The organism is Oerskovia sp. PE-21s (assembly GCF_056158145.1).
Map to the genome: position 1 here is coordinate 112,685 of NZ_JBUXJM010000006.1, position 55,379 is coordinate 168,063.

At 72.6% G+C, this 55,379-nt stretch carries 55 protein-coding genes, 1 tRNA gene and 1 pseudogene (2 of these 57 running past the window's edge); 28 read left to right on the top strand and 29 right to left on the bottom strand.

From position 1 onward, the window contains the following. From ACZDYF_RS13030 to ACZDYF_RS13040, 3 genes are all read right to left on the bottom strand, one after another. Positions 1-1,106 carry the 5' portion of an ABC1 kinase family protein gene (locus ACZDYF_RS13030; RefSeq protein WP_364077280.1) on the bottom strand. Its footprint begins 982 nt before the window's first position, so the window shows 1,106 of its 2,088 coding nt (coding positions 1-1,106); the start codon lies at positions 1,104-1,106; the stop codon falls past the left edge of the window. Between the two features lie 186 nt (positions 1,107-1,292). After that, positions 1,293-1,637, bottom strand: a complete 345-nt coding sequence (locus tag ACZDYF_RS13035; RefSeq protein WP_475057422.1) for a hypothetical protein — start codon at positions 1,635-1,637, stop codon at positions 1,293-1,295. 62 nt (positions 1,638-1,699) lie between these two features. Then, the gene (locus ACZDYF_RS13040) at positions 1,700-2,971 is read right to left on the bottom strand and encodes an MFS transporter (protein WP_475057429.1); all 1,272 of its coding nucleotides are present in this window, start codon (positions 2,969-2,971) and stop codon (positions 1,700-1,702) included. A gap of 94 nt (positions 2,972-3,065) precedes the next feature. Here ACZDYF_RS13040 and ACZDYF_RS13045 point away from each other — a divergent pair, with 94 nt between their 5' ends. The 3 genes from ACZDYF_RS13045 to ACZDYF_RS13055 all read left to right on the top strand — a co-directional run bounded on the left by ACZDYF_RS13045 (position 3,066) and on the right by ACZDYF_RS13055 (position 5,118). Beyond that, complete coding sequence (locus ACZDYF_RS13045) at positions 3,066-4,022, top strand: GlxA family transcriptional regulator (RefSeq protein ID WP_475057431.1); 957 nt, start codon at positions 3,066-3,068, stop codon at positions 4,020-4,022. 74 nt (positions 4,023-4,096) lie between these two features. Then, positions 4,097-4,432, top strand: coding sequence for an alpha/beta hydrolase (locus ACZDYF_RS13050; protein ID WP_475057918.1), 336 nt, complete (start codon positions 4,097-4,099; stop codon positions 4,430-4,432). Positions 4,433-4,524: 92 nt separating this feature from the next. Next, positions 4,525-5,118: a DUF6993 domain-containing protein gene (locus ACZDYF_RS13055; RefSeq protein WP_475057435.1), complete on the top strand. Its 594-nt coding sequence runs from the start codon at positions 4,525-4,527 to the stop codon at positions 5,116-5,118. Between the two features lie 51 nt (positions 5,119-5,169). Here ACZDYF_RS13055 and ACZDYF_RS13060 read toward each other — a convergent pair whose 3' ends face one another. Further along, positions 5,170-5,406 (bottom strand): hypothetical protein, encoded by a 237-nt coding sequence (locus tag ACZDYF_RS13060; RefSeq protein ID WP_191792262.1) that lies wholly within the window; start codon positions 5,404-5,406, stop codon positions 5,170-5,172. 137 nt (positions 5,407-5,543) lie between these two features. On the opposite strand from ACZDYF_RS13060, the gene ACZDYF_RS13065 reads away from it, so the two are divergent. Beyond that, on the top strand, positions 5,544-6,422 hold the full coding sequence (locus tag ACZDYF_RS13065) for an SDR family oxidoreductase (RefSeq protein ID WP_475057438.1): 879 nt from the start codon (positions 5,544-5,546) through the stop codon (positions 6,420-6,422). A 142-nt stretch (positions 6,423-6,564) separates the two neighbouring features. Further along, positions 6,565-6,897: a cupin domain-containing protein gene (locus ACZDYF_RS13070; protein WP_475057442.1), complete on the top strand. Its 333-nt coding sequence runs from the start codon at positions 6,565-6,567 to the stop codon at positions 6,895-6,897. Between the two features lie 24 nt (positions 6,898-6,921). Here the strand turns inward: ACZDYF_RS13070 and ACZDYF_RS13075 are convergent, their stop codons facing one another. Continuing rightward, positions 6,922-8,136, bottom strand: a complete 1,215-nt coding sequence (locus tag ACZDYF_RS13075) for an alpha/beta hydrolase family protein (protein WP_475057446.1) — start codon at positions 8,134-8,136, stop codon at positions 6,922-6,924. Between the two features lie 191 nt (positions 8,137-8,327). Between ACZDYF_RS13075 and ACZDYF_RS13080 the strand changes: the two genes are divergently transcribed. The 5 genes from ACZDYF_RS13080 (at position 8,328) to ACZDYF_RS13100 (ending at position 13,454) form a co-directional block, all read left to right on the top strand. Further along, complete coding sequence (locus ACZDYF_RS13080; RefSeq protein WP_475057450.1) at positions 8,328-10,619, top strand: heavy metal translocating P-type ATPase; 2,292 nt, start codon at positions 8,328-8,330, stop codon at positions 10,617-10,619. A 9-nt stretch (positions 10,620-10,628) separates the two neighbouring features. After that, on the top strand, positions 10,629-11,084 hold the full coding sequence (locus ACZDYF_RS13085) for a hypothetical protein (RefSeq protein ID WP_475057453.1): 456 nt from the start codon (positions 10,629-10,631) through the stop codon (positions 11,082-11,084). A gap of 84 nt (positions 11,085-11,168) precedes the next feature. Further along, positions 11,169-11,786 carry a DUF305 domain-containing protein gene (locus tag ACZDYF_RS13090; protein ID WP_475057456.1) on the top strand — a complete coding sequence of 206 codons (618 nt, stop codon included), beginning with the start codon at positions 11,169-11,171 and terminating at the stop codon, positions 11,784-11,786. A 105-nt stretch (positions 11,787-11,891) separates the two neighbouring features. Continuing rightward, positions 11,892-12,467: an alpha/beta hydrolase family protein gene (locus ACZDYF_RS13095; protein WP_475057459.1), complete on the top strand. Its 576-nt coding sequence runs from the start codon at positions 11,892-11,894 to the stop codon at positions 12,465-12,467. Between the two features lie 210 nt (positions 12,468-12,677). Continuing rightward, entirely contained in the window at positions 12,678-13,454 is a 777-nt protein-coding gene (locus ACZDYF_RS13100; RefSeq protein WP_475057462.1) for a hypothetical protein, read from the top strand. 112 nt (positions 13,455-13,566) lie between these two features. Here the strand turns inward: ACZDYF_RS13100 and def are convergent, their stop codons facing one another. Beyond that, the gene (gene def / locus ACZDYF_RS13105) at positions 13,567-14,250 is read right to left on the bottom strand and encodes a peptide deformylase (protein ID WP_475057466.1); all 684 of its coding nucleotides are present in this window, start codon (positions 14,248-14,250) and stop codon (positions 13,567-13,569) included. Positions 14,251-14,311: 61 nt separating this feature from the next. Continuing rightward, positions 14,312-15,112 carry a HEAT repeat domain-containing protein gene (locus ACZDYF_RS13110; RefSeq protein WP_475057469.1) on the bottom strand — a complete coding sequence of 267 codons (801 nt, stop codon included), beginning with the start codon at positions 15,110-15,112 and terminating at the stop codon, positions 14,312-14,314. A gap of 177 nt (positions 15,113-15,289) precedes the next feature. Between ACZDYF_RS13110 and ACZDYF_RS13115 the strand changes: the two genes are divergently transcribed. From ACZDYF_RS13115 to ACZDYF_RS13130, 4 genes are all read left to right on the top strand, one after another. Further along, on the top strand, positions 15,290-16,000 hold the full coding sequence (locus ACZDYF_RS13115; protein ID WP_475057472.1) for a hypothetical protein: 711 nt from the start codon (positions 15,290-15,292) through the stop codon (positions 15,998-16,000). Between the two features lie 306 nt (positions 16,001-16,306). After that, positions 16,307-16,540: a hypothetical protein gene (locus ACZDYF_RS13120; RefSeq protein ID WP_475057476.1), complete on the top strand. Its 234-nt coding sequence runs from the start codon at positions 16,307-16,309 to the stop codon at positions 16,538-16,540. A 171-nt stretch (positions 16,541-16,711) separates the two neighbouring features. After that, positions 16,712-17,623, top strand: coding sequence for a hypothetical protein (locus ACZDYF_RS13125; protein WP_475057479.1), 912 nt, complete (start codon positions 16,712-16,714; stop codon positions 17,621-17,623). A 16-nt stretch (positions 17,624-17,639) separates the two neighbouring features. Further along, positions 17,640-18,140 (top strand): hypothetical protein, encoded by a 501-nt coding sequence (locus ACZDYF_RS13130; RefSeq protein WP_475057482.1) that lies wholly within the window; start codon positions 17,640-17,642, stop codon positions 18,138-18,140. 157 nt (positions 18,141-18,297) lie between these two features. On the opposite strand, the gene ACZDYF_RS13135 is transcribed toward ACZDYF_RS13130, so the two are convergent. Together ACZDYF_RS13135 and ACZDYF_RS13140 are read right to left on the bottom strand one after the other, a co-directional pair. After that, positions 18,298-18,540 (bottom strand): hypothetical protein, encoded by a 243-nt coding sequence (locus tag ACZDYF_RS13135; RefSeq protein ID WP_475057485.1) that lies wholly within the window; start codon positions 18,538-18,540, stop codon positions 18,298-18,300. Next, the gene (locus tag ACZDYF_RS13140) at positions 18,540-18,716 is read right to left on the bottom strand and encodes a hypothetical protein (RefSeq protein ID WP_475057488.1); all 177 of its coding nucleotides are present in this window, start codon (positions 18,714-18,716) and stop codon (positions 18,540-18,542) included. Before ACZDYF_RS13140 ends, ACZDYF_RS13135 begins: the two co-directional genes overlap by 1 nt. 308 nt (positions 18,717-19,024) lie before the next feature. Between ACZDYF_RS13140 and ACZDYF_RS13145 the strand changes: the two genes are divergently transcribed. The 3 genes from ACZDYF_RS13145 to ACZDYF_RS13155 all read left to right on the top strand — a co-directional run bounded on the left by ACZDYF_RS13145 (position 19,025) and on the right by ACZDYF_RS13155 (position 20,260). Then, positions 19,025-19,282: a hypothetical protein gene (locus tag ACZDYF_RS13145; RefSeq protein ID WP_475057491.1), complete on the top strand. Its 258-nt coding sequence runs from the start codon at positions 19,025-19,027 to the stop codon at positions 19,280-19,282. Between the two features lie 142 nt (positions 19,283-19,424). Further along, positions 19,425-19,613, top strand: a complete 189-nt coding sequence (locus ACZDYF_RS13150; RefSeq protein ID WP_475057494.1) for a hypothetical protein — start codon at positions 19,425-19,427, stop codon at positions 19,611-19,613. Positions 19,614-20,092: 479 nt separating this feature from the next. Then, entirely contained in the window at positions 20,093-20,260 is a 168-nt protein-coding gene (locus ACZDYF_RS13155; RefSeq protein ID WP_204807599.1) for a hypothetical protein, read from the top strand. A 112-nt stretch (positions 20,261-20,372) separates the two neighbouring features. On the opposite strand, the gene ACZDYF_RS13160 is transcribed toward ACZDYF_RS13155, so the two are convergent. The 4 genes from ACZDYF_RS13160 to ACZDYF_RS13175 form a co-directional block, all read right to left on the bottom strand. Continuing rightward, positions 20,373-20,445 (bottom strand) — tRNA-Thr (locus ACZDYF_RS13160). 158 nt (positions 20,446-20,603) lie between these two features. Next, positions 20,604-22,148 carry an alpha/beta hydrolase gene (locus ACZDYF_RS13165; protein ID WP_475057499.1) on the bottom strand — a complete coding sequence of 515 codons (1,545 nt, stop codon included), beginning with the start codon at positions 22,146-22,148 and terminating at the stop codon, positions 20,604-20,606. Between the two features lie 136 nt (positions 22,149-22,284). Next, the gene (locus ACZDYF_RS13170; protein WP_475057502.1) at positions 22,285-22,848 is read right to left on the bottom strand and encodes a hypothetical protein; all 564 of its coding nucleotides are present in this window, start codon (positions 22,846-22,848) and stop codon (positions 22,285-22,287) included. Positions 22,849-22,954: 106 nt separating this feature from the next. Further along, entirely contained in the window at positions 22,955-23,893 is a 939-nt protein-coding gene (locus ACZDYF_RS13175; RefSeq protein ID WP_475057506.1) for a LysR family transcriptional regulator, read from the bottom strand. 71 nt (positions 23,894-23,964) lie between these two features. Between ACZDYF_RS13175 and ACZDYF_RS13180 the strand changes: the two genes are divergently transcribed. Continuing rightward, a complete protein-coding gene (locus tag ACZDYF_RS13180; RefSeq protein WP_475057509.1) occupies positions 23,965-25,278 on the top strand; it encodes an MFS transporter in 1,314 nt (437 codons plus the stop codon). On the opposite strand, the gene ACZDYF_RS13185 is transcribed toward ACZDYF_RS13180, so the two are convergent. Further along, complete coding sequence (locus ACZDYF_RS13185) at positions 25,208-25,768, bottom strand: hypothetical protein (protein WP_475057513.1); 561 nt, start codon at positions 25,766-25,768, stop codon at positions 25,208-25,210. The two genes, ACZDYF_RS13180 and ACZDYF_RS13185, sit on opposite strands and share 71 nt — an antisense overlap. Then, positions 25,765-26,409: a LysE family translocator gene (locus ACZDYF_RS13190; protein WP_475057516.1), complete on the bottom strand. Its 645-nt coding sequence runs from the start codon at positions 26,407-26,409 to the stop codon at positions 25,765-25,767. The genes ACZDYF_RS13185 and ACZDYF_RS13190 overlap by 4 nt, the downstream gene beginning before the upstream one ends. A gap of 241 nt (positions 26,410-26,650) precedes the next feature. Here ACZDYF_RS13190 and ACZDYF_RS13195 point away from each other — a divergent pair, with 241 nt between their 5' ends. The 3 genes from ACZDYF_RS13195 to ACZDYF_RS13205 all read left to right on the top strand — a co-directional run bounded on the left by ACZDYF_RS13195 (position 26,651) and on the right by ACZDYF_RS13205 (position 29,356). Next, positions 26,651-27,538 (top strand): alpha/beta fold hydrolase, encoded by an 888-nt coding sequence (locus tag ACZDYF_RS13195; protein ID WP_475057520.1) that lies wholly within the window; start codon positions 26,651-26,653, stop codon positions 27,536-27,538. Positions 27,539-27,600: 62 nt separating this feature from the next. Continuing rightward, complete coding sequence (locus tag ACZDYF_RS13200) at positions 27,601-27,972, top strand: YybH family protein (RefSeq protein WP_191791784.1); 372 nt, start codon at positions 27,601-27,603, stop codon at positions 27,970-27,972. A 76-nt stretch (positions 27,973-28,048) separates the two neighbouring features. Continuing rightward, entirely contained in the window at positions 28,049-29,356 is a 1,308-nt protein-coding gene (locus ACZDYF_RS13205) for a low temperature requirement protein A (RefSeq protein ID WP_475057524.1), read from the top strand. Here the strand turns inward: ACZDYF_RS13205 and ACZDYF_RS13210 are convergent. From ACZDYF_RS13210 to ACZDYF_RS13230, 5 genes are all read right to left on the bottom strand, one after another. Then, positions 29,353-30,042 carry a PAS and ANTAR domain-containing protein gene (locus ACZDYF_RS13210; RefSeq protein WP_475057527.1) on the bottom strand — a complete coding sequence of 230 codons (690 nt, stop codon included), beginning with the start codon at positions 30,040-30,042 and terminating at the stop codon, positions 29,353-29,355. The genes ACZDYF_RS13205 and ACZDYF_RS13210 overlap by 4 nt on opposite strands. Positions 30,043-30,238: 196 nt before the next feature. After that, positions 30,239-34,819, bottom strand: coding sequence for a lamin tail domain-containing metallophosphoesterase family protein (locus ACZDYF_RS13215; protein WP_475057532.1), 4,581 nt, complete (start codon positions 34,817-34,819; stop codon positions 30,239-30,241). 168 nt (positions 34,820-34,987) lie between these two features. Beyond that, on the bottom strand, positions 34,988-35,662 hold the full coding sequence (locus tag ACZDYF_RS13220; RefSeq protein WP_475057536.1) for a histidine phosphatase family protein: 675 nt from the start codon (positions 35,660-35,662) through the stop codon (positions 34,988-34,990). A gap of 130 nt (positions 35,663-35,792) precedes the next feature. Further along, positions 35,793-36,407, bottom strand: coding sequence for a hypothetical protein (locus tag ACZDYF_RS13225; RefSeq protein WP_475057541.1), 615 nt, complete (start codon positions 36,405-36,407; stop codon positions 35,793-35,795). 78 nt (positions 36,408-36,485) lie between these two features. Further along, entirely contained in the window at positions 36,486-37,394 is a 909-nt protein-coding gene (locus ACZDYF_RS13230; protein ID WP_475057544.1) for an NAD-dependent epimerase/dehydratase family protein, read from the bottom strand. Positions 37,395-37,500: 106 nt separating this feature from the next. Between ACZDYF_RS13230 and ACZDYF_RS13235 the strand changes: the two genes are divergently transcribed. Next, complete coding sequence (locus tag ACZDYF_RS13235) at positions 37,501-37,878, top strand: winged helix-turn-helix transcriptional regulator (RefSeq protein ID WP_475057549.1); 378 nt, start codon at positions 37,501-37,503, stop codon at positions 37,876-37,878. A gap of 21 nt (positions 37,879-37,899) precedes the next feature. Here the strand turns inward: ACZDYF_RS13235 and ACZDYF_RS13240 are convergent, their stop codons facing one another. Both ACZDYF_RS13240 and tmk read right to left on the bottom strand, forming a co-directional pair. Then, positions 37,900-39,036, bottom strand: coding sequence for a DNA polymerase III subunit delta' (locus ACZDYF_RS13240; protein ID WP_204807568.1), 1,137 nt, complete (start codon positions 39,034-39,036; stop codon positions 37,900-37,902). 197 nt (positions 39,037-39,233) lie between these two features. Next, positions 39,234-39,854, bottom strand: a pseudogene (gene tmk, locus ACZDYF_RS13245) (dTMP kinase); the annotation flags it as partial. Between the two features lie 80 nt (positions 39,855-39,934). Here tmk and ACZDYF_RS13250 point away from each other — a divergent pair. Further along, entirely contained in the window at positions 39,935-40,666 is a 732-nt protein-coding gene (locus tag ACZDYF_RS13250) for an HAD-IA family hydrolase (protein ID WP_475057553.1), read from the top strand. A 7-nt stretch (positions 40,667-40,673) separates the two neighbouring features. Here ACZDYF_RS13250 and ACZDYF_RS13255 read toward each other — a convergent pair whose 3' ends face one another. Beyond that, positions 40,674-41,771 (bottom strand): FUSC family protein, encoded by a 1,098-nt coding sequence (locus ACZDYF_RS13255; protein ID WP_475057556.1) that lies wholly within the window; start codon positions 41,769-41,771, stop codon positions 40,674-40,676. A gap of 66 nt (positions 41,772-41,837) precedes the next feature. On the opposite strand from ACZDYF_RS13255, the gene ACZDYF_RS13260 reads away from it, so the two are divergent. Further along, positions 41,838-42,305, top strand: coding sequence for an N-acetyltransferase family protein (locus ACZDYF_RS13260; RefSeq protein ID WP_475057560.1), 468 nt, complete (start codon positions 41,838-41,840; stop codon positions 42,303-42,305). A 1-nt stretch (position 42,306) separates the two neighbouring features. On the opposite strand, the gene ACZDYF_RS13265 is transcribed toward ACZDYF_RS13260, so the two are convergent. Further along, on the bottom strand, positions 42,307-42,792 hold the full coding sequence (locus tag ACZDYF_RS13265) for a MarR family winged helix-turn-helix transcriptional regulator (protein ID WP_475057563.1): 486 nt from the start codon (positions 42,790-42,792) through the stop codon (positions 42,307-42,309). A gap of 88 nt (positions 42,793-42,880) precedes the next feature. Between ACZDYF_RS13265 and ACZDYF_RS13270 the strand changes: the two genes are divergently transcribed. Then, positions 42,881-43,105, top strand: coding sequence for a hypothetical protein (locus ACZDYF_RS13270; RefSeq protein WP_191791796.1), 225 nt, complete (start codon positions 42,881-42,883; stop codon positions 43,103-43,105). 113 nt (positions 43,106-43,218) lie between these two features. Here ACZDYF_RS13270 and ACZDYF_RS13275 read toward each other — a convergent pair whose 3' ends face one another. The 3 genes from ACZDYF_RS13275 to ACZDYF_RS13285 form a co-directional block, all read right to left on the bottom strand. Further along, positions 43,219-44,313: a Gfo/Idh/MocA family protein gene (locus ACZDYF_RS13275; protein ID WP_475057576.1), complete on the bottom strand. Its 1,095-nt coding sequence runs from the start codon at positions 44,311-44,313 to the stop codon at positions 43,219-43,221. Between the two features lie 163 nt (positions 44,314-44,476). Then, on the bottom strand, positions 44,477-45,511 hold the full coding sequence (locus tag ACZDYF_RS13280; RefSeq protein WP_475057584.1) for a Gfo/Idh/MocA family protein: 1,035 nt from the start codon (positions 45,509-45,511) through the stop codon (positions 44,477-44,479). Between the two features lie 109 nt (positions 45,512-45,620). Then, positions 45,621-47,267: an Ig-like domain-containing protein gene (locus ACZDYF_RS13285; RefSeq protein ID WP_475057590.1), complete on the bottom strand. Its 1,647-nt coding sequence runs from the start codon at positions 47,265-47,267 to the stop codon at positions 45,621-45,623. A 184-nt stretch (positions 47,268-47,451) separates the two neighbouring features. Here ACZDYF_RS13285 and ACZDYF_RS13290 point away from each other — a divergent pair, with 184 nt between their 5' ends. The 3 genes from ACZDYF_RS13290 to ACZDYF_RS13300 all read left to right on the top strand — a co-directional run bounded on the left by ACZDYF_RS13290 (position 47,452) and on the right by ACZDYF_RS13300 (position 52,163). Then, positions 47,452-48,276 carry an ABC transporter ATP-binding protein gene (locus tag ACZDYF_RS13290; protein WP_475057594.1) on the top strand — a complete coding sequence of 275 codons (825 nt, stop codon included), beginning with the start codon at positions 47,452-47,454 and terminating at the stop codon, positions 48,274-48,276. Next, positions 48,276-50,858 carry an ABC transporter permease gene (locus tag ACZDYF_RS13295; RefSeq protein WP_475057597.1) on the top strand — a complete coding sequence of 861 codons (2,583 nt, stop codon included), beginning with the start codon at positions 48,276-48,278 and terminating at the stop codon, positions 50,856-50,858. The genes ACZDYF_RS13290 and ACZDYF_RS13295 overlap by 1 nt, the downstream gene beginning before the upstream one ends. A gap of 159 nt (positions 50,859-51,017) precedes the next feature. Further along, entirely contained in the window at positions 51,018-52,163 is a 1,146-nt protein-coding gene (locus ACZDYF_RS13300) for a glycerol dehydrogenase (protein ID WP_475057600.1), read from the top strand. A gap of 138 nt (positions 52,164-52,301) precedes the next feature. Here the strand turns inward: ACZDYF_RS13300 and topA are convergent, their stop codons facing one another. Then, the gene (gene topA, locus ACZDYF_RS13305; RefSeq protein WP_475057605.1) at positions 52,302-55,109 is read right to left on the bottom strand and encodes a type I DNA topoisomerase; all 2,808 of its coding nucleotides are present in this window, start codon (positions 55,107-55,109) and stop codon (positions 52,302-52,304) included. A 258-nt stretch (positions 55,110-55,367) separates the two neighbouring features. Next, positions 55,368-55,379 carry the final stretch of a phosphatase PAP2 family protein gene (locus tag ACZDYF_RS13310; RefSeq protein WP_475057609.1) on the bottom strand. The gene runs 840 nt beyond the window's last position, so the window shows 12 of its 852 coding nt (coding positions 841-852); the start codon falls outside the window, past its right edge; its stop codon occupies positions 55,368-55,370.

Here is a 55,379-nt window from a genome sequence, read left to right on the forward strand (position 1 = left end):
CTCGACAGCTCGGGGTGCACGTACGGGATCTCGACGAGAGGCACGTTCGCGTCGGGATCCTCGACCTGGTGGGCCCCGGGCAGCGGGTGCCGCTTCGACCGGCGGATCGTCGCGAGCGCGCCCTGCACGTTGAGCGTGTTCTCGAGCTCGGTCGTGTAGTCGAGCTCCTCGCGCAGGGAGGCCGCGAAGCCTTCGGCGAGGTCCATGATGCCCAGCGACGGCCCCCACGACGTGTCGCGCTGGAGCCTGCGCGCGATCCGCAGCACGATGCGCAGGTCGCCGAGGACCTGCTGGCGTGCTCCTGGCCGCTGGACCTTGACGACGACCTCGCGTCCGTCGAGCAGGGTCGCGCAGTGCACCTGGCCGACCGAGGCGGACGCGATGGGATCGGGGTCGAAGTATGCGAACACGGTGTCCACGGGCGCGCCGATCGACCGCGTGACCATGGCCTCGATGTGCGGCCAGGGCGCGGGCGGGACCTGGCTCTGGAGCCGGGACAGCTCCTCGACGTACACCGCGGGCAGCAGGTCCGCACGGGTCGAGAGCATCTGGCCGAGCTTCACGAACGTCACGCCCGCGTCGCTCAGCGCGGCCCGCAGCTCGCGCGCGACGGCCCTCTCCTCGGAGTCGGTGGTCCGCTGGTGGCTGCGCCGCCGTGCGCCGCGACCGAAGAACCCGCCCAGGCCGTGGCGGATCATGATCCCCATGATCTGGGTGTAGCGCCACAGGTCCTTGGACCCCCTGCGCAGCTCGACGACCGCGCGCCACGGGGTCGGGATGCTGCCCGTCGGTACCAGGAGCTCCAGGACGAGCAGCAGACCCAGGCCGATCACGAACGACCACGCCCACGCGAGGACGACGATCACGAGGACGACCCCGGGGTGGACGGTGAGCGACCCGTCGGCCTCCAGGACCCCGAGCTGCTGGAACCCCTCGGTGAGCCCCCACGACCCGAGCGACACCACGAAGACCGTCATGAGGATCGACCGGATCCACCCGACCGGCACTCCCAGGACCCTGCGGGCCGTCGCCGCGAGCAGGAGGACCATGACGATCGTGGCGGCACCGGTGAACAGGGCCGTCCCGATCGAGGAGAGGATCTGCATGGCCCCTACTCTCCCGCGCCGGGCGGGCGAGCGCAGGAGGACACGCGCACGTCGTGACGGGGCGACGCACCGTGCCGAGACGATCGCCCCCGGGCCCGACGGCGCCACGCACCTGAGGGGGGAGCGAGCGCCGATCGATCCGGTCGGGGTCCCGGTTCGCGGCGCCCATGGCGGGTGTCGCTCGACCTATGACCGCTTGTCGACGACGAAGCGTCTCCACGCGACGAGGTACCAGACGATCGCACAGACGAGCGCGATCGGCGTCACGACACAGACCAGGAAGAGGACTGCCGGGGAGGCGTAGATCCCCAGCGACCACATCCATGGGCTGGCGGCATGATTCGCCCACCACAGGACCAACGGGTAGGAGAGCAGCGACAACAGGGTGACGGCCGTCGCGACGAGAGCTCGGACGAGCGCTCGGCGATGAGGAAGGACAGGCACGACGAGGAGCGCAGCGGTACGGGTCACGTCGCCCGTGGCACCAGTGGGTGCCACGGGCAGCGGGGCCTCGACGGAGCCCTCTGCCACTTCGAGCGATCGCGGGGGCGATATCGAGCGCACTTTCCCGGAGGAGGAGATCCGGCAAACGGTCAGGTCGTGAGTGCTCTCGTCGGGGTGTCGTGCCGCCTGCCCGCTGTCGCCGTACGCAGTGCGGCCCAGACGAGCAGCGCGGCGCTCAGCACGATGCCGGGCACGTTGGACGCCTGCCAGCCCAGGGTCTGGAAGACGACGGCCGCGCCGAGCGACGCGAGAACGGAGGCCGAGCCGGTGACTCCTTCGACCAGAGCCTGCAGCCTCCCGCCGGCACCCCGTTCGTAGCAGCGCAGCAGAAACGCGGAGCCCGCGAGAAAGAGCAGGTTCCAGCCGATCCCCACGAGCGAGAGCGTGAGGATCATCGGCAGCGCCTCGCTGCTGATCGCACCGAGAACGGCACCGGCCAGCATCACGACCGCGCCGACCATGGTGGCGGTCGACGGCCCCCAGCGGCGCAAGAGCTCACCGCTGAAGACGGCGGGCGCGAACATCCCCACGAGGTGCCACTGGATCATCGCGGTCGACGTCGTCTCGGAGTGGCCGGCATGAGTGCTCGCCAGCGGGCCGATCGCCATCACGAGCGTCATCAGTGCAGCCGCGACGGGCAGGATGACGAGCGCAGCCACGAAGTCCGGGTTCTTGAGGGCGTGCGCGATGGCGAGGGCGCGCACGGGCGAGGCGGCAGGCTGCCCGTGGGGAACCGCAGCCGCCGCCGCCGTCGGCTCGCGCGAGACGCTGAGCGCCAAGGGGATCGCGACGGCACCGATGGTCGCGACCAAGAGGTACGAGCCCACGAACTGGGTCTCGAAGGCGTGCGACGCCGCGAGGGCCGTGAAGGGCCCGGCGAAGGCGGCGAGGAGCCCGCCGTACATCACGGTCGAGAGGGCGCGTTCCTGCTTGCCCTCCAGAGCCAGGTCGGCGGCGAGAAAGCGCACGTATCCACCGGTCGCCGTGTACGCGCCCACGAGTGCGGTCCCCACGCACAGCAGCAGGAACGAGTGCTGCACGACGGCCAGCGCCGAGAGCAGCCCGCCGATCACCGCGAGCCCGGCCCCCGCCGCCATGACACGGCGGTAGCCCCAGCGGGCCACGAGCAGACCGGTGAGGACGGCTGCGAGAAGGCCGGCCCCGACCATGAGGGTGAGGGGGAGGGTCGCGAGCAGCGGCGTTGGCGCGAGGGCGAGCCCGGCCAGTGCGGTGAGGGTGAGGTCCACGCTGAGCACGCCGTAGAAGAGGGCCTGCATGCTCACGAGCCGGGTGATGTCGGCCCAGTGATGCCGGTCTGTCGAGTGGTTCTCGAGGGGGGTGAGTAGTGGGGTCTCGGGCACGGTTCTCCTTGTGGTGGGCGGGTGCTCCTCACTCTCGTGTGCGGCATCCTCGGAGGCCAGTGGCTGAAATGCCTCTCTTCGATAGGATCTGGCCATGAGTGCTCACCGCGTCGTCGTCCTGCTGCTCGACAAGGTGCTGCCGCTCGACCTGGGCATCCCCTTGCAGGTGTTCGGGCGCGAGGAGCTGCCGCACTACTCGGTGCACACGGCATCGCTCGGCGGGCGACCCGTGGAGATGCTGGGCGGCACGAGCGTGACTCCCAGCGCCGACCTCGATGCGCTCGAGAGCGCGGACACGGTGATCGTGCCCGGCTACGCCCAGGCCGACGACCCGCAGGCTGCAGCAGTGCTCGACGCACTGCGCTCGGCGCACGTGCGCGGGGCACGCATGGTGTCGATCTGCTCGGGCGCCTTCGCTCTGGCGCAGGCGGGCGTGCTCGACGGGCGCAGGGCGACGACCCACTGGCAGAGCTGTGCGCAGCTCGCGGCGCAGCATCCGTCGGTCGCCGTCGACCCGGACGTACTCTACGTGGACGAAGGCAGCGTGCTCACCTCGGCGGGCGTGGCCGCAGGGATCGACCTGTGCCTGCACATCGTGCGCCGTGACCTGGGCGCGAGCGTGGCCAACCGGGTGGCGCGGAGCATCGTCGCCGCTCCGCGCCGAGAAGGCGGCCAGGCGCAGTTCATCGAGCGCCCGACGGTGGCCGCCGGCAACGACCCCCTCGCCCGCACGCGGGAATGGATGCTGAGCTCGCTAGCCGAGCCCATCACGGTCACCGCCATGGCCGCGACGGCCCGCAGCTCGGTGCGCAGCTTCTCGCGCAACTTCGCCCGCCAGACGGGCCAGACGCCGTTGCGCTGGTTGCACGCGCAACGCATCGAGCTCGCACGCGAGATGCTGGAGACGAGCGATCTGAGCATCGACGAGATCGCTGCGCGCAGCGGCCTGGGCAGCCCCGCGAACTTTCGCACCCACTTCAAGAGGGCGACCAGCCTCTCGCCGCAGCGCTACCGCCTCGCGTTCACCGAGCGGTCGCAGACTCCGGGCTGAGGGCGGTTCAGCTCCGTCGTGCCAGGGTTCACGACCGGGGCACCGGCCGCGCACAGCAGACGGGGCGCCCTCGGCTGCGTCCCCACCAGTGCGGTCGTGCGCCGGGGGCCGACCGTCCGTGGGACCAGACGACCGAAGCGCCGGTGCTGGTCGTCGGCACCCGGTTCGACCCGGCGACGCCCTACGCGTCCACGCAGCCGTACGCCGACCGCTGGCCCGACGCGCGCGTGCTCACCGTCGAGGGCTGGGGGCACACGATCATCGGCAAGTCCGCGTGCGCCGATGCCGCGGTGGCCCGGTACCTCGTCGACCTCACCGCGACCGACGGCGCGACGTGCACCCAGGACGTGGTGCCGTTGCAGGGACCGTTGGTCCCGCTCGGCGAGGCGCTGCGGCTGCCGGTGACGTAGGCCGTGATGCGTGCCCTCCCGCACGTGGAGATCTCGCGCAGGGTCGCGCCCCGCGCTGGACGCGTTGGCCGCCGGGCCGCGAGACTCGCCGGATGAACCACCCCCTGCCCGACGGCGTCACGCCCGCTGGTCGTTCACGTGCGGCCACGTGGGTCGTCCGGGTCGTGGTCGGGCTCGTGGCCCTCGTCACGGTCGCGCTGGTCGCGGCCTTCGTGGGCTTCGTGGTCCTGATCGGCCGGTGGCCCGACGCGTTCGACACGTCCGGCGGGCCCGACGCACCCCAGGACGTGTCCTCCTCGGTCACCGGGTCGACCGGACTGACCCCCGAGCCGGAGAACCAGGGACTCGACTCCTCGAACGAGGCCTACCGCGAGCGCCGCGGAACCCCGGAGTCGGACGCCCAGGCCGCTCTGTCCGTCCCCGCGGTCGAGGCCGCGCTCACCCCGCTCGTCACGGGCGAGACCCTGCGCCGCGACGAGGTCGTGGCGGCGCTGACGGGTGCGGGGTTCGAGACGTTCGGCGTGACTCCCGAGACGACGGTGTCGGGCGACTCCGCGACGACCTTCGGGGTCGGTGTGAGCGTCCCCGGGGGCTGCGTCTACGGCGGGATCGCACCGGAGGGCGTGACCCTCGAGGCGGGCGGCCCGATCGCCGACGGCGGCTGCCTGGAGATGCCGACCCACTGACCCTGCTGACGCCGACGGCCCGCAGCCGGGCACCGGATGCGGCGCGCGGTGCTAGGCCGACGCGGCCTCGGGCTGGGACTCGCCCGGGTTGGCGCGCTCGAGCGCTGCCCGGTAGACACGCAGGCGCTCGACCTGCAGGTCGGAGAACAGGGGCGCGTCGACGTCCTCGACCGGCTGCGTCCGCAGGAAGTCGAGGATCTCGGTCTCGGTCTCGTCGATCTCGGCGAGACGTTCGCGATCGGCGTCGTTGAGGAGCTGCCAGACGTCGACGAAGGTGGGCACGTGCATCACCCCATGCTCTGTCACCCGTCCCCGGATCGCGCGCCGACCTGCCGACGAGTGACGGGCGTCACACCCCGGAGGGGGCGTGCAAGCGGCTGCGAAATGACCTGGAGACCGTTCCGCCGAGTCGCTACGGTCGCCGCATGACGACCCCTCACCTCCCTCTCGCCGGCCGTACCGCCCTCGTGACCGGCGTGTCCCGGCGCAAGGGGATCGGTTACGCCGTCGCCCGCGAGCTCGCCGCCCAGGGCGCCAACGTCTTCACGCACCACTACGCCCCGCACGACGCCGCCCTGCCCTGGGGCGGGGACGATCTCGACGCGGTCGCCGACGGCGTCCGGGCAGCCCTCCGTGGCGAGGCCGTGTCGGGAGCGGCGAGCGCCGACCTGCGCGATCCCGCTCGGCTCGACGCACTGTTCGACGCCGCTCTCGCGCTCACCGGGTCGGTCGACGTGCTCGTGTGCAACCACGCGCGCAGCGGCGGCGACGGCTCGATCCTCGACATGGACGCCGACACCCTCGACGCGTTCTGGGGGGCCAACACGCGCTCGACGCTCCTGCTCACGCGCCGGTTCGCGCTCCAGCACGCCGCAGGACCTGACGGCCCCTCGACACGCCCGGGCGAACGCACCGCCCGCCAGGGCCCGGCCGACCCGGAGACTGCACCCAAGGTCTTCTGGATGACCTCGGGCCAGCAGGCCGGGCCGATGCGCGGCGAGGTCGCCTACGCGGCGTCCAAGGCCGCGCTCGCCGGAGTCACCGCGACGGTCGCGGCCGAGCTGCTCGACCTGGGCATCGTGCTCAACACGATCAACCCCGGCCCGGTCAACACCGGCTACCTGGACCCGGGGTCGACCGACCGGCCGCTCGCCGAGCTCGAGGCCCTGCGCGAGGCGACGCCGTTCGGTCGCTGGGGCGAGCCGACCGACCCTGCCCGGCTCATCGCATGGCTCGCGGGCCCGTCGGGCTCGTGGGTCGTCGGGCAGGTGCTCACGACCGACGGCGGCTTCGGCCTCCAGTAGCCCTGCGGCCCGGGCGCGTACCGGGACGGGCGCGGGGCCGGCGCGGGGTGCGCGACGCCGTCGGGCACCCCGCGCACACCGGGCGAACCGGACGCCCGACCGCCATGATGGAAGCCCCACCCCCGGCCGAACGGAAACCCCCATGACGAACCTCGAGCTGCTCACCGACGCGCACCTCACGCGCGCCCGGGACGGCGACAACGGCCGCAGCGCGGAGGTCGTGCTGCACGACGGCGTCCTGCGCCAGACCATCATCGCGATCCTCGCGGGCGTCGAGCTCGGCGAGCACAACGCGCCGCCCGCCGCGAGCATCCAGGTGCTGCGCGGCCGCGTCCGCGTCACGGCGTTGGAGGGCGACGAGGAGGTTGGTCTGGGCGAGCTGCGCGTGCTCACGCACGAGCGGCACGCCGTCGTCGCCCTGGAGGACTCGGCGTTCCTCCTGACGACGGTCACGAGCGTTCCCACGGCTCCCTGACGGGCGCACCCCGGCACCGGGAGGCTACGCGGGTTCGCCGTCGTACTCGAGGGTCTCGTCGAGCCAGTCGTACACGCGCCGGTGGAAGACCCCTCGGCCGGTCATCTCGCAGTGGCCCGTGACGCCGTCCTCGGGGCCGAGCTCGACGTACTCGGTCGGGCACGTGAGGTTCTCGGCCAGCGTCCGGGACGAGACGGACAGGTCGTCGCCCACGGTGCGACACACGAGCACCGGGCAGCGGATGAGGTGCTCACGCCCGCGCAGCGTGTAGTCGTGGGACATCCTGACGAAGTCGAGCGGGTCGCGCACGCCGTGCACCCACAGGTTCCGGCGCAGCGCCCAGCCCGCCGAGGGCTTCTTGAGGAGCTGGTGCAGCGTGGTCTCGACGACCCGGAGAGCGGCCCCGTGGTCGTCGCCGAGGTGGCCGGCCAGGAGCGAGGGGAACTTCGCAGCGACCGTGTCGAACAGGTCGTACGGTCCGCTGTCGGCGACGCAGGCCGCGAGGCGGTGCTCCCCGGTCGCGGCGCGGGGCGCGAGGTAGCCGCCGAAGCTCCAGCCGTGCACCACGATGCGCTGCGGGTCCACCTCGTCCAGGGTCAGCGCGTGGTCGACGACGGCGCTCACCACGGTCTCCCAGTCCGGCCGGAACGCGATGCCCTGGTCGAGGATCACGCTGCCCTGGCCCGGACCGTCGAACGCGAGGACGTCGTACCCCCGGTCGAGCGCCGCGACCGCGTTCGCGAAGTACAGCTCCTCGGCAGTGCCGTCGTAGCCGTCGACGAGCAGGACCGTGGGGCGCGGGCGCCCGTCGTCGGCGGCCCGGTAGAAGTAGCCGGGGAGCGTCCCGCCCTCGAAACCGATCTCGAGCACGTCCGGGGGGAGGTCCAGGAGTGCGGCCCCCTTGCGGAAGGTCTCGGTCTGGCGGCGCGAGCTCTCGCGGAACCTGTCGTCGACGGGCGCCCCCATGAGGAAGAGTCCCGCCGTGCGGTAGTAGTTCGAGGCGCGCAGCCAGGCACCGCGGGCACTGGCCCGGTGGCCTGCGATGTCGCTCTCCTCGGCGGCCTTCTCGACACGCGCGGCGGTCGCGGACCACTCGTCGTACCACTGGTTCCCGTCGGTCCGGGTGATGCGGCGGGCGGTCTCGAGGCACTCACCGATCTCCGCGCCGCCCTGCGCGGTATAGGCGAGCGCTCGGACGAGCTGCGCGTCGAAGAGCTCGTCGTGAAGGACCAGGGTCATGGCTGCTCCGCCCGTCGTCGGGCTTTCAGGCTAGGTCCGCGGCCGGGGCACCGCGCGTCGACGTCGCACGGCTTCCTCTTGACGGACCGGGAATGCTGCGGCAGTATCAAGAGTTGTCGATACCCCTAGGGGGTATGCCGAGCGCCAAGGTCGCCCGGCGCGATACGAGGGAGGACGGGACAGTGAATCCCATGGACCACGACGAGCACGGTGACCACACGGGTCGCGGCGGGCACGCAGGTCACGACCACGAGCACCACGGGGGCCACGACGGCTCGCACGCGGAGCACACCGGCCACACGTCGACCGCCGCATCTGCGGCGGGTCACGACGCCCACGCGGGCACGGACCACGCCGGGCACGACATGGCGACCACGACCGCGACGGACCACCCGGCTCACGCCGGCCACGCCGGTCGCTCGGCCCACGCCGGCGGCCACGAGGACCACTCCGCGCACGGCGGCCACGAGGGGCATTCCGGCCACGGCGGGCACGGCGGTCACGCAGGCCACGTCGCGATGTTCCGCCGCCTGTTCTGGATCATGCTGGCCCTCGCGGTCCCGACGGTCCTCGCGAGCGAGATGTTCGCGTCGATCATCGGCTACTCGCTCCCGGACGTCCCGGGCATCGCGTGGATCTCGCCGGTCCTCGGCACGGTCATGTACGTGTGGGGCGGCAAGCCGTTCCTCACGGGCGCGGTCGACGAGCTCAAGGCGCGCAAGCCCGGCATGATGCTGCTCGTCGCGCTCGCGATCACGGTCGCGTTCGTGTCGTCGTGGGGCGCGAGCCTGGGGATCCTGTCGCACGAGCTCGACTTCTGGTGGGAGCTCGCGCTGCTGGTCGTGATCATGCTGCTGGGCCACTGGATCGAGATGCGGTCGCTCGCGCAGTCGTCGTCGGCCCTGGAGTCGCTCGCGGCGCTGCTGCCCGACGAGGCCGAGCGCGTGGGTGACGACGGCCAGGTGTCCACGGTCTCCCCGACGGACCTGGTCGTGGGCGACGTCGTCGTGGTGCGTCCTGGTGGGCGCGTGCCCGCGGACGGCGTGGTCTCGGAAGGGACTGCGGACGTCGACGAGTCGATGATCACGGGCGAGTCGCGCCCGGTGCGCCGGACGGTCGGCGACCACGTCGTGGCCGGGACGGTCGCGACCGACCAGGCGCTGCGCGTCAAGGTCGACGCGGTCGGCGACGACACGGCGCTCGCGGGCATCCAGCGCCTGGTGACGCAGGCGCAGGCGTCGTCGTCGCACGCGCAGCGTCTCGCGGACCGCGCCGCAGGCTGGCTCTTCTGGTTCGCGCTCGGCGCCGCGGTGCTGACGCTGATCGCCTGGACCCTGTGGGGCACGCCGGAGAGCGCGCTGATCCGGACCATCACGGTCCTCGTCATCGCGTGCCCCCACGCGCTGGGCCTCGCGATCCCGCTCGTGGTGTCGATCTCGACCGAGCGTGCGGCCAAGGCGGGCGTGCTCGTCAAGGACCGCATGGCGCTCGAGCAGATGCGCACGGTCGACGCCGTCCTGTTCGACAAGACCGGCACCCTGACCAAGGGCGAGCCCGTGGTGACGCACCTGGTCGCGGCGTCGGGCAGCGAGGACGAGCTGCTCGCGCTCGCGGCGGCCGTCGAGGCCGACTCGCAGCACCCCCTGGCCCGCGCGATCGTGGGCGCCGCCGCGGACAGGGGCGTGCGCGTCCCGCGCGCCGAGGACTTCCAGTCCTCGACCGCCGTGGGCGTGTCGGGTCTCGTGGACGGTCGCCCGATCGCGGTGGGCGGCCCGTCGCTCCTGCGGGAGCACGGCCTCGACCCCGTGCCCGACGCCGCCGCATGGGAGGGCGAGGGCGCGACGGTCCTGCACGCGCTCGACCTGGGCTCCGATACCCCGCGGATCCTGGGCGGCTTCGCGCTGGCCGACGAGATCCGGCCCGAGTCCCGCGAGGCGATCGACGCCCTGCACCGGCGCAACATCCGGGTCGTCATGATCACGGGTGACGCGCAGGCCGTGGCGCAGTCGGTGGCCGACGAGCTCGGCATCGACGAGGTGTTCGCCGGGGTCCGCCCGGGCGACAAGGGCGACAAGGTCTCCGAGCTCCAGGCGCGTGGGCACAAGGTCGCGATGGTCGGCGACGGCGTCAACGACGCCCCCGCGCTCGCCCAGGCGGACGTGGGCATCGCGATCGGCGCGGGCACCGACGTGGCCATCGCGTCGGCCGGGGTCATCCTTGCGAGCGACGACCCGCGCTCGGTCCTGTCGGTCATCGAGCTGTCCCGGGCCAGCTACCGCAAGATGAAGCAGAACCTGTGGTGGGCCGCCGGGTACAACCTGGTGTCGGTGCCGCTCGCGGCGGGCGTCCTGGCCCCGGTCGGGTTCGTCATGCCCATGGCGGTGGGCGCGCTGCTCATGTCCCTGTCGACCGTGATCGTGGCCCTCAACGCGCAGCTCCTGCGCCGCCTGGACCTCGACCCCGAGCGTGTGGCAGCCTCGTAGGCGATGTCCGTGATGTCCCCGACCGCCCTGGCCAGGACCCTGTCGACCGCCCACCTGGGCGACACGGTCCGGCCCGCCCGGACCGCCGGCCTCGTCCGGCGGTTCGCGGTGCTGCTCGGGATGGTGGTGCTGCTCGGCGGGTTCGTCGGGATGCACCAGATGTCGGGCAGCCCCGTGGCGCACGGGCCCGCGCACACGGTCGCCGCCGAGGCGGCTCCCACCCTGGGCCACCCGCTCGGCGACGTGGGCGCGGAGGAGGGGGCGCCCTCGGGCACGGGGCACGGCGAGATGGAGGCCATGTGCCTCCTGGTGCTCGTCGCGCTCTTCTCGCTCGGCGGCCAAGCGCTGGTGCGCCGCCTGCCCGACGGCGTCACGTACCTCGCGCGCGTCGTCGCGCCCTGGTGGCGGCTCGGGTCGGCGCTGCGGCCGCCGTCGCTCGTCGCGCTCGGGATCAGTCGGAGATAGGAGCTCGGCCCGACCAGGGCCGCAGCGACCGTCACCGCCACGGGGCACCCGTGGCACACCGACCGATCACCTGAAGGACGACTCATGAACAAGCACACCCTGACCAAGGTCGGCATCGGCCTGACCCTCGGCTCGACGCTGGCACTCGCGGGCTGCGCCGACGCGGGCGACGGCGCAGACATGGAGGGTCACGACATGGGCAACGGCTCGCCGTCGCAGGACGCGGAGGCCGACGCCGCCGGGGCCAACGACGCGGACGTCATGTTCGCGCAGATGATGATCCCGCACCACGAGCAGGCGCTCGTGATGTCGCGCATCGTGCTCGACACGGAGGGCGTCGACCCTGCGGTCGTCGATCTCGCGACCCGCATCGAGAGCGCGCAGGAGCCCGAGATCGCGACCATGGAGGGCTTCCTCGACGAGTGGGGCGCCGAGCCGATGGGCGACCACTCGGGCCACGAGATGGACGGGATGCTGAGCGACGAGGAGATCCAGGCGCTCGAGGCGGCAGACGCCGCGACGGTTTCACGCCTGTTCCTCGAGGGCATGATCGCCCACCACGAGGGCGCCGTGGACATGGCCGAGGCCGAGCTCGCGGACGGCGAGAACCCGGAGGCGCTGGCACTGGCACAGGAGATCATCGACGCCCAGGAGGCGGAGATCCAGGAGATGCGGGACCTGCTGGCAGCTCTGCAGCAGTAGCCGCCGGGTGCCGAACACGGGGTTGAGGTCGTTCTGAGCAGACTGACGACCTCAACCCCGTGGTCGACCGCTGGCAAAGCCCTGGCCACTGCGAGACTGGACCTCATGACGGGATCATCGGGTGCAGCGGTCGGCGGGCTCCTCCTCACGCCGGGAGCCGGGGCCGGTCGCGACCACCCGACGCTCGTCGCGGTCGAGGAGGCCGTCGCTCCGCTGCCCGTGCGCCGGGTCGACTTCCCGTACCGGCTCGCCGGGAAGCGCATGCCGGACCGGGCGCCCGTCGCGGTCGCGCACCTGGTCGAGGAGGCCGCGCGCTTCGCGGCCGAGGAGGGCTTCGCGCCCGACCGGCGCGTGCTCGGCGGCCGGTCCTACGGCGGACGCATGTGCTCGCTCGCCGTGGCCGAGGGCCTGCCCGCGGCCGGCCTCGTGCTGTTGAGCTATCCCCTGCACCCGCCGGGCAAGCCCGACAAGCTGCGCGTCGAGCACTTCCCGCAGCTCACGGTCCCGGTGCTGTTCGTGTCCGGGACGACCGACCCGTTCGGCTCTCCCGAGGAGTTCGACGAGCACGTCGCGGCGATCCCCGGGCCGGTCACCCAGGTGCGACTGCCCGGCGCCCACGACGTGCGCAACGACCACGCGGCGGTGAGCGACGCCGTCGTGCGGTGGCTCGCGACGCTCTGACCCCTCCCTGCGCCGCGACACGCGAGCGACACGCTGGGAGCGCTTCCACAATCACCCGGTCCCCAGTACCTTTGGCGCTGATATGTCGTGTTCGCCCCGTCGATCCGGGCATGTCGGACGAGTACGGTGATCAACCGTCCGACACCAGCCCCGCTCGCTCCCGAGAGCCGAGGGCGTCCCCCTCCGACCACCCTCGAAAGGTCCTCCCCGATGCGCGCAGCGCCCGTCGCCCTCCTCACGGCAGCGATCCTCGTGGCCACCCCCACGATCGCGTCCGCAGGGTCCGACTCCCCCACCCCGTACACCGTGACCGCGAGCGGCGTGAGCCTGCCCGCGGGCCAGGTGTTCCGCGAGCACGGGCACGTCAACTACCGCGCGACCGCGCTCGACGGGACGGGCGAGCAGAGCTTCAACGTCCACCTCGAGACGGCCAACGGGCGATCGACTGCCGCGTACGTCGGTGCGAGCTTCCTCGACTTCGCGGGCGCCGTCGCCGCGTTCCCCGCAGGCTTCTGCGTGACGTGGGTCCAGGTCGAGGGCTTCGACGAGCACTTCGGCGAGGGCGGGCAGGCACCGGAGTGCACCCCGAAGCCGACGCCCCTGCGCCCGGCCCCGCCCGTCACGCGGCCTGTCCCGTCGCCGGCCCCGAGCACCGACGTGCCCGACGGCGGCACACCGGTCGAGGCGCCCACGTCGCCTCCGGTCACGGAAGCCCCGACGACGGCGCCTCCGGTCACCGAGCGGGAGCTCGCCGCGACGGGCCCCGCGCCCGAGGACGCTCCCGTGGCGGGTGCTACGCCGGTCGCCCGAGCCGTTCCGTCGGCAGCGCCTGGCGGGGCAGGAGCGCGGGCGGCGTCGACCGCGGCCGCCGACGAAGGCCTCGCGGCGACCGGCTCGAACGCGCTGCTCGTCGCAGGCGGGGCGGTCGTCCTGCTGGCCGCCGGGGCTGGTGCCGTGCTGCTGAGCCGCCGGTCGCGGCGCGCCTGACCCGCCCCCGGAACGAGATGGGTGGTTCGGTCTGAGACGGGTTGCTGGGTCGCGTCCCCAGCAACCCGTCTCAGACCGAACCACCCGTCTCACCTGTGATCCACAGGTGCGGTCAGCGCAGCGGCGCCGCCGGGTACTCGGCCGGGGTCTTGCCCAGTGCCTCGGACAGCTCGAGCCGCTCCTCCAGGACCCCGGGCCGCTCCCGGTGCATCTCGGCGATCACGGCCTCCTGGGCGGCGGGCGCGAGGTGGTCGAAGTAGAGCGTCCCGTCGAGGTGCTGCGCCTCGTGCTGGAGCGCACGGCCCAGGAAGTGCGACCCGGTGAGCTCGACCGGCTTCCCGTGCTGGTCGAACCCGCGCACGATCGCCTTCACGGGGCGGGCGAGCGGCGAGTACGCGCCCGGGATCGAGAGGCACCCCTCGTCGCTCTCCTCGATCTCGTCCTCCGGCCCGTCGAACACCTCGAGCACGGGGTTGACGACGTGCCCGACGTGACGGTCCTCGTTCTCGTCCTCGACGTCGTACACGAAGACCCGCAGGTCCACACCGACCTGCGGCGCCGCCAGACCCACACCCTCCGCGACGAACATCGTCGTGAACAGGTCGTCGACGAGCTGCGCAAGCTCCGGCGTGCCGAACTCCGTGACCTCACGGCACGGCGTATGCAGGACGGACTCACCGATCTCGGTGATGCGCAGGAGGGTGCCGCGCTCGACCTCGGGGGCGATCTCCGGGAAGGACTTGACCGGCTGGCCCAGGACGTAGGTGGTGGGGCGACGACGGCCGAAGGTGAACATGGGACAAGCGTAGGTCGTGCTTCCAGCCGACCCAGCCGTTGCCGACCACCGCACGGTGACGTCAGTCCTCGTCCGGCGTCCAGGCTGCGACCGCCTCACGGACCTCCTCGGCCGGATCGTTCGCCAGCCGTTCGACAAGCGCGATCACGCCCGGGGTCGACCATCCGGCGACCGTCCAGACGAGCGCCGCCCGAACCTCCGGGTCGGGATGCTCTGTGAGGTGCGCGAGCCGCTCGACGGGACCGCGCCCCCGTCCGCTGAAGCCGTCCAGGATCTCGAGGATCGTGGCCGCGTCGGAAGGATCGACCGACTCCAACCTCCTCAGGAGATCCGGGACCCCAGGCCACGGACCATCGAGCGGGTCGGGGCGCCGTTCGAGCAGACGCGCGGCCCCGAACGTCCCCGGCGCTCGGCATCCCCGGCAGGTGCACGGCGCGGTGCCGTGCGCGTCGGGGACGTGGCGCCACCCCACGGGCCTGCGGAGCTCCCGGACGTGTCGGACCTCAGCGACCGAGATCGCCCGGGGAAGGAAGACCTCCCAGCCGCGAGGGTCGGTCAGCCCTGCGATGCGGGCCACGGCGTCGGCCGCGGTCGACGCGGTCGCGACCCCGTCGAACCGTCCGATGCTCACCGGCTCGACGTCCGGAAGTCGCACCTGGACCGCGACTACCCGCCCACGTCCGTGGGACCGCACCAGCTCGCGCGCCCACTGATAGGTGTCGACATGGTCCCGGACGACCGGGAAGAGGTAGACGCCTCGCGACCGGTCGCCGGGAAGGCGTCCGGCACTGCGGGCCGCGACGCCCGAGCGCCTGATCCTGCCGCTGTTCGCGGCCGGCGTCAGATGGACGAAGGTGGCCATGCGACGCATGCTAGCGGGCCTCCGGGACTCGACCCCGCCACGGACCCGGAACCGCGACCGTGGCTGTGGCCGTGGCCGTGGCCATGGCCATGGCCATGGCCACGACGATCACATAGCGTTCCTGGGACGCCCGCGCAGTCACCAGCGGGGAGGTCGCCCTCACGAGAGGATGCGGCCATGAGAATCGCCGCGCACGCCCTGCCCGTGATCGTCCTGTCCGTCGTGGCACTGACCCTCGGGGGGTGCGCGACGACGGACACCGCAGGTGGTTCTCCCTCACCCAGTCCGTCGTCATCCACCGCGCCCTCTCCGAGCGCGTCGATGCCCGCACCGACTCCGTCGTCCCCGCCGGAGGAGGCCGTCGACCCCCACCCGCCGTTCGACGAGCTGGTCATCAGCACTGCCGGGCTCGGACCACTGACGATCGACGTCCCCCCGGAGACCAACCCGGGCGCCGCCATGATCGAGTGGGTGCCGAACGCCTGCGGGGAGTGGGACCCCGAGAACCCAGGACGATGGGTCTCCACGTACGCCTTGCCTGACGGGTCGCAACCTCTGGGGGTCTTCGTCGGCGACATGGGCGTCGGCTGGATCGACGTCCTTCAGGCCGGTCCGCACACGGCGGAAGGTGTCGGGATCGGCACCGACCTCGCGACGCTGCAGGCCACCTATCCCAACCTGGTCGCGGGTACTCCGGGAGCGGTGTCGAACGTCTGGTGGCTCGAGGACGACAAGGGCATCCTGGCCTTCGAGACTCAGGGCGACGAGCACGGGCTCCAGCCTGCAGGCACCGCCGAGAAGGTCGTCCTCATGCGCGTGCTCACCTCGACGGGCGATCCTGACTTCACCGCGGCGAACACCGACCAGGTCGCGGGCGGCTGTTTCTGAGAGGGCCCGCACGAGGACGCCGCCGGGTCCCTAGGGCCCCGGCGGCGTGACCTCCGATGCGCAACGCGAAAGGCCCGGAACCGTTGAGGTTCCGGGCCTTCCTGTCTGAGCCGCCGATCAGGTCCCCCGTCACCGGCCAGACCGCACTCCCCCGCTTCACGCCGTTCGAGGAAACCCCGGTCGCTGCAGTACCCGCACCGGAGCCCGTCACCCCGGCCCCCACCCCGCCTGACCGATGACCACGACTCCCACGTCCCCGATCACCGACCGCGCCGTGTCCTGGTTGCGCACGGTCATGCCGGTCCTGTGGGCTCGGCCGTCGCCGCGATCCTGCGCGGGGCGACCCCGCACCTGCCCGGCGACCTCGGCACCGCGCTCGCCGACTGGCTCGGGGCCGAGACCGCGCTCGCTCTCGTCACCGCGGCGGCGATCGCCGCCTGGTACGCCCTGTGGCGCTGGGCCGAGCCCCGCATCCCCGACTGGCTCACCCGTCTCGTCTTGGGCTCCGCCCAGACCCCGACCTACACCAAACGCCCCTAACAGCGCGCACGACCAATCCTGCTGCATGTTGGTGGGTGAACTTCACCCACCAACATGCGGTTGGCTCGCACGGGACCGCGGCAGCCCGACTACCCTCTCCCCATAAGTGGTCACTTTCGATCGTGCTGGTGTCGCCGGAAGCGGCGATGTGAAGACAGGGGCAGGCCTGAGATGGCCCGACAGAAGGAAAAGGTCGTCGCGTTCTATCAGGTAGCTCTGAACGCGAACGCGAAGGTCAAGATCCCGGTCATCGACTGGCCAGCGGCGCTTGCACTCGTTGCAGCCCTCCCGATGTCTGATCGAACCCACGACGGAACGATCTATGACCCCCACCTGGACCCGGGCGCCCTTCCAGTGGTCGGCGTCCACGAGGTGCTGAACCCCGCCTTCATGTCGCGCATCGGCGAGAAGGACATCACGGACTTGATGGACGATGCAGCTAAGGCGGAGGCGGGCCGGTTCGCGAACTCGACAGGTCTCGCCTTCCTGCCGATCGGCAACGTTGTCGCCGTCGTGACCGGCGACAACCGTTCACCCAAGCCGCCCAAGGTAATAACGGACTTCCTTACATTGCACCTGCCCCAGGATCGTGGCGTGCACTGGGTGGCACAGCCTGTAATGGACACGAACGAGATCGAACGCCTCCGGAACGAGTCGAGCGGCGTGGTGTCGTTCAAGTCCCGCATCCGGACGGTTCGGGACCTCTTCAAACCGGAGGACAGCGATGGCGTGGCCAGCTTCGCCGACCAACTGGCCGCGCGCCTCGGCGGAGATGTTGTCATCGACATCTCCGTTCGCCTCGCGCCGGAATCGCGGAACCGGTCTGTGAAGCAACGCTTTCGCGACCTGGTCGTTGCTGACTTGCCCAGAGTCGCTCAGGACCCAGCTAGCAGGACCCAAGCGACAGCGATGCTCGCGGAGGGGGTAGAGGAGACCCTCGATCTCGTCGCCCACCGACTCACCGCAACCTTCGAGGTCAACGTCGCGGCCCGCGAGAGCCTGAGGTTCTCGGCACTGATCGAGAACCTCAAGGATGTCGGTGGCTCCATGGAGGATAGGGTCAAGCAACTACTGGAAGGGTGATCGTATGTGGCGTCGCTTGCGACTGAAGGTTGCCGACGTACTCGCGGCACGCCCAGCGATCGACCAGGTCCTTCCCCTTGCCGCAGCCTCCCTCTACCTGACCTACCTGACCTTCCTGACGCCGGTTGAGAGCGAGACCCGGGTCGCGTTCTACGTCGGGGTCTCGACGCTTGCGGCGCTGGCCGTGGCGGCTGCGACCTTCGTGTGCACCCTGACCTACCAGTCCGCGAGCGAGCACATGACGGCGGTGCGGAGTCACTACGGCAACGAGCTGCGACGCAACTGGACCTCGATCATCCTCTCAAGCCTCGTCGCAGCCACGTTGCCTCTCGTCGCGATCCTGGCCGACCAGCGGTGGAAGAACATCGCGACCGCCATGACGGTCTACTCACTTGCTCTAGTCGTAGTTCGCTTCGTCCGCTCGGTCTACTGGTTGCGGCTAACACTCTTCATGGAGATCGCCTCTGCTGCCATCCCTGAGACTCACGTCGCCAGGCTCCCGAGGCGTGCGAGCTAGTCACCGCGGCACCGAACCCCTGAGCCCCGCCCCTCCCGTACTGGAGGGGCGGGGCTCTTCGCTGTTCGCGGGGCCTACCCGCGCGCCGGGTACCGCCGCAGCCGCTGGTGGACGGTGGGCATCGCGATGTCGGCGGCGTCGGCGAGGGAGCGGCGACCTACGCCATGACCCCGGCTCGCCGTTCGGGGGTGAGTGCGCCACTGGGGCTCTCACGTCCAACGTCGGCGAGGTAGGCGATGAGGCGGTCGCGGTCGACGCCGCGCAGGACGAGCTCGACGCCCGCCCGCACGACGTCGGACTGCGCCACCCCAGCAGCGGCGGCGATGGCCTTGAGCTCGTCGCTGTCGGCCTCGGAGACTTTGGTCGCTGCGGCAACGCGCCGCTCGCCGGGGCGGGGCATCAGTCGGCCGCCTTGCGGCGTGCGGCGAGGATCGCGGCAGCGGTGGCGATCGCCCAGACCATGCCGAGCGTGGCCCACAGCGGCCGGTACTCGTCGGTGACGAGCGCGAGGATCGCGATGATGACCCCGGCGCCGGCGCTGGCCTGGATGCCGCGGTCATGCAGGTAGTGCTTCACGAGCCTTCTCCTTCGTGTCGTCGAGTGGGAGGATGGTGCCCCGGGCCGGGGGTACTTGTTCTACCCCCGGCCCGTCCGTCACTTCAGGTGACGGCCGTTCGATGGTCGCTTCGGTCAGGCTTGGATGATCTGGACGATCATGGCTGCCAGGCTCAGGATTCCGACCACCAGGGCCGCAATCTCCACTCGCATCTCCTCCCCTCTGTTGTTGTAGTAGTAACACTACCCCTCTCCGATGGATAGTGTCAACACTACAAACGGGTCGACCGGATGAAGTTGTTCGAACACATGTTCGATACCCTGGACGGGTGAGTAGACCGACCGGCAACACGTCCTTCCCGAAGCGGGCCCGCACGCTGAGCCCGAAGCAGCATGGACACGACGTCACGACGCCGGAGACGCCGATGCCGGTCCGGGCATGGATTGTGACGATGGAGGGCGAAGAGTTCGAGATCGACGCCGACGCGATCACTTGGACGAAGCGCGCCGTCCACATCAGCTACATCGATCGGTTCGACCGCCCTGACACTGCGTGGGTCTGGGCGGGTGCCGTTGTCAGGCGGTAGCGTCACGCGGGTGGGATTCGTCGTCACACCTCGAAGACCTGCGCCCCTCGCTCGCCAGACATAGTTTGGGGTATCTACCTCCGGGGGGCAGAGGCATGCGGTCGCACAACCATCTTCGGCGGGCACAGAATTCAGGCCCGCCATGGTGTTCCCCATCATCGGCCTCGCCCTCGTGGCAACAGGCGCCCTCATCGCCGCCCGCGTGGCCGTCATCGTGCGCCGAAACCGCTACGCACCGAGCACAGGTGCGCATGGCGCGGGCATCGCCCTGGGCGGCGGACTCATCTTCTGGGGAGCACTACTCCTCACCATCGACGCCTGGACGAGCTGACGCCCGTCGCTTCCAGGCGGTGGACTGCGCGACGCGGCACGCTCGACACCTGCGCCGCGCCTGGTTGTCGGACGGGAAGCGGTACGTGTTCTTGGGCGAGTACTCGCGACCGGCCGGGCAGTGGGTCTTCTCGAGTTGGCGGGCCCCGCCGGTCGACCGCTCCGTGCGCCCGGTCCGGGGCCGGCGCCGGTAGTGCATCCGGCACACGTCCTGGCGCCCCACGCGCGGCCGCTCGCACCCCTCGACACCGCACTCGGCACGCTCGCCGCCACCGCGGAGGCGGGCTGTCTCGGCGAAGTGGTCACGCACCAGCCGTGCCTGATCGTCGTCGAGCACCCATCGGCGGGACGGTCTCTGCCAGCCCTGCTCCGCGACCCACATGCGCACCGACTTCGGAGACATCCCGACCTCGTGCGCGAGCTCGCGGATCACCCACTCCCCTGACATGGCCGGGAGCCTAGCCGACCTACCCTGAGCAAATGCTCCTCCACGCGATGCTCGAGCAAGCACCCGCCGACTCGACCGGCGAGGGCGAGCGCGTCACGCGCGAGACGCGCGTCGAGGCACCCACCTACGACGACGCCTGGGCCAAGCTGCACGCCGAGCTTCCCGACGGCTGGCGCATCCCGCGGTTCCGGAGCGCGTGATCGCGACGAGCGACACAAGGCCCACCCGTTGGCCCACCTGGGTCGAATGAGAAGGCTGATCGGACCAACGCGAAAGGCCCGGAACCGTTGAGGTTCCGGGCCTTCCTGTCTGAGCCGCCTATCAGAATCGAACTGATGACCTTCTCATTACGAGTGAGACGCTCTACCGACTGAGCTAAGGCGGCGCGTACCGGACGTCACGCCGTTCGGCGCTCCGTTTCAGCAAGCGTCGCAACTGTACCCAACGCGGGGGCGTGAGGACAAACTGGCTCCCGCGACGCCGTCGGGCCACCGGTTCAGGCGCCCGCGGGGACGGCCCGCGGGCACCCAGGACGGAGCACCCTCAGCAGACCTTCCCGTCCTCCGGGACCTTCCCGTCGACCAGGTACGCGTCGACGGCGTCGGCGACGCACGTGTTGGACCGGCCGTAGGCCGTGTGCCCCTCACCCTCCCAGGTGAGCAGCGTCGCGGAGTCGAGGGTCTTGGCGAGGCCCTCGGCCCAGACGTACGGGGTCGCGGGGTCGTTGGTGGTCCCGATGACGACGATCGGCGCGGCCCCCTTGGCGTGGAGGTCGAACTCCTGGTCCACGACGGGGTAGGCCCAGTCGACGCACGACAGACCGCCGTAGGTGAAGAACGAGCCCATGGTCGGGGCCGCCTCCTCGATCTGGGCGGCCTGATCGGCCATGAACTCGGGGTCGGGGTTGCCGCGCGCGTCGAGGCAGTTGATGGCCCGGAACGCCTCGGCGGAGTTGTCGTTGAACGTGCCGTCGGCGTTGCGGCCGTTGTACAGGTCGGCGAACCCGAGCAGCATGGTGCCGTCGCCGTCGTTGAGCGCGGCGTCCAGCCCGGCGGTCAGGGCGTACCAGCTCTCGTTGTTGTAGAGCGGCAGGGCGATCCCGTAGAACGCGAGCGTCGAGGTCAGGCGTCGGTCGCTCGAGGTCCGCATGGGTCGTTCGGCGACCTGGTCGAGGAACGCCTTGACCTGGGCCATGCCGTCGTCGACCGAGCCGGTGAGGGGGCAGTCCTTGCCGCCCTGGCAGTCCTCGACGTAGGCACGCAGCGCGTTCTCGAAGCCGACGGCCTGCTGCGCCGAGATCTCGTCGGAGGTGAGCGAGGTGTCGATCGCGCCGTCGAGGACCATGCGCCCGACCTTCTCCGGGTAGAGCCCCGCGTACGTCGCGCCGAGCTGGGTGCCGTAGGAGAAGCCGAGGTAGTTGAGCGCCGAGTCGCCGAGGACGGCGCGCAGCATGTCCATGTCGCGCGCGGCGCTCTGGGTGTCGACGTTGCCGAGCAGGTCGCCCGTGTTCTGGGCGCACGCGTCGGCCCAGGCCTTGAGGTCTGCCGTCATCTCGGCGCGGCCCTCGTCGCTGTCGGGGTAGGCGCGGGACAGCGACGTGTCCTTGGCCGCGTCGTCGAGGCACACGACGGGGGTCGAGGCCCCGACACCGCGCGGGTCGAACCCGATGACGTCGTAGGCCTCCTTCACGGGCTCGCCGATGCTGCCCGCCGCGCTGGTGATGTACTCGATGCCCGACCCGCCCGGCCCGCCGGGGTTGGTCAGCAGAGAGCCGATCTTCTCGCCCGAGGCGGGCAGTCGCTTGAGCGCGAGCTCGATCTTGCCCTGCGCGGGGTCGTCCCAGCTCAGGGGCGCGATCGCGGTCGCGCACTCGAACCCGCCGCCGCAGTCGTCCCACGCGAGGCTCTGCCCGTAGAACTCGGCGAGCTCGGCCGGCACGTCCTCGCCGGTCCCCGCGGACCCCGTCGACGACGCCCCCGTCTCGGCGGGGCTCTGCACCTTGGGCGAGGGGGCGCACGCCCCGAGCAGCAGGGCGAGGGCGAGCGTCGCGGCGGACAGCGCTGTGGTGCGGCGATGGGGCGTCTTCACCCGGCAACGGTAACGGGTCGGGCTGGGCCGGGACCTCGAACGACGCCCCGGACCCAGCCCTTTCACGCGAACTTCACGGGCGAGCGGGCGAGCGGGCGGCGGGCCGCCCCGGTCTCGCGCGGGGCCCGTCAGCGGGTCAGGACTGGGCGACCCACGCGGCCTCGCCGACCTGCCCCGCGGCCGCGCGCGGCGCCAGCACGACCGTCCCTGCCTCGTCGAGGCGCACGGTCACGTCGGCGGACTCGTCGACGCCCTCGGGGGCCTTGACGACGGTGGTCCAGGGGCGCAGGTCCATGGTGCAGGGCTTGGTCTCGTCGACCTTCTGGAAGGTCACGACGACGTCGCTCCCGTCCAGGGTCGCGTCGCCCTCGGCGATGCTCGGGCACGTGCTCGACCCGAAGGTCACGACGTACAGGTAGCCGTCCTCCGCGGTCCAGGCCGCGCCCGTCCCCCCGGTCGTGGGCGCGTCGATCCCCGTGGGCAGGTCGACGCCGTTCACGCCGGCCTCGATCGGCAGGTCGGCCGCGTCGAGCGGCGCCTCGGGGGACTCGTCGGACGGCGTGGTCTCGTCCGCGGTGCTCTCCTCCGCGCTGGGGGTGCCCGAGGCGTTCCCGCCCGAGTCGGTGGCCGTGCCGCACGCGGTGAGGGCCAGGAGCGCGACGAGCGAGACGGCGGGGGCGAGGCGGCGCAGGGAAGTCATGAGCGGGGTCTCCTTCGAGCTTCGGCGTGGGCGCCGCGGTGGCGTGCACCCCTCACTCTCATCATGTCGTGGGGACCGCGGTTCTTGCGCGACGACACGGCGCCGCTCAGCGGAGGGGCGCGCCGCCGTCGGGCGTGCTGCCGGCCACGATCCTCGCGCGGAGCATCTCGACGAAGGCCGCGAGCGTGGGCGACGTGTTGTCGGGAGACCAGGCCGCGCCGATGTCGCGCGAGGGCACGGGCTCGTCGAGGCGGATCTCGACGACGTCGTGCACGGGCTGCCGGGCGGGCGGGAGGACGCTCACGCCGAGGCCCGCGGCGACGAGGCCGCGCACGGTGTGCAGGTCCTCGCCCTCGAAGCCGATGGTCGGGCGCACGCCCGCGGCAGCGCACAGCGCGTCGACCGTGCCCCGCAGCCCGAACCCGTGCTTGAGCGTGATGAAGGTCGACCGGGCGGCCTCGCGCAGCGTGGCGGCGGGACGCGACGCGAGCTCGTGCCCTGCGGGGACGATGAGGACCAGGGGCTCCCGGAACAGCGTGAGGATCTCTCGGCCTGCGGGGGCCGGGACGAGGCGCGACACGAGCGCGATGTCGGCCTCGCCCGCGGCGAGCGCGTCGAGGCACGAGCGGCGGGCGCCCTGCGTCATGGTGAAGCGGACCGCGGGGTGGTCCGCGAGGAACTCCTTGATGAGCGCCGGGACGACGGACTCGCCGAGCGAGGTCTGGAACGCGACCGACAGCGTGCCGCGCGCCAGCGCCTCCCTCGAGCGGACGGCGTCCACTCCCGCGCCGAGCGCCGCGAGCGCCTGGCGGGCGTGCGGCAGGAGGGCGCGGCCCGCGTCGGTGAGCCGGATGCCTCGGCCGTGCCGCTCGACGACGGGCACGCCCAGCACCTCGCCCACGCGGGCGACCGCGCGGCTCACGGTCGGCTGCGGGGCGCGCAGCATCGCGGCCGCGAGCGTCACCTGCTCGACCTCGGCGACCGCGACGAACGCGGGCAGGAGAGGCAGCAGGCGGCGGGTCTCTTCGTCCAGGGCAGCATCCATGCTCGGATGGTATATCTGGCTGCTGATACATGCATTGGACGCAATGGTCCGGGCTTCCTAGCGTCGACCCCATGCCCACAGCCCCCGCACCGGTCACCTCGCGTGCGCTCGTCGTCCCGGCGCACACCCCGTGGACAGGGCACAGACGCAGCTCACAGGGCTACCGCAGGACCGTCGTCGCGCTCGTGTGCGCGGGGCTCGCGACGTTCGCGCAGCTCTACTCCCCACAGGGCATCCTGCCGATGATCTCCGCCGACCTCCGGATCGCCGCCCCCACCGCCTCGCTCACGGTCTCGGCCGCGACGCTGGGCCTCGCGCTCGCGGTCCTGCCCTGGTCCGTGGTCGCCGACCGCATCGGCCGCGTCCGCGCCATCCGGATCGCGCTGGTCGCGGCGACCACCATCGGTCTGCTGGCGCCGTTCGCGCCCACGATCGAGCTGCTCGTCGTCGGCCGCTTCCTCGAGGGCGCCGCGCTCGGCGGCGTGCCCGCGCTCGCGATCACCCTGCTGCACGAGGAGATCCACTCCGCGCACACCGCGGTCGTCGCGGGGATGTTCGTGGGCGGGGTGTCGATCGGCGGGCTCGCGGGCCGGGTCCTCGCCGCGGGCGTCGCCGAGCTCGCGGGCTGGCGCGTGGGCCTGGCCACGGTGTCGGGGCTGTGCGTGCTCACGACCGTCGCGTTCGTCCTGCTCGCGCCGCGGGCGCGAGGCTTCGTGCCGGACCGCGAGGGACTGAGGCACGTCGGCTCCCTCGTCCTGACGAACCTGCGCGACCGCGGTCTGCTCGTCCTGTACGCCAACGGAGCCCTCGTCATCGGCGGGTTCGTGACGATCTACAACTACCTCGGGTTCCGCCTCGAAGCACCGCCCTACCTGCTCCCCCCGGCGGTCACGTCGCTCGTGTTCTTCGCCTACCTGGGCGGGACCGTGTCCTCCCGCCTCGCGGGCAGCCTCACCGCCCGGTGGGGACGCCGACGCGTCCTGGCCGTCGCGGGCACCACGATGAGCGCGGGGGCACTCCTGACGCTCGCCCCCCAGATCCCTCTGATCCTGCTGGGGCTCGTGGTCCTGACCGCCTCCTTCTTCGGTGCGCACGCGGTCGCGTCGGGGTGGGTCGGGCACCGGGCGGTCGTCGGACGCTCCCAGGCGACCTCGCTGTACAACGCGTTCTACTACGCCGCATCGAGCCTGCTCGGCTGGCTCGGCGGCGTGACCTGGGTGCACGCGGGCTGGCCCGGGGTCGCGATCTTCGTCGCCGCGGTGACTCTCACCGCGCCGCTGCTGACGCTGGGGTCGCGCTCGCTGCGCACACCCGTCAGCGGGACGACGCGACGAGCCGCCCGTCCTCGCCCTCGACCGACACCCGCCGGGGCAACGAGCTCTTAGGCGTCGTGAGACGCCCCGTCGCCCCGTCGAGGCGCCACACCGCCTGAGCGCCCACGACCGAGTACTGCCGCCCGTCCGCCCCGACCCCCGACGGGTGGAGGAACACCAGGTAGCGCTCGCCCTCCTCGGGCGTCGGCGCAGCGTTGACATAGTGGCCGGAGTCCTGGCGGAGCGCGACGAGGTCGTCCGCCACGAGCGGTCCACCGTCCGACGTGACGACCCGGACCTCGGTCACGGCGAAGGGCGCGGTACTGATGTGCTCGGTCCACGTCCGGCCAGTCGGCTCGACGACCGCGACGTCCGTGGCCTCGACCGCCAGGTCGTCGACCGAGGAGTAGTCCCGGATCAGGTCGATCTCCTCTCCCCCGTGGGCGACGAGCGCGGCGTCGGAGGACGTCCACCACACGACCGCTCCCAGCACCAGGACGGCGAGGACCCCGAGCCGGACCCACGACCCTCGGTCGACCTCGCCCAGGTCCACGGTCCTCACGCGGCCGCCGGGGACGGGGCATCGATCGCCAGCTTCACCCCGACAGCGCCCAGGAGCGTCCCGGTCGCGCGACGCTGCCAGCGCATCCACGTCGGCCGCGCGCGCAGGAACACCGCGATGCTGCCCGCCGCGAGCACGATCGCGGCGTTGACGACCATGCTGACCCCGATCTGCACGCCGCCCAGCACGAACCCCTGCGCCATGACGTCACCGGCCCCGGGGTCGATGAACTGCGGGATGAGCGCGAGGTACATGATCGCGGCCTTGGGGTTGAGCAGGTTGGTCAGCAGTCCCATGCGGAAGAGCCTCCCGCGGGAGTCCCGGGGCAGGTCCTGCGCCTCGAACGGACCGCGGCCCCCGGGGCGCAGCGTCCGCCACGCGAGGTACAGCAGGTAGCAGGCGCCCGCGACCTTCAGCGCGACGTACAGCCACGGCACGACCACGAAGACCGCCGCGAGCCCCACGTTCGCCATCGTCATGTAGACGAGGAACCCTGCTGCCGTCCCCGCGAGCGAGACCATGCCGGCCTGCCACCCCTGGCTGATGCTGCGCGAGACCAGGTAGACCATGTTGGGCCCAGGGGTCAGGACCATGCCCAGGGCGACCGCCGTCATGCCCAGGACCGCTGCCGTGCCGACCATGCGTGGCCTCCTTCTCGTCTCCTGCATTCTGCCCGCGCCGACCCGTGGCGACCACCCCTCTCGCGACAGCGCCCGAGCGCGCCCGAACGTCTCGCCCGCTCACCGTGCACGACCACCACCCGCGAGGCAGGGTGGGAGGAGACGGTGCGATGAGTTCCGGCGACGCGGCAGGTCTTGGTCCCATACCGCTGAGACGGTCGGCGCCCATGCCGTCCCGCTCACCCGACCGAGAGGCACGACAGTGACCGACATCGAGACCCGCACCCTCGAAGCCCCGGGGGCGACCATCACCTACGACGTCCGCGGGAACCTCGCCGACGCCACGCCAGAGGCCCCGGTCCTCCTGATCGTCGGCTCCCCCATGGGCGCCGACGGGTTCGTCACGCTGGCCTCGCACTTCACGGACCGGCCGGTCGTGACGTACGACCCGCGCGGAGTGTCCCGGAGCACCCGCACCGACCCGTCCGCACCCGTCACTCCCGACCATCACGCCGACGACCTGCACCTCGTGATCGAGGCCCTGGGCGCCGGACCGGTCGACGTCCTGGCGAGCAGCGGCGGGGCGGTCAACGCCCTCGCGCTCGTCACCCGGCACCCCGAGCAGGTGCGGACCCTCGTGGCGCACGAGCCGCCGTCGGGTCCCGCGCTGCCCGACCGCGACGCCGCGCTCGCCGCGGTGCAGGCCGTCTCGCGGTCCTACCAGGACAAGGGGTTCGGCGCGGGCATGGCGCACTTCATCGCCCTCACGAGCTGGGAAGGCCCGTTCCCCACCGACTTCGCGGACCAGCCCGCGCCCGACCCGGGCGCGTTCGGGTTCCCCTCCGAGGACGACGGGTCGCGCGACGACGCGCTGCTGGGGCAGAACCTCATCAGCTGCACCCACTACGAGCACGACTACGACGCCCTCTCCCGCGTCTCGACGCGGGTGGTCCTGGCGGCCGGGGAGGAGTCGGGAGAGCAGATGGCCGCCCGTGCCGCCCGGGGGGTCGCGAAGAACATCGGCACCGAGGCCGTCGCGTTCCCCAGCGGGCACGGCGGGTTCATGGGGGACGAGTACGGCATGCCCGGTGACCCCGACGGGTTCGCCGCCGCGCTCCGCAAGGTCCTCGAAGGGACGGACGTCCGCTGACGGGCAGGTCGGGCGCTCCGGGCCAGGAGGCGCCCGGCCGCCCGACCGACAGGAGGGATCACATGGACCGCGACGGTGTCATGGCATGGGTCGACGCGTACGAGACGGCCTGGCGCGCGGAGGACCCGCGGGCCGTCGCGACCCTGTTCACCGAGGACGCCGCGTACGCACGCTCGCCCTACGACGACCCGCTGCGCGGGCACGACGCGATCCGCGACTTCTGGCTCGCCGACGCCGGGGAGACCTTCACCATGACGGCCGAGCCCGTCGCGGTCGACGGGCTCGCGGCCGTCGTCCGGGTCGAGGTCCGCTACGGCGGGGCGACGCCGCAGGAGTACCGCGACCTGTGGATCCTGCGCTTCGCGGACGACGGCCGCGTGGAGGACTTCGCGGAGTGGGCGTACTGGCCCAGCAAGCCGTACACCGCGGGCTGAGACCCCGCCCGCGCCGACGCGCACGCGCCCGTCCTCGCCCGCGCCGAGGCACGCCTCGCGTGCGAGGATCGCGACCATGAGCGCCGCCTCGCCGCCCCCGGCCCCGACCGGCCCGCCGGGCTCGTGGGGCATGCGTACCGACGTTCTGCGCCACGGCCACGGCCACGACTCGGACAAGGTCGGCTACGTCGAGCTGTTCTTCGACCTCGTGTTCGTCTTCGCGGTCACCCAGCTCTCCCACTCGCTCATCGCGCACCCCGACGGTACGACCCTGGTCCAGACTCTCGTGCTGGGGGCCGCGGTCTGGTACCTGTGGATCGACACGACGTGGGTCACGAACTGGCTCGATCCCGAACGCACGCCCGTACGGACGCTGCTGATCGTGCTCATGCTGCTGGGGCTGCTCATGTCGAGCGCGATCCCCGAGGCGTTCGGCGACAAGGCGCTGCTGTTCGCGGGGACGTTCGTCGCGATCCAGGTGGGGCGCTCGGCGTGGACGGCGTTCGCGCTCCACCGGCACTGGCCGGAGAACGGCACGAACTTCGTGCGCATCACGGTGTGGCAGGTGTCCTCGGGCGTCCTGTGGATCGCGGGCGCCCTCGTCCCCGACGGCTCGTGGCGCATGCTCCTGTGGGTCGCGGCGGTGCTCGTCGACTACGCGGGTCCGCGCGCGCTGTTCAGGGTCCCCGTGCTGGGGCCGACCGACCCCGCGACGTGGGTCGTGCGCGGCGGGCACATGGCCGAGCGCGTGGGGCTGTTCATCATCATCAGCCTGGGCGAGTCGATCATCGTCACGGGGACCGCGTTCGGGGAGCTCGAGCTGACGGGAACGGTGCTCCTCGCGTTCCTCGCGGCCTTCGCGTCGACGGTCCTCATGTGGCTGCTGTACTTCGACCGCTCCGAGCGGCGTGCGACGGCGTTCTTCGCGGGCTCGGACTCGCCCGGCATGATCGCGCAGACGGCGTACACGTACGTCCCGTACCTGCTCGTGGTCGGGATCGTGCTCACCGCCGTCGCGGACGAGATCGTGCTGCTGCACCCCCTGGGCCACGAGGACGCGGGGCACTCCGACCCGTGGACCGCCGGGCTGATCTGCGGCGCGGGCATGGTCTACCTCGTGGGGAACACGTTGTTCCGGCGCGCGACGGGCGGGCCGTGGTCGGTGCCGCACGTCGCAGGCGTCCTCGCGCTGGGCCTGCTCTACCTCTCGTACCCCGTGCTGTCGCCGCTCGCGATCAACTGGGTCTCGAACGGTGTGCTGCTCGCGGTCATCCTGGGGGACGTCGGCCTCTCGCGGCGCGCGTCCACCGACGAGGGGCGTCCGCCCACCGCCGGAGGGGGCACGCCGTCCGCCGGAGACAGCCCGACGGCGGAGCGCCCCTAGCCCACCTGGCTCGCCGGCGACGGTGGCCGGGGCGTCTCGAAGAAGTGGTCCAGGTCCTCCCGCGTGAGCGACGCCCCGTCGTGACCGCCCGCGAGGCTCCCGAGCAGGCGCGCCGCCAGCTCACGGACGGGTTCGTTGGTGACCGACGAGTGGTGCCGTAGCACCTCGAACGCCTCGTCGTCGTCGAGGCCGTAGACGACCATGAGTGCGCCCTTGGCCTGCTCGATCGTCGCCCTGCGGGCCGCGGACGCCGAGACCGCGCGGGTCGCGTGCGCCTGGGCGAAGGCCTCCTGCGAGTCGGTGAGGTCCATGAAGTAGCCCGCGACCTGCGTGACCTCACCGGTCTCCGGGTCGACGTCGCCCTGGCCGACCACCCCGAGGATCCGGGTCCTCCCGGTGGCGTCGACGATCCGGTACATGCAGCTGAACGGGTCGCCGGTGCGCGTGACGTCGGCGAGGACGCCGGCCACCCGGGTCACGTCGTCGGGGTGCTTGTGGGCGAGCATGAGCTGGGTGGTCGGGACCACCTCGTGGGGCGCGAAGCCGTGCATCTCGAACAGCTCGTCGGACCACCACCACCGGCCGGCGGGCACGTCGAGCGTGTACCGCGCGACGGGCTGCTGCCCTCCTGCCAGGAGGGCCGCCACGAGCCCTTGGTCCTTCTCGTCCTTCGTGTCCTGTGCCATCGCGTCGACGCTCCCCAGTGCACCCCTGCGGGCTGCCCTCCCCCAGAGTCCCATCTTTCCGATGGTAGGCACGCCGGGTCGGGGCGCAACAGGTCGCGGCCCCCGCGCTCGTGCGGGTCCCTACCCTGCCCCGACGGCCCGACGGCGCCGCTCGCCTGAGAAGGCGAGCGGCGCCGTCGGGCGTGGGCGTGGTGGGCTACTGCCCGCCGTCGCCCGACCCGCTCGCGGTGGCGCGGGCCGTGCGGCGGTTGCGCGCGACGAGCGCGCTGCCGCCCGCGACGAGCAGCAGCGCGAGCCCGACGAGAAGGCCCGCCTGGGTCCCGGTCGCGGGAAGACGGGAACCGAGGCCCGTGTCGGCGCCCCCACCGGCGCCGGCTCCCGTGCCCGGGTCGGTCGTCGAGCCCCCGGGCCCCGCACCGCCCGTACCACCCGTGCCACCCGTCGAACCGCCGTCGCCGCCCGGGGTGACCTCGGCGAAGTTCACCAGGTACACCTCGGAGGAGTCGGTGCCGCCGTACGGGTCGGCGGTCACGACGTACCAGCCGTGCTCGCCCGCGCCGGGGCGCTGCCAGGTCGCGGACAGCTCGGTGCCGCTCTCGACGTCGTCGAACTCGGCGATGGACCGCGTCATGAGGACCTCGGCCGTGAAGCCGTCCGACGTGAGGGTCTTGGTCCGCGGCTCGATGCCGAGCACCGCGTACGGGATCACGAAGTCCTGGTGCTCGGGCGCGAGCGACGGGTCGTCGGAGCCGTACCGGTCGAGGTACGGCGAGTACGTCCGGGCGTGGATCGTCCGCCCCTGGTTGTCGAACTGGAGCAGGCGCAGGAACGACTGGCCGCCCTCGGGGAGACCCTGGTAGTCGAAGAGGATCTGGTGGACCGAGCGGTCGGTCACGCCGTCACCGTCGTCGTCGAACGCGTCGACGCGCGTGAACGCGTCGTGGTAGTGGCCGGAGAAGACCATCTTGACGTTCGGGTTGGTCGCCACGACCTCGTCGTAGATGCGCTGCGGCACGGGTCCCAGGCCACCGGTCGTGAGCATGTACTCGTGCAGGTTGATGATCGCCTCGCGCTCGGGGTAGCGCGCGAGGACCTCGTTCATCCACGCGATCTCGTCGTCGCCCGGTCCCCAGCCCATGTAGAGCATGAGGAAGTCGATGCCGCCCGCGGTGATCAGGTCGTAGTGCCCGCGGTTGTCCTGGTACGAGCCGCCGTACCAGGGGTTGGCCGCGTAGCGGGCCTCGCCGAAGAGCTGCGAGTACGGCCCGTAGTCGATCTCCTTGTGGCCCACGTCGTGGTTGCCCGCGAGCACCCCGTAGGGCAGGCCGGCGTCGTCGAGCATCGAGTAGGCAGCGTCCGCGTTGGCCCACTGGTGGGGCTGGGTGTGGTTGTCCACGATGTCTCCCGTGTGGAAGACGTACTGGAGGTTGGTCGCCTCCCGCTGGTCCAGGAAGTAGTCGTGGATGTCGAGCTGGCGGTCGTAGTAGGAGTCGTTGTAGTACTGCGTGTCGGACTCCCAGCCGAGCGTGAAGTCGTACGCCGAGCGCGGTGTGTCCTCGGGGTGGTTCGGGGTCACGGGCGTCTGCCGCGTCGAGAGGTCCTCGCCCGCGAAGCCCTCGGAGTGCTGCACGAGCACCGTGAGGACGCCGTCGCGCGCGTGGTCCTTCGCGGGGACGGTCGCGGCGAGGGTGAACGCCTCGGGCTCGGTCGCCCCGGCCGCGGTGACGTGCCGGTCGACCTCGTCCCAGTCGCCCGTCGCGGTGTTGAGCACGTACAGGAGCACCTTGGCGTCGGCGTTGGCCGACCCGTCCCACGTGAGGCGGGTCGCGTAGTCCTCGCCCGCGTCCTCGGGGATCGTGACCTGGTAGGTCCGGTAGGGGAACTCCGCGTCCGAGGACGTGGTCGCGCCCTCCGCGCGTGCCGTGTCGCCGGCGCGCACGCCCGGGCCGGGCCGGGCGAGCGCCGCGTCGGCGGCGACGCGCGTCGTGCCCGACGACGTCACGACCGCCGCGTCCTCGTCGTCGAGCCGGTAGCCCTCGCGGAACGAGACGTCGAGACGGTCGCCGCTCGGGTCGGTGACCTTGGCGCGCAGCTCGACCTCGTCCCCCTCGACGGTCGTGCCGCCCGCGGGCGAGACGGCCTCGGAGCCGGGGTTCTCGACGGGGGTCGTGAAGGTCACGGTCCGCTCGCTCCGGTTCCCGACGGCGTCGCGCGCCGTCAGCGCGAAGGTGTGCTCGCCGTCGGGCAGGACGAGCGAGGACGTCGCGTACGGGAGGGTGACGGCCTGGCCGTCGAGCGTCGCGGTGAGCGACGCGAGCCCCGATCCCGCGTCGGTCGCGGACGCGTCGAGCGTGAACTCGCCGCGGTAGTCCGTGCCGTCCACGGCGTCGGTCGTGATGACCGGGCTCGTGTTGTCGACGACCACGGCGGCCCGCGCGGAGTCGGTGCCGTCGGTCGCGGCGACCGTGTGCTCGCCGTCGGCCACGGCCGTGGTGTCCCAGGCGTGGGACACCGCGGTGAAGGCGTCGTCCGGGAGCGTGAAGCGGGCGTCGAAGAAGTCGAGCTTGCCGACGCTGTCCCCCATCTGGAGCACCTTGGTCGGGTCGTCGTACCCGGCGGGGCGCAGCGTGCGGCCGTCGGGCAGGACCAGGCGAAGGTTCTTGATCTGGAAGTCGTCGTTGTTCTCGTCGGGGTCGATCTCCGGGGCGGCCTTGGTACCTGCGTAGACGCTCACGACGAGCTCGTCGCCCTGGCGCACCATGCGCAGCGGCACGTTGGTCGCGATCGTCTCGTAGCCCTCGTAGATGCCGTCGTCGAAGATGTTCAGCACCTCGCTTCCCGACAGCACGCCGTTGCGGAAGAAGGTGTTGACGCCACCGGCCTCGAACGCGAAGACGGGCTCGTCCTCGAGCGCGGGGGCGACGGGGGTGACTCTCGTGCCGTCGATCGTGAGCGACAGCGGGCTCGGGTACGTGTCGCCCGCGGCCGCGACGGGCGTCGTGCCCGTGACGAACTCGCCCTCGGCCACGCTCAGGCGCACGGGCGCCGTGTCGACGCCCGTGATCTCGATCCGGCGCGGGGCCGTCCGGGTCTCGTGCGTGCCGTCCGAGGCGACGAGCACGTACTCGTACCAGCGCTTGCCCGTGAGGTCGGCCGGGTGGATCGCGTGCCGGAAGGCGGTCCGGGCACCGGAGCCGTCGGCCGCGAGACCCGCCGCCAGGTCGATCCGCTGGTAGTCGGCGTCGACGTCGCTGCGCAGCAGCAGGCGCACCGAGCGCACCTGGACGTCGTCGGTCACGGTCGCCTCGATCGCGAGCTCGTCGGCCGGGTCGACCTGCGCCGGGGTCGCGTCCTCGACCGTCGGCGCGGCCGTGTCGGCCGGGACCTCGACGGGCGCGGCGGGCTTCTGCGCGGCGGAGACCGCGCCGGGCGTCGCGGCGCTCACGCCGATCTTGCGCTGGACCATGGCGTCGGCCGCGTCGGCCGCGTACTGGATGCCCTGGTCCGCGACCGGGTCCTTGGCGCCACCCAGGTTGTAGTAGGCCCGGTTGAGCGCGAAGCCCGTGCGGGTCGTGATCTCCAGCCCGCGGGGCGAGGCGTTGGCCATGCCGCCCGAGCGGATCTCCAGGAGATCGGTCCCGGCCACGAGGTGCGTACCGAACTTCGCGTTGAAGTCGGCCTCGGTCAGGTGGTCGTTCTGGCCGTTCTTGACCCACAGCACGAGCGTCCCGCCCGCGGGCACGACGACGTCGCCCGGCACGGCCGGCCACTCCACGACCTGGCTGTTGGTCAGGTCGTCGAGCGGGTAGAGGTAGTTCAGCGTGTAGTCGTCGAAGTCCACGGGGGTGCTCGACGCGTTGTACAGCTCGACGAACTCGTAGCCGTCCCCCGTCCCGACGTTGGACGAGTCGGGCAGCAGCTCCGTCACCTGGAGGTGCGCGCCGTTCCCCGGCGCGGGCTCGGTCGTGGGCGGGTCGGTCGGTGTCTCGCTCGGGCCGGGCGTGGGCTCGGTCGGCTCGGTCGGCTGGTCCGTCGGCTCGGGGCTGGGCTCCGGGTCGGGAGTGACGGGCGGGACGAGCGCCTCGGGCGCGACGACCCCCGGTGACGGGACGCCCTTCGCCTCGAGCAGCACCGCGGACGCCGCACCCGTGGCCGGCACCTGGAAGTGCGCCGTGCGCCCGGCCGCGACGGACCCGGCCGGGTAGAACGACCAGGTGGGGGACGCGCCGTCGGGCCCGAGGACGCGGATGCCGCGGTCCCCGCCGTTGGCCATGCCCGCCTGGCCGCTCACGCGCACGAGCCGGTAGTCGCTCGCGGTCGCGCCCGCGGCGGCGTAGTGGTCGCGGAAGTCCTGCTCGGTGCGGACCGAGGTGTCGACGTTGCCCGACGTGTAGTCGAGCCACAGGACCACGGCCTGCCCGGCCGGCACGACCGTGCCCGCCGGGATGCTGAGCGGCACGTCGCGCGAACGGTCGTCCGAGTCGGCGTACGTGTACGCGAGCCCGATGCCCGCGGCCGTCAGGTCCACCGGCGCGTCCGAGCGGTTGAAGAGCTCGACGTACTCGAAGTCGTCGACGCCGGTGTTGTCCGGGGCGAGCTCGGAGACGAAGAGGGGGAACGGTGTGCTCGCGGCGGCCTGGTGCAGAGCCGTCGGTGCCGCGGACGCCGCGGGCGCTGTCGGTGCGCCGGCCGTCGCGACGGCCGCGGTGCCGACGGCCGTCGTGAGGCCGATCGACACCACGGCGACGCAGCCGGTGAGTCGTCTGGTCAGGGACATGCGGGTTCCTCCGGTCTTTCCCGGTCGTGGGGGTTCCGCTGGACCGTAGGAAACCGGTGTGAACCGCAGGTGGCCCGACATGTCGGGTACCTGAACGTCGGATGACCTGGGCACCCGTTCCGGGGCAGGAGTGACGCACGCCTCACCGGGCGAGGCGCCCGGCGGACCTCAGGCGGACAGCGGCGCCGCCGCCGGCGCAGGCCGCGCAGCGAGCGAACCGTGCCCGGCGACGTCGATCCCCACGGCGACCACGCGCGCGACGCCGCCCGAGACCTCGACCGTCGAGACCGAGGCGTTGGGCAGCGCGACGAGCCCGACCGGGTCGATCGTCGCGAGCATCGCGCCGAGCGTCAGCCCGTGGCCCACGACGAGCACGTGCTCGTCACGGACCGCGCCCGGGCCGGCCGCATCGTCGTGCGCCGCGACGATCCGACCGAGGACCGCCCGCACGCGCGCCATGAACTCCGCACCAGGCTCTCCTCCGCCGATGCCCGGGTGGGTGCCGGCGAGCACAGCGGGCACGAGGGTGCTCCACGGCACGACCGCGTCGAGCTCTCGCTCGGGCCGTCGCTCGAACGTGCCGAAGGACAGCTCGCGCAGGTCCTCGTCGACCGTGAGCGTGAGCTCGGGGTGGTGGCGCAGGATCTCGATCGCCGTGAGCACGGCGCGGCCTTGGGGCGAGGAGTAGGCGGCGTCGAACTCGTGGCGCGAGAGGTGCTGCGCCGTGACGCGCACCCCCGCTCGGCCCGTCCGCGTGAGCGGCGAGTCGCACGCGCCCTGCAGGTGGCGGCGGGAGTTGAGGACGGTCTGGCCGTGGCGGACGAGCGTCAGTGTGAGGGTCATCGTCGAAGTGCCCTTTCCGGTGGTCCGGTGCCTTGTCGCTCGCGACGCTAGCCCCGGCGCCCGGCGCCACGGTGTCCCCGGCGGGACGCCCGCACGACGATCGGGTGAACGTCGCGCGGCTCCCGGAGCGTCAGTCGCGTCCCCGACGCGAGGCCTTCCGCAGCGCCGGGACGACGAACGTCACGCCGATCCCCGCGACGATCCACCCCCAGCCGAGGTCCGGGTAGGCCGGGGCGAGGACGTCCGAGAGCCCGGCGTCGGCGAGGCGAACGAGCGTCCCCTGCTCCTGGGCGAGCGCGGGCACGACGCCCACCGCGACGAGCGCGATGCCGAGCCACCGGGCCGTCGCCGTACCGTCCAGGACCGCGCGCGCACCTCGCGGGCCTCGCCGGACGAGAAGGTAGGTGAGGAAGAACGCCACACCGACCAGCGCGAACAACGCGATCAGGTCGATCTTGTCCAGGGGGCGGTGGAGGTAGACGTCGGTCCAGGGCATGGTCTCCCCCAGGACAGTGGTCACCCCGACCTGGTCGGTCCCGACCTCCGCTGCGCCGGTGACCTTGGCGGCATCGACCACTCGCACGTCGACGAGCCCGAGCGGCCGGGTGAAGCCGTTGACGAGGTGGATCAGCGCGAGGCCCCCGGCGATCACCGCGCCCGTCAGGGCGAGCGCACCAGCCTTGCTCTCGTCGCGGGCGCGGGCCTCACGCCGGTCGGACGTCCTGGGGGGAGCACTGTCGGCCATGGTCTCGCTCTCGTCGCTGGGCGGGTCGCCACATCCTCCCGGAGGGCCGGGGCTGCGTCCAGCCCCGGCCGATGCGCCTCAGTGCGTCGCGGGGGCGGGCGCGTAGCTCCCGGTCTCGAGCTCCTGCGTGAGCGGCGGACGCGTGGGCGACCAGCCCGCCGCGCGCGAGCGCGTCGTGGTCGCAGCGCGCTGGTCGAGCAGGAGCGCGTCGGCGAAGGGTGCGCCGAGGCGCGCGCGGCTCGCGTCGTCGCTCTCCGGCCCGACGGCGCCGCCCAGCCCGGCAGCACGGCTCGCGGCCCGCGTGAGGTCGGCGACCGTGGCGTGGTCGTCGCCCGTGCCGAGGAGGCGCCCCGTGAGCCCCTGCTCGAGCGCGAGCACGTAGAGCTCCGCGAGGTCGTCGACGTGCACCGTCGCCCAGTGCTGGGTGCCGCTGCCGACCAGGGTGAGCGCGGCGTCGTCGGGCCCGGTGCGCGGGGCTCCCGCGAGGAGGTTCGGGATCCCGCCCCCGTGGCCGTGCACGACGCCCGGGACGACGACCGACGCGACCACGGCCCCCTGGGCCGCGGCGGCGAGGAGCCGCTCCTCGATCGGCACGCGCCACGCGACGATCGCGGGCGGGTCCAGGGGCGAGTCCTCGACGATCGCGTCCCCGTTCCCGTAGACCCAGATGCCGCCCGTGTGGACGAACGGCCTCGTCGTGCCGTCGAACGTCGCGAGGACTGCGTCGACGACCGAGGTGTCGATCGCGGGACTCGTGCCGTCGCCCGCGGCCGCCGTGTGGACCGCCGCGTCGACGCCCGCGAGGAGCGACGCGACCGCGGTCGTGTCGGTGATGTCCGCGATCACGGGCGTCGCTCCCGCGGCCTCGACCGTGCGGGCCGCCCCCTCGCTGCGGACGAGGGCCAAAACCTCGTGGCCGTGCGCCTTGAGCGCGGTCAGCACCGCGGAACCGACGTACCCCGTGCCACCTGTGAGCAGAACCTTCATGTCAGCCTCCTCGACCCCACCCGGGGTGCCGGCGACGCCCGGCGCGTCGCGATGAGGTGACAGTATCCAGCGGGTACCAATGACTTCAACGTGCCATTATTACCTCATGGATACTGTGGCGGTCCCCGTCGACGAGGTCCCCGACGTGTTCTCGCCGACCTGCCCCTCGCGGCTCGTCGTCGAGCGCCTCGGCGACAAGTGGACCCTCCTCGTCCTCATGGCGCTGCGACCCGGCGCGCTGCGCTTCGGCGAGCTGCGCGACAAGATCGGCGCCGTGACCCCCAAGGTCCTCACGCAGACCCTCCGCTCGCTCGAACGGGACGGGATCGTGACCCGCACCGTCTACGCCGAGGTTCCGCCGCGCGTCGAGTACACGCTGACCGACCTGGGCCGCTCGCTGCTCGAGCCCATCGACGCGATCCGCGCCTGGTGCGAGATCAACGGCGACCGCATCGCTGCGGCGCGCGCCGCGTCGACGGTCTGAGACCGGCCTCTGCCGGTCTGCTCACCCCTGCGGGCGCAGCGCGATCGCCATGGCCTCGAGCGCGAGCAGCGGCGCCACGTTGCCGCCGAGCCGCTCGCGCGCCACACCGATCGCGTCCATGCGGCGCACGGTCTGCTCGGGCGTCGAGTCCTCCGCGAGCGCCTGTACGGTCTCCGCGAGCTCGGCGTTGACGAGGTCGACCTGCGCGCCGAGCTGGACCACGAGCACGTCGCGGTAGAGCGAGAGCAGGTCCAGCATCGAGCGGTCCAGGACGTCGCGCTGGTGACGGGTCGCGCGACGCTTCTGGTCCTTCTCGAGGTCGGTGAGCTGGGACCGGAGCCGGGGCGGCATGGTGCCGCCCGCCTCGACGCCCAGGGCGCGCAGGAGCTCGGCCTTCTCGATCGCGTCGCGCTCCTCGGTCGCGGCCTTGGCCTCGGCCTGCGCGACCTCGACGAGCTCGCCTGCGGCGACCACGGCGTCCCCCACGCCACGGATCCGGCGCGCGAGGGACAGCACCGACGACCTGCGCTCGCGCGCCTTGCCGTCCCGGGCCAGGCGCCGGGCGAGGCCGATGTGGCTCTGGGCGGCACGTGCCGCGGCCTCGGCGACGACCGGGTCGACGCCGTCCCGTGCGACGAGCAGCCGTGCGACGGCCTCGACCGGCGGGACCCGCAGGGCGACCCCGCGGCAGCGCGACCGGATCGTCACCAGGACGTCCTGCGGGCTGGGCGCGCACAGGATCCAGACCGTGCGGGGCGGCGGCTCCTCGATGGCCTTGAGCAGGACGTTCGTGGTCCGCTCGGCCATGCGGTCGGCGTCCTCGACGATGATGACGCGCCAGCGCCCCTGCGACGGGCGGCGGCTCGCGACACCGACGAGGTCACGGACCTCGTCGATCGTGATCGTCACCTTCTCCGTCGCGACGATCTTCACGTCGGCGTGCGTGCCCGCGAGCGTGGTCGTGCACGCCTGGCACACCCCGCACCCGCCCTGCTCGCACTGCAGCGCGGCCGCGAAGGCCCGGGCCGCGTTGGACCGGCCCGAGCCGGGCGGGCCGGTCAGGAGCCAGCCGTGCGTCATGGCTGCGGGGTCGGTCGCCGCGGCCGAGAGCATCTCGACCGCGTGCTCCTGCCCGACGACGTCGTCCCAGACCGTCACGGCGCGGCCGTCTCGGGAGCACCCGTGGCGGCGGTGCCCGCGGCCGTCTCGGCGGCGGGACCGGGCGCCGGGTGCGTCACGGGACGCGTGACCGGCAGGTCCGCGAGGTCCGGTGCGTAGCCGATCGCGGAGTCGGAGTCGTCGAACCCGTCGTCGGGCAGCGCCTCGACCGTGTCCTCGGCCTCCTCGACCACGGGCGTGAGCTCGAGCCGGGCCGCGAGGTCGACCCGGATCTGGGCCTGGATGTCGTCGATCGACGCGGTCGCGTCGATCACGACCCACCGCTCGGGGTCCGCCGCGGCGCGAGAGAGGAACGCCTCGCGGGTGCGGCGGTGGAAGTCGATCCCCGCGCTCTCCAGACGGTCGGGCTTCCCCTGGAGCCGCTCGGCCGCGACTGCGGGGTCGAGGTCCAGCAGGACCGTCACGTGCGGCATGAGCCCCTGCACGGCCCACAGCGAGATGAGCTCGACCTCGTCGACGCCCAGCTCACGGCCACCGGACTGGTAGGCGACCGACGAGTCGAGGTAGCGGTCCGTGACGACCACGGCGCCGCGCTCGAGCGCGGGCCGGACCAGGTGCGCGACGTGGTGCGCGCGGTCCGCCGCGTAGATGAGTGCCTCGGTGCGGGCGTCCATGTCCCGGCCGTGCAGCACGGCCTGTCGCAGCTCGACGCCCAGCTCGGTGCCGCCGGGCTCGCGGGTCAGCACGACCTCGCGGCCGGTCAGCTCGCCCAGCCACTCCCCCAGGAGTCGGGACTGGGTGGACTTGCCGACGGCGTCGCCGCCCTCGAACGAGATGAAGTAACCGGGTGTGCTCACGCGCCCACGATAGTCGGGCCACCCGACAAGGGAAGGTCGCACGGGACGGGCCGCACGACACGGCCGGTAGCCTCGGTGGCATGTCCGTCCTCCCCGTACCCGGTCCTGGCCTCCCCGACTCCCCCGCGCTCCCGAGCCCCGGCGTCGCGTTCGCGGGGCGCACGTTCGACGCGATCCTGTTCGACATGGACGGCACCCTGATCGACTCGGTGCCCGCGGTCGACCGGAACTGGCGCCGCTGGGCGCACGAGTACGGCCTGGCGGACGCGGACACGTTCCAGATCGAGCACGGCACCCCGGCGAGGACGTTCATCGCGCGCCTCCTGCCCGCCGACCTGGTCGAGGAGGCGTACCACCGCATCCACGACCTCGAGCTCCACGACACCGAGGGCGTGCGCATCCTCCCGGGCACGGTCGACGCGTTCGCGTCGCTGCCCGCGACGCGTCAGGCCATCGTCACGTCGTGCACGCGCCCGCTCGCGGCGGCGCGCATCGGGGCGTCAGGCCTGGTGCCGCCCGCGGTCGTGGTCACGGCCGACGACGTCACGCACGGCAAGCCCGACCCGGACCCGTTCCTGCTGGGCGCCGAGCGGCTCGGCGTCGACCCGTCGCGCTGCCTCGTGGTCGAGGACGCGCCCGCCGGGGTCGCCGCGGGCCGGGCTGCGGGGTGCGCGGTGCTCGTGGTCGAGGGCACGCACACGCTCGCCCAGCTCGCGCAGGCCGCCGTGGCTCCCGACGCCGGGGCGAGCGGGCTCGACCGGGTGCGCTTCACCGTCGGGCAGGACGGGTCGATCAGCGTGACCGACGCCTGACGGGGACCTACTCCTCGCCCAGCGCCGCGACCCCGCGCCGGATCGCGAGCACGGTCGCCCCCGCGACGAAGTAGTCCTCGTCCGAGCCGCTGCGCACGTCGCGCACGGCGCGTCGCAACCGCTCGGTCGTGTCCCGGACGCGGTCGAGCGCCTCGGGTTCCGCGAGCGCCCCGACCGTGGACCGCACGGCGTCCGCGTACGCACGCAGGGCGTCGCGCACGAGGGGTCGCAGGGACTCCCCGAACGCGAGGTCGTCGAGGTCCTGCCTCTCCCACCCCGTGACGAGGCGCGTCAGGTCCCCGACGACGGACGACGTGACGCCCAGCGCTGCTGCCTGGGAGCCCTGCGCCCGGGTCGCCTCGGCGTACCGGCGGGCGCGGCGGTTGATGCGTGCCGCCTCGCGCGCCTGCTCGGCCGACCGCTGCGACCGGTCGACCACCGGACCGAGGAGCAGGCGCCGGTCGTCCCACTCCTCGGGAGAGGGCGCGACGTCGCTGTCGAGCCCGTCGGCGAGGTGGTCGAGCTGGTCCGCGAGCGCGCTCCTGAGGCGGTCGAGCTCGACGTCGGACGCCGCGAGCGGCAGCGGCGGGAACAGCAGGTTGATCCCGATCCCGACCAGCGACCCCACCAGGACGAGGCCGATGTACGCCCCCATGTACCCGACCTTGTCCGCGTTCCCGATGATGAGGACGAACAGCGCCGAGGTCACGGCCCACGACCCCATGTCTCCCAGGAGCCCCCACCCCGCGACGAGGATGGAGACGGCGACGACGAGCGCGATCGACAGGGCGCTGGGCGCGAGCACCAGGTCCGCACCACGGGCCACGAGCGCCCCGACGACGATTGCACCGACCGCCTGGAAGGACTCCCGGACGGACCGGGCCACGGTGCTCGTGGTCGCGACGACGGCACCGAGCGGCGCGTAGTACGGGTAGTCGGAGAAGGGTTCGGGCAGGACGATCCCGACGACCCACGCGACGGCGGCGGCCACGGCGCCGCGCAGTGCCATGGCCCACCGGGGGTGCAGGTGCCACTGCCGGAGCGCGCTGGCGGCCAGGCCGCGCGCTCGGGCGGTTCGTGGGCGGGAGACGCTGGGGGAACTCATCGCGCCACCCTAGGCACGGCTGGGACGCGCCCGCAGAGGCGGGCTCCGGGTGGGTACGGTGTCGCCGTGACGACGACCTGGCGGGTGCGCCCCGTCCTCCTCGACGACGAGCACGAGTGGCTCGACCTGTACGCGGGCTACCGCGCGTTCTACGAGCTGCCCGCGGACGCGGCGCGGGACGCCCTGGTCTGGTCCTGGCTGCACGACGGCGCCTCGGGGGTCCGCGGCCTGGTCGCCACGGACGGGACGCGCCTGGGCGGCTTCGCGGTGCTGCGGACGTTCGAGCGCCCGCTCGACGGCTCGCACGGGTGCTGGCTCGACGACCTGTTCGTCGCCGAGGCGGCGCGGGGTGCCGGGGTCGGGCGCCTGCTGCTCGGGGCCGTCGGGGTGCATGCCGGGGACCTGGGGGCGAGCGTCGTGCGCTGGATCACGGACCCGGCGAACGCGACGGCGCGGCGGCTCTACGACTCGGTCGCGACCGCGACCCCGTGGGTCACGTACGACATGTCGCCGGGGACGGTCCCGGGGGCCTGAGCTAGATGACGCCCGCGCGCAGCGCGGCGGACACGACCTTCGAGGCTGCGGCGTGGACCTCCATGAGCTCGTCGAGGGTCAGGCCCGTGGCGGCGGTGATGGCAGGCGGCACCTTCTCGGCCTGCGCGCGGAGCTCGCGCCCGGCCGGGGTCAGCGTGACGTCGACGACGCGACCGTCGTGCTCGTTGCGCGAGCGCGTCAGGTACCCCGTGGTCTCGAGCCGCCGCACGAGCGGGGAGAGCGTGCCGGGGTCCAGGTGGAGGCGCTCGGCGAGGGACGTGGCCGTGGTGCGCTCGCCGGCCGCGGCGTCCTGCCACAGCGCGAGCATCACGAGGTACTGCGGGTGGGTCAGGCGCAGGGGCTCGAGCAGCGGCTTGTACATGGCGACCATCGCGCGGGCGCCGGCCGACAGCGCGAAGCAGACCTGGGACTCGAGCGCGAGCGGGTCGGTGCCGGGCAGCGGGGCGCTCTCGAGCGAGGTGGTCATGTCGTCATGGTAGCCAGTTCTCCCCTATGCTTGGTGCACCAATCATTGGTGCACCATCGAATTGCACCGTTCGCGAGAGGAGAGGCGCATGGCCGACAAGCAGCGACGACGCCCCCTGGGCCTGCGCATGACCGAGACCTTCCTGCCGATCTTCGGACCCGCGCAGGTCGGGAAGCAGGGCTCGCCCGGGCGCGGCGTCTCCGCGGCCGAGGCCGAGCGCGACCGCGAGCTCAAGACGCGCTTCGAGTACGTGACGGGCCCCGACGGCCGCAGCTACGTCGTCGAGCACACGGACGAGCCCACCGCGAGCTAGCCCCGCACCCCACCCCGCCACCCCGCGGTGTCGAGAACGGGGTTGAGGTCGTTCTCACGGGCAGAACGACCTCAACCCCGTTCTCGACACCCGGGTGTCTCGACACACCCAGGTCACTCGTTCGGGTAGACCACGCCCGTCTGGCGGCGGACCTCGTCCATGGTCCGCATGACGTCGAGCGTGTCCTGCCACGTCATGCGCGGGCTCTCGGTCAGGCCGGCCGCGAGGCAGCGCGCGACCTCGGCCGCCTGGTACTGCTTGCCCTCGCCGCGGAAGCCCTCGTAGCGCCACTGCGCGCCGTCGTGCCGGACCACGCGGAACGACGTCGGGGCGTAGAAGGTGCCCTCGATCTCGATGCGTCCCGCGGTCCCGGAGATCGATGCCACGTTGGGGGTCTGGGACCACAGGGTCGTCGACAGCGTGGCCATGGCCCGGCCGTAGCCGAGCGTGATGCCGAGCTGGCCGTCGACTCCCGTCTCCGTGAGCGCCCCCACCGCGGTGACCGACGACGGCGCCCCCAGGACGTCGTGCGCGAACGACACGGGGTACACGCCCAGGTCGAGCAGCGCGCCGCCCGCGAGGTCGGGGGCGTAGAGCCGGTGCTCGGGGTCGAACGGGAAGAACTGGCCGTGGTCGGCGCTCACGTTGACGGTCTCGCCGATCTCACCGCGCGCGATCACCGCGCGCAGCGCCGCGACGTGCGGCAGGAACCGGGTCCACATGGCTTCCATGACGAACACGCCTGCGGCCCGCGCGGCGTCGAGGATCTCGCGCGCCTCGGCCTCGTTGCGCGTGAACGCCTTCTCGACGAGGACGTGCTTGCCCGCCGCGATGGCCAGCAGCGCGTGGTCCCGGTGGTGCGAGTGCGGGGTCGCGACGTACACGACGTCGACCTGAGGGTCCTCGACGAGCTCGGTGTAGTCGGCGTGCGTCGTGTGGATGCCGTGCTCGGTCGCGAAGCGCTCGGCGCGGACGCGGTCGCGCGACCCCACGGCCACGACGCGTGCGCGCGTGTGGTCGCGCACGGCCTCGGCGAACGACCCGGCGATGTTGCCGGCGCCCAGGATCCCCCAGCGGACGGTGGGAGCGGTCCGCGGGTCGGGCACGACGCCGGAGATCGCCTCGGGCAGGTCGGCGGCGGTCGCCGCGAGGTGGGGCAGGGAGGCGGGCTGGACTGTCGGTGCCGCTTCGCGGGCGTCGTTGCTCATGGGTTCACGCTAACCCCGTGAGAGCGCTGCCACGGGGTATTGCCCGAGGTGTGGTCGCGCGGCCGACGTGCCGAGGACGAGGTTCCGCGCGGTCGAACCGCCCGGCCGAGGCCGTTCCGGACGCCAGAACGGCCACAACACCGTTCTCGGCCCCGGCGAGCGATCACTCGCCCGGGTACACGACCCCCAGCTGCGCACGCGCAAGGTCCATGACCCGCATCAAGTCGAGGGTGTCCTGCCAGGTCATGCGCGGGCTCTCGGTCAGGCCGGCCGCGAGGCAGCGCGCGACCTCGGCCGCCTCGTACTGCTTGGCCCCCGGCGCGTACCCGTCGTAGTCGCGGCGCGCGCCGTCGGCCCAGACCACGCTGAAGGCCGTGGGCACCATGAAACGGTCGACGACCTCGATCCGCCCTCCCGTTCCCGCGACCACGAGCGACGTCGCCGACTGCGCCAGGACCGACGAGGCGAGCGTGGCCGTCGCGCGCTCCCCGTACCGCAGCACCACGGTCGACTGGGCGTCCACCCCGGTGGGAGCCTGCAGACCGACCGCCGTGACGTCGTCGGGCATGCCCAGGAGGTCCGTCGCGAACGCGAGCGGATAGATCCCGATGTCCAGCAGCGCACCGCCCGCGAGCTCGGGCGCGAACAGGCGGTGGGACGGGTCGTACGCGGCGTTCGACCCGTAGGACGCCGAGACCGACCGGACCTCGCCGATCTCCCCCTGCGCGACCAGCGCGCGGATCGCCGCGACGTGCGGCAGGTGCCGCGTCAGCATGGCCTCCATGACGAACACGCCCGCGGCCCGCGCCGCGTCCAGGACCTCGCACGCCTCGGCCTCGTTGCGCGTGAACGCCTTCTCCATGAGGACCGGCTTGCCCGCCGCGACCGCGAGCAACCCGTGCTCGCGGTGGTGCGAGTGCGGGGTCGCGACGTACACGACGTCCACGTCGGGGTCCGCGACGAGGGCCTCGTACGAACCGTGGACGGTCGCCGACGGCGCGTGCCGCTGCGCGAAGTCCCGGGCCCGGTGCTCGTCGCGCGAACCCACGGCCGCCACGTGCCCCTGCGTGTAGGCCCGGACCTCGTCCGCGAACGAGCCCGCGATCTTCCCCGCGCCCAGGATCCCCCAGCGCACGGGCGGGGCGTCACCCGGGTCGGGTACGGCGTCGAGAACGTTCACCACTGCGTGAGAGACCATGCGTCCACGCTACTGCGACCGGGCCGCGCCCCCGCAGCGGCCTGGGGCGACCGGTCGATCGACCGGTCGCCCCAGGGGCCGTGGCGGGGCTGCTGCGCTCAGGCCGTCGTCAGGAGCTCGACCCCCGACGACGCAGCGCCACGAGCGTGACCCCGGTGCCGACCAGCAGCGCGGCCGCACCGGCGGCCAGGCCGACCGTCGCGCCCGTCGTGGCGAGCGCACCACGCGCGGGCTTCTTCGTCGCCTTCGGAGCCGCCTTGACCGTCGGGGCCTTGGTCGGCGGGACGACCGCCGCGGGCGGCGTCGTGACGGGGGGCACCGTGGTGGGGGGCACCGTGGTGGGCGAAACCGGCGGGGCTGGCGGGACAGGCGGTTCCACCGGGGTGACCGGGTTGTCGAGCGCGACCTCGACCACGCCCTCCGCGCCGACCGTGACCTGTGCGCCACCCTCGACCGGGGTCACGCCCTCGCCCGAGAACACGGGCTCGCCCCAGGTCACGCCGTCGATCGCGGCGGGCGAGACCTCGCTCAGCGTCACCACGGTCCCGGCGGCGAGGCCGGGGATCGTGACGGTCGCTCCGTCGGTCACCGTGAGGCTGCCCGACGTCGTCGCACCGTTCCGGTCGGTCGTGTAGTCCACGGTGAACGCGGTGCCCGCCGGGACCGACGTCGCAGCCTCGCCCGTGACGTGCTTGGTCAGCCGGAGCTCGCCGTTGCCGTCGCCCCTGCCGTCGCCACCGGCGGCCGCGTACTCGAGCACGCGCTGGTCGTCCCAGCCGGTGCTGCCCGCGACCTGGTTGGCGAACGTGTCACCGTCCTGCACACCCGCGGGCAACGACATCCGGTACGTGAAGATGTACATGCGCGAACCGTCCGTCACGGGGTCGACGAAAGTCAGGTCGAACGACGAGCCGGCCACGTCCGGGGTGTAGACGTAACCGGTCCCCGGGCTGAGCCGCACCGCGCTCGAGCCGTAGTCACCGTTGTTCCAGTCGGCCAGGGGGACGTACGCGACGACGAGCGAGTCGTCGCGCATGGTCAGCCGCGAGTCGTAGGTGTCGGTCACGACCACGGGACCACCGGCCGATGCCGCCAGGAACTCGCTCGGCACGTAGACCTCCCAGACGGCGGTCCTGCCGTCCGTGCTGACCCAGCCGCCCTTGGCGGGCTGCTCCGGTGCGGACCAGCCGCTGCCCGGGATCACGCCGCCGCCCGGTACGGGGACCTCGATCACCATCTCGTTGCCCGTGGTGAACGTGAACGTCCCCCCCTCGCCGACGCTGCTGACCTGCGCGTAGAAGTACAGCGTGCCCTGGACGTTGGTCGCGGTCTCGACGTAGGGGCTGAGCGTGCACGCGAAGCCGTCCTGCGTGACGTCGCACGTCCCGACGACCGCACCGGCGGGCGTCTTGAGGTCGAACGTCTGCGCGAACCCCGTCACACGGGGGGACTGCGGGAACGCCAGGGTGAACGTGTCCCCCGCGTGCGAGCCGTCGGGCACGGCCCAGGTGGCCTCGATCCGCAGCGACTGCCACAGGTGGACCTCGTCCAGGGGCTGGGTGATCGTGACCGTCTTGATGGCGTCGAGCTCGGCGGCGGACGCCGTGCGGGGCATCGCGACGACGCCCACGAGCACGAGCAGGGCCGCGAGCGCCGTCGACAGCAGGCGCCGCGCGAGCGTGGGGGCAGCCGTCGTGGGGGGCACGGCGAGCACCGCCGCGCGCCGGGGGGATCCGGCCTGTGTGTGGTTCGTCATGGTGGGCTCCTCGGGTGGTGCCCGGCGGGCAGGGGGGTCGAGCCGTCGGGTCGCACGGGCGGGTGGTCCGTGGTATCGGGGAGGACCACGCCACGCCGACGTCTTGACGCGAGTTCGGCCGATGTGTCGCACGTCACCCGCCCCAGGGGCCACGATGGAGACATTCCGACCGAAGGGATCTCCGATGGAGCCCACCCCGTCCTCGTCCGCCCTGCCCGCACCTCCCCGCTCCGGAACCGGTGCCGTCCCGCCGCTGCCCGCGCTGTCCCCGACCGCTCCGGACGGGACGGCCGCCTGGGCACGCGACCTCGTGAAGACCTACGGGCAGGGCGAGACGGTCGTGCGGGCCCTCGACGGCGTCGACGTCGACTTCCGGGCGGCCGAGCTCACGGCCATCATGGGGCCGTCGGGCTCGGGCAAGTCGACGCTCATGCACTGCATGGCCGGCCTGGACTCCCCGACGTCGGGCCGGGTGGTGATCGACGGGACCGAGGTGAGCCGCCTCTCGCAGCGGCGCCTCACGGCCCTGCGTCGGACCCGGATCGGGTTCGTGTTCCAGTCGTACAACCTGGTCCCGACGCTCACCGCGGCGGAGAACATCACGCTCCCGCTCGACATCGCCCGCGCCCCCGTGGACCGGGCGTGGTTCGACGAGGTCGTGGGCGCCGTGGGCCTGGGCGACCGCCTGCACCACCGTCCGGCCGAGCTCTCGGGCGGGCAGCAGCAGCGGGTCGCGTGCGCGCGTGCCCTGGTCTCGCGGCCGTCCGTGGTGTTCGCGGACGAGCCCACGGGCAACCTCGACTCGCGCTCGTCCGCGGAGGTCCTGGGCTTCCTGCGGCGCTCGGTCGACGAGCTGGGGCAGACGGTCGTCATGGTCACGCACGACCCGCGCGCGGCCTCGTACGCGCACCGGGTCCTGTTCCTCACGGACGGGCGGATCACCGCCGACCTCGCAGCCCCGACGCGGCGCGACATCCTCGACGCGCTCGGGCAGGCGGAGGAGGACTGATGCTGCGGGTCGCGCTGCGCGGGGTCCGGGCGCACCTCGTCCGCTTCCTGCTGTCGACGCTCGCGGTGATGCTCGGGGTCGCGTTCGTGGTGGGGACGTTCACGTTCCGCGCGATGCTGTCCTCGACGTTCGACGAGATCATCGCGACGACCCTCGTGGCCGACGTGTACGTGCGCGGTGCCGAGGAGATCGACGACACGACGAGCGCGGGCAGCACGTTCGGGACGCCGCACTCCCCGGTCCCGGTCTCGCTCGCGGACACGGTCGCAGGGGTCGACGGCGTCGCGCGGGCAGTGCCCGACGCGTCGGGTCCGATCGTCCTGGTCGCGGCGGACGGCACGGCCGTCACGACGTCGGGACCGCCGAGCATCGGGATCGCGGTGGGCCCCGACGAGCCGACGGTGACGCTCGCGAGCGGCGCGTGGCCCGTGGGCGGCACCCAGATCGCGCTCGAGGAGAGCGCCGCGTCGGCCGCGGGCCTGACCACGGGCGACACGACGACCGTGGTCCTGGCGGGCGCTCCCCAGCCCGTCACGGTCACCGGCATCTTCGCGATCGAGGCGGCCGCCGCGGGCACGATCCTGGTGGGCCTCGACCCGGCGACCGCGCTCGCGACCTACGCCCCCGACGGGACGGTCCCCACGATCTCGGTCTACGCCGCCGGGGACGTGTCCGAGCAGAAGCTCGCCGAGCGCGTGGCCGAGGTCCTCCCGGCGGGCGCGGAGTCCCTCACGGGCGAGGCCGTCCGTGAGGAGGCCCGCGAGGGGGTCGAGCAGATCCTCGGGTTCATCGAGACGTTCCTGCTGGTCTTCGCGGCCATCGCGCTGTTCGTGGGGGCGTTCATCATCGCGAACACGTTCGCGATGTCGGTGCGCGAGCGCCAGCGCGAGTTCGCCCTGCTGAGGGCGCTCGGGGCCTCGCCCGCGCAGGTCTTCGCGTCGATCCTCGCGCAGGCCGTCGCGGTCGGGATCCTCGGCGCCGCGACGGGGGTCGTGCTGGGCCGGGTGCTCGTCAGCGGGCTGCGCGCGGTGTTCGGCTCGACGGGCATGGAGCTCTCGGGGCGCGTGCCGCTGAGCGCGACATCGGTCGTGGTCGCGATCTCGCTGGGCGTCCTGGTGAGCGTGGTCGCGGCCGCGGTCCCGGGCCGCCGCGCGGCCCTCACTCCCCCGGTCCAGGCCATGCACGACGACGTCGCACCGGACCGCGGGACGGGCACCCGCGCGGTGGTCGGGCTCGTGCTGACGGTGCTCGGCGCGGGCCTGCTGGTGCTGGCCTCGCGGCTCGGGAGCTCGGCCTCGGCCGACCCGACCGGGTGGGCCCTGGTCGACGACCTCAACCCGCGGGTCCTGCTCGCGGTCGGCGCGAGCGCGGCGCTCGTGGGCGTCCTGGTCCTGTCCCCCGCGATCGCCGGCGCCGTGATCACGGTGCTCGCCGTGCCGGCCGTGGCCGCGATCCGCCCGCTGGGGCGCCTCGCGCGCGGCAACGTCACGCGCAGCCCCCGCCGCACCTCGAACACCGCGGGGGCGCTGCTGATCGGGATGGCGCTCGTGAGCGCCACCGGGGTCATCGCGGCCTCGACGCAGGCCTCGGTCCGGTCGATCGTCGACGAGCAGATGCGGGCCGACTACGTGGTCCAGGCCGCCGCCGCCACGGGCGCGCTCCCGCCGGGGGTCACCGATGCCGTGACCGGGCTCCCCGCCGTCGGGCAGGCGCTTCCCCTGCGGCTCGGGACGCTCGACGTGGACGGCGAGCCCAGCGGGGCCACGGTCGTGCCGCCCGGGTTCTTCACCGAGGCGCTCGACGCGCCCGTGGTCGAGGGCGACCCCGACCGGGCCCTCGCCGACGGCGAGGCCGTGGTGCGCCGGACCGCTGCGCGCGACCACGGCTGGGCGGTCGGCGACTCCCTGACCCTGACGAGCGACGACGGCACCCGCACGCAGGACGTGCGCATCGGGGCGGTCGTCGACACCCAGGTGATCTCGTCCGACGTGGTGCTCGCCGACGCGACCTACGCGGTCGTGGGCGCCCCCGAGATCCCGACGTACGCCGTGTACGTCACGGCCGCCCCGGGGACCTCGACCACCGAGCTGCGCGCCGGCCTGACCGGGGCCGTCAAGCCCTTCCTCGTGGTCTCGGTGCTCGACCGCGAGGAGCTCGCCAACGCGGCCGCGGCCCAGGTGGACCAGGTCCTGGTGATCCTCTACGCGCTGCTGGGGCTGTCGATCGTCATCGCGCTGCTGGGCATCGTCAACACGCTCGCGCTGTCGATCATCGAGCGCACCCGGGAGATCGGGCTGCTGCGGGCCGTGGGGCTCGGGCGCCTCCAGCTCGCGGGCATCATCACGATCGAGTCGGTCCTGACCGCGGTCTACGGGACGGTGCTGGGCGTGCTCACCGGCATCGCGATCGCCGCCGCCCTGCCCGGGGTGCTCGCCGAGCAGGGGCTCACGAGCCTCGCGGTCCCCTGGGGGCAGGTGCTCGCGGTCCTGGGCCTCGCGGTCGTGATCGGGCTCGTCGCGAGCGTCTGGCCGGGCATCCGGGCCGCACGGCTGCCCGTGCTGGAGGCCGTCACGGTCGACTGACGCACCACGTCTCGCGTGACGGGACGACGACGGACGTCACACGGCCCCACCAGGCGCCCGGCCCTGCCCCGACATAGCGTCGAGGTGTCGGCGGTCCGCGAGGAGCGACCCTCCGCGCCGGTCCGGCGACGTCCTGTCCAGCACTCCGAGGAGGTCCCCATGTCCGAGGTCCCGATCCGCACCCTCATCAGCCCTCTGCGCTACGTGCAGTCGCGCGGCGCGCTGTCCCGGCTCGGTGAGTTCGTCGCCCCGATCGGCACCAAGCCGCTCCTGGTGGCCGACGACGTGGTCTGGGAGATCGTCGCGGACACCGTCGCCGAGTCGTTCCAGGCCGCGAACCTGCGCCGCGAGCGCGAGGGCTTCGGCACGTACGCGACCGCGGCGGCCGTCGACCACCTCGCCCGACGCATCCGCGAGACCGGCGCCGACGTGATCGTGGGCATCGGCGGCGGCAGCACGATCGACGCGGTCAAGGCCGCCGGGCACCTCGAGGGCATCCGCTGGGTCTCGGTGCCCACCGTCGCCTCGACGGACGCGCCCTGCTCGGCGCTGTCGGTCATCTACACCGACGAGGGCGCGTTCGAGGAGTACCGCTTCTTCCCGCACAACCCCGACCTGGTCCTCGTGGACACCCAGCTCGTCGCGAACGCCCCGGTGAAGTTCCTCGTCGCGGGCATCGGCGACGCGCTCGCCACGTGGATCGAGGCCCGCGCCGTGGCCAAGGCCAACGCGACGACCATGGCGGGCGGACTGCCCCTCATCACGGGTACCGCGCTCGCCGAGCTCTCCTGGAAGATCCTGTGGGAGAACTCGCTGCCTGCGATCGAGGCCGTCAAGGAGCACCTCGTCACGCCGGCGGTCGACGCCGTGGTCGAGGCCAACACCCTGCTGTCCGGGCTGGGCTTCGAGTCGGGCGGCCTCGCGGCGGCCCACGCGATCCACAACGGGCTCACGGCCGCGCCGCAGACCCACGGCCTCACGCACGGCCAGAAGGTCAACATCGGCTCGCTCACCCAGCTCGTGCTCGAGGGGGCGCCCTCGCAGGAGATCCGCGACTTCGTCGAGTTCACGACGCGTGTCGGGCTGCCCAACACGCTCACCGAGATCGGGCTCACGACGGCCGACGTGGGCGACCTGCGCCGCGTCGCCGAGGCCGCGACCGCCCCGGGCGAGACCATCCATGCGATGCCGTTCGAGGTCAGTGTGCCCGAGCTCGTCGACGCGCTGCGCTCGATCGAGGGGCTGTCACGCGCGATCCGCGCGGACGCGGGCCTGCCCGAACCGGTCAAGCACACGCACCACTGATCGGTCGGCCTCCCGACGAGGGAGCGAGGTAGAACGTGCTGTGCGAGGTAGTGCGCACCGCGTTCTACCTCGCACAGCACGTTCTACCTCGGCGGTCCGCCCCCCCACGAGGAAGGCCCCGCCGCCGGGGCGCCGCCGCTACTTCTTCTCGGCCGTCGCCTTCTTGGCCGGGGCCTTCTTCGCGGCGGACTTCTTGGCCGGTGCCTTGCGGGCCGGTGCCTTCTTCTTCGCCGGGCCGGCCGCGCGCTTCTCCGCGAGGAGCTCGATGGCCTTCTCCGGGGTGATGGACTCGGGCGTCAGGTCGCGCGGCAGCGTCCGGTTGGTCTCGCCGTCCGTGACGTACGCGCCGAAACGCCCGTCCTTGACCACGATGGGCTTGCCCGACGTCGGGTCGTCGCCGAGCTCGCGCAGCGGCGGGGTGGCGGTGGCTCCACGGCCGCGCTTGGGCTGCTTGTACAGCTCGAGCGCCTCCTCGAGGGTGACCGTGAACATGGCCTCCTCGGACGGGAGGGTGCGCGAGTCCGTGCCCTTCTTGAGGTACGGGCCGTACCGGCCGTTCTGCGCGGTGATCTCGACGCCCGTCTCCGGGTCCGTGCCCACGACGCGCGGCAGCGACAGCAGACGCAGGGCGTCCTCGAGCGTCACGGTGTCCAGGCTCATGTCCTTGAGCAGCGACGCCGTGCGGGGCTTGGGCAGCGCGGCCTTGGCCTTCTTGAGCGCGGCGGCCGACAGGCCTTCGTCGAACTTCGGCTCGGGGAGCTGCTCGGTCACGTACGGGCCGTAGCGTCCCGCGCGGGCCACGACCGGGTTCCCGGACTCCGGGTCGGTGCCGAGGATCCGGCCGTCGTCGGCGCCCGCGGCAAGGAGCTCGCGCGCCTTGTCGACCGTGAGCTCGTCGGGGGCCAGGTCGTCCGGGACCGAGGCGCGCGGCGGGTTCTCGCCCTCCTTGACCTCGACCGAGAGATCCTCGACGTACGGACCGTACCGACCGACACGGAGCTGGATGCCCTCGCCGATCTGGACCGAGTTGATGTCGCGCGCGTCGATCTCGCCGAGGTCTTCCACGAGCTGGCGCAGCCCCTCGCCCTCCTCGCGGCCCGTCCCGTCCCCGAAGTAGAAACGGGTCAGCCACGCGACGCGGTCCTTGTCACCGGCCGCGATCGCGTCGAGGTCGGCCTCCATCTCCGCGGTGAAGTCGTAGTCGATGAGCCACTCGAAGTGCTCCTCCAGGAGCCGGATCACGGCGAACGCGAGCCAGCTCGGGACGAGAGCCTGACCGCGCGGCAGCACGTATCCGCGGTCCTGGACCGTCGAGATGGTCGACGCGTACGTGGACGGACGTCCGATCCCGCGCTCCTCGAGAGCCTTGATGAGGCTGGCCTCGGTGTAGCGCGGGGGTGCGGACGTCGAGTGCCCGTCGGCCGTGAGGTCGCGCCCGTCGAGCAGGTCGCCCTCGCCCATCTGGGGCAGGCGGGCGTCCTCGTCGTTGCGACGGCGGCCGGACTTCGCGGGGGTGCCGTCGGCCGTCTCCGCGCCGTCGTCGGTGCCCTCCTCGTACGCGGCGAGGAAGCCGCGGAACGTGATGACCGTGCCGGAGGCCGCGAACACGGCCTCCTTCCCGGCGACCTCTGCCTCGCTGCCCGCGACCGGCGCGGCCAGCCGCACCGACGCCGTCGAGCCCTTGGCGTCCGCCATCTGCGAGGCGACGGTGCGCTTCCAGATGAGCTCGTACAGCTTGAACTGGTCGCCGCTGATCTCACGGGCGACCTGGGCCGGGGTGCGGAACGAGTCGCCGGCGGGGCGGATGGCCTCGTGCGCCTCCTGCGCGCCCTTCGCCTTCGAGGCGTAGACGCGAGGGGAGCCCGGCACGAACTCGGGACCGTACAGCTCGGCGGCCTGGCGGCGGGCGGCGTCCGTGGCCTCGGCCGACAGCGACGGGGAGTCCGTACGCATGTAGGTGATGTAGCCGTTCTCGTACAGCGCCTGCGCGGTGCGCATGGTCTGCCGCGAGTTGAAGCGGAGCTTGCGGCTCGCCTCCTGCTGGAGGGTCGAGGTCGTGAACGGCGCGGCCGGACGGCGCGTGTACGGCTTCGTCTCGAGGCTGCGGACCGCGAAGTCGGCATCGGCAAGTCCGCCGACGACGGCGGCCGCGGCCTGCTCGCCGAGCTGGACCACGCCGTCGCGCGCCGAGGCGGGCTTGAGCTGGCCGCGGTCGTCGAAGTCGCGGCCCGAGGCCACGCGCGCCCCGCCGAGCTGGACCAGGCGGGCGTCGAAGCTCTTGTCGGCGTCCTCGGCGCTGGAGTCTGCGAGCGAGAACGTGCCGGACACGTCCCAGTACTCGGCCGGGACGAACGCCATGCGCTCACGCTCGCGCTCGACGACCAGGCGCGTGGCGACCGACTGGACACGGCCCGCCGACAGACCCTGACGGACCTTGCGCCACAGCACGGGCGAGACCTCGTAGCCGTAGAGGCGGTCGAGGATGCGGCGCGTCTCCTGGGCGTCGACCAGGTGCTCGTCGAGGTCGCGCGTGTTCTCGAGCGCACGCTCGATGGCCTCGCGCGTGATCTCGTGGAAGACCATGCGGTGCACGGGCACCTTGGGCTTGAGCTCCTCGAGCAGGTGCCACGCGATGGCCTCGCCCTCGCGGTCCTCGTCCGTCGCGAGGTAGAGCTCGTCGGCGTTCTTCAGGGCGCGCTTGAGCTCCGCGACCTTCTTCTTCTTGTCCGCGTAGACCTCGTAGTACGGCTCGAAGCCCTCGTCGACGTTGACCGCGAACTTGCCGAAGGGCCCCTTCTTCATGTCGGCGGGCAGCTCGGACGGCTGCGGGAGGTCGCGGATGTGCCCGACGCTCGACTCCACCTCGAAGTCGTCACCGAGGTAGCCCTGGATCTTGCGTGCCTTCGTGGGGGACTCCACGATGACGAGCTTGCGACCTGAGGACATCCGTTCCTGCTTTCCGTTGCTGCTGGTGTGGCTCGCGCCCGGAGCGGTCTCCGGGTGGGCCGAGGTGCTGGGGGTGGGCTACGGCGTCGGGCAGGGGCGTGGCGCTGGACCCCACCGTCTCGTTCCCACCGGCAGCCTATGACGTTACGCCACTGGCGCCAGGCGGCACCTTATCCGTTGTGGACAGCCCTCGTGACCAGGGCTCGTGGTCGTCCGGGACGCCGGGCGCGAGACCGTGACCGGACCTGTGGGCGACCGTCACCTGCGCGG

Coding starts and splice junctions, on each gene's coding strand:
- ACZDYF_RS13225 (WP_475057541.1), bottom strand. CDS start 36,407: ATGGCCGACAGTGCTCCCCCCAGGACGTCCGACCGGCGTGAGGCCCGC.
- ACZDYF_RS13285 (WP_475057590.1), bottom strand. CDS start 47,267: ATGACGAACCACACACAGGCCGGATCCCCCCGGCGCGCGGCGGTGCTC.
- ACZDYF_RS13045 (WP_475057431.1), top strand. CDS start 3,066: ATGAGTGCTCACCGCGTCGTCGTCCTGCTGCTCGACAAGGTGCTGCCG.
- ACZDYF_RS13210 (WP_475057527.1), bottom strand. CDS start 30,042: ATGGCACAGGACACGAAGGACGAGAAGGACCAAGGGCTCGTGGCGGCC.
- ACZDYF_RS13235 (WP_475057549.1), top strand. CDS start 37,501: ATGGATACTGTGGCGGTCCCCGTCGACGAGGTCCCCGACGTGTTCTCG.
- ACZDYF_RS13280 (WP_475057584.1), bottom strand. CDS start 45,511: ATGGTCTCTCACGCAGTGGTGAACGTTCTCGACGCCGTACCCGACCCG.
- ACZDYF_RS13170 (WP_475057502.1), bottom strand. CDS start 22,848: ATGACTTCCCTGCGCCGCCTCGCCCCCGCCGTCTCGCTCGTCGCGCTC.
- ACZDYF_RS13070 (WP_475057442.1), top strand. CDS start 6,565: ATGACGAACCTCGAGCTGCTCACCGACGCGCACCTCACGCGCGCCCGG.
- topA (WP_475057605.1), bottom strand. CDS start 55,109: ATGTCCTCAGGTCGCAAGCTCGTCATCGTGGAGTCCCCCACGAAGGCA.
- ACZDYF_RS13095 (WP_475057459.1), top strand. CDS start 11,892: ATGACGGGATCATCGGGTGCAGCGGTCGGCGGGCTCCTCCTCACGCCG.
- ACZDYF_RS13090 (WP_475057456.1), top strand. CDS start 11,169: ATGAACAAGCACACCCTGACCAAGGTCGGCATCGGCCTGACCCTCGGC.
- ACZDYF_RS13135 (WP_475057485.1), bottom strand. CDS start 18,540: ATGCCCCGCCCCGGCGAGCGGCGCGTTGCCGCAGCGACCAAAGTCTCC.
- ACZDYF_RS13150 (WP_475057494.1), top strand. CDS start 19,425: ATGGTGTTCCCCATCATCGGCCTCGCCCTCGTGGCAACAGGCGCCCTC.
- ACZDYF_RS13180 (WP_475057509.1), top strand. CDS start 23,965: ATGCCCACAGCCCCCGCACCGGTCACCTCGCGTGCGCTCGTCGTCCCG.
- ACZDYF_RS13220 (WP_475057536.1), bottom strand. CDS start 35,662: ATGACCCTCACACTGACGCTCGTCCGCCACGGCCAGACCGTCCTCAAC.
- ACZDYF_RS13175 (WP_475057506.1), bottom strand. CDS start 23,893: ATGGATGCTGCCCTGGACGAAGAGACCCGCCGCCTGCTGCCTCTCCTG.
- ACZDYF_RS13100 (WP_475057462.1), top strand. CDS start 12,678: ATGCGCGCAGCGCCCGTCGCCCTCCTCACGGCAGCGATCCTCGTGGCC.
- ACZDYF_RS13295 (WP_475057597.1), top strand. CDS start 48,276: ATGCTGCGGGTCGCGCTGCGCGGGGTCCGGGCGCACCTCGTCCGCTTC.
- ACZDYF_RS13190 (WP_475057516.1), bottom strand. CDS start 26,409: ATGGTCGGCACGGCAGCGGTCCTGGGCATGACGGCGGTCGCCCTGGGC.
- ACZDYF_RS13265 (WP_475057563.1), bottom strand. CDS start 42,792: ATGACCACCTCGCTCGAGAGCGCCCCGCTGCCCGGCACCGACCCGCTC.
- ACZDYF_RS13060 (WP_191792262.1), bottom strand. CDS start 5,406: ATGCACGTGCCCACCTTCGTCGACGTCTGGCAGCTCCTCAACGACGCC.
- ACZDYF_RS13300 (WP_475057600.1), top strand. CDS start 51,018: ATGTCCGAGGTCCCGATCCGCACCCTCATCAGCCCTCTGCGCTACGTG.
- ACZDYF_RS13110 (WP_475057469.1), bottom strand. CDS start 15,112: ATGGCCACCTTCGTCCATCTGACGCCGGCCGCGAACAGCGGCAGGATC.
- ACZDYF_RS13055 (WP_475057435.1), top strand. CDS start 4,525: ATGAACCACCCCCTGCCCGACGGCGTCACGCCCGCTGGTCGTTCACGT.
- ACZDYF_RS13065 (WP_475057438.1), top strand. CDS start 5,544: ATGACGACCCCTCACCTCCCTCTCGCCGGCCGTACCGCCCTCGTGACC.
- ACZDYF_RS13155 (WP_204807599.1), top strand. CDS start 20,093: ATGCTCCTCCACGCGATGCTCGAGCAAGCACCCGCCGACTCGACCGGC.
- ACZDYF_RS13270 (WP_191791796.1), top strand. CDS start 42,881: ATGGCCGACAAGCAGCGACGACGCCCCCTGGGCCTGCGCATGACCGAG.
- ACZDYF_RS13290 (WP_475057594.1), top strand. CDS start 47,452: ATGGAGCCCACCCCGTCCTCGTCCGCCCTGCCCGCACCTCCCCGCTCC.
- ACZDYF_RS13200 (WP_191791784.1), top strand. CDS start 27,601: ATGGACCGCGACGGTGTCATGGCATGGGTCGACGCGTACGAGACGGCC.
- def (WP_475057466.1), bottom strand. CDS start 14,250: ATGTTCACCTTCGGCCGTCGTCGCCCCACCACCTACGTCCTGGGCCAG.
- ACZDYF_RS13230 (WP_475057544.1), bottom strand. CDS start 37,394: ATGAAGGTTCTGCTCACAGGTGGCACGGGGTACGTCGGTTCCGCGGTG.
- ACZDYF_RS13275 (WP_475057576.1), bottom strand. CDS start 44,313: ATGAGCAACGACGCCCGCGAAGCGGCACCGACAGTCCAGCCCGCCTCC.
- ACZDYF_RS13080 (WP_475057450.1), top strand. CDS start 8,328: ATGGACCACGACGAGCACGGTGACCACACGGGTCGCGGCGGGCACGCA.
- ACZDYF_RS13115 (WP_475057472.1), top strand. CDS start 15,290: ATGAGAATCGCCGCGCACGCCCTGCCCGTGATCGTCCTGTCCGTCGTG.
- ACZDYF_RS13075 (WP_475057446.1), bottom strand. CDS start 8,136: ATGACCCTGGTCCTTCACGACGAGCTCTTCGACGCGCAGCTCGTCCGA.
- ACZDYF_RS13125 (WP_475057479.1), top strand. CDS start 16,712: ATGGCCCGACAGAAGGAAAAGGTCGTCGCGTTCTATCAGGTAGCTCTG.
- ACZDYF_RS13250 (WP_475057553.1), top strand. CDS start 39,935: ATGTCCGTCCTCCCCGTACCCGGTCCTGGCCTCCCCGACTCCCCCGCG.
- ACZDYF_RS13205 (WP_475057524.1), top strand. CDS start 28,049: ATGAGCGCCGCCTCGCCGCCCCCGGCCCCGACCGGCCCGCCGGGCTCG.
- ACZDYF_RS13255 (WP_475057556.1), bottom strand. CDS start 41,771: ATGAGTTCCCCCAGCGTCTCCCGCCCACGAACCGCCCGAGCGCGCGGC.
- ACZDYF_RS13215 (WP_475057532.1), bottom strand. CDS start 34,819: ATGTCCCTGACCAGACGACTCACCGGCTGCGTCGCCGTGGTGTCGATC.